The organism is Dehalococcoidia bacterium (assembly GCA_035574915.1).
Taxonomy (GTDB): domain Bacteria; phylum Chloroflexota; class Dehalococcoidia; order DSTF01; family WHTK01; genus DATLYJ01.
In genome coordinates this window covers 1-40,907 of sequence record DATLYJ010000053.1, presented here as the reverse complement: position 1 = coordinate 40,907, position 40,907 = coordinate 1, and the positions used below count along the sequence as shown (strand labels likewise).

Below are 40,907 nucleotides of genomic sequence, written 5' to 3'. Positions count from 1 at the left end.
GCGCTGCCCGGTGCGCTGGATGCCGCCGATACCGCCCCCGCCCGAGCCGCAGGTGGCCCTCGCCGGGCCGCTGAGCGCCGCGGGCGCGGTCGGCGCCGCCTGCGCCACGGCCGCCCCTTGCGGGACAGCAGTCGACGTCGGCCTGAGCTGCGTCGGCAGCGACCGGGCGTCGCCGTCCCCTTCGCCGCAGGCCGCGAGGAACAGGGCCGCGGCGCACAGCAACAGCAGCAGGATGTACTTCCGGGGCAAAGCGCCCAACGGGGGCTGAGCCGGCCCCAAGGCTACTCGAAGATCGACGTCACGACCTCCTCGATCGAGCGCTGCACTTCCTGGTCGTCCGTCAGTGCCCAGACGACGGCCGAGCGGCAGGCCATCCGCGGCGGTATGCCTTTGCCGATCAGCTTGCCGGCGTAGATCAGGAGCCGCGTGCTCGCACCCTCCGAGAGGCCGTGTTCGCGCAGGTTGCGCACTTTTTCGCCCAGCTTCGCCAGGTCGGTGGCCACTCGGCTGTCGACGCCCGCCTCTTTCATGATGATCTGCGCTTCCTGGTCGCGCGGCGGATAGTCGAACTCGATGGCGATGAAGCGCTGGCGCGTGCTCTGCTTGAGGTCCTTGAGGGCGCTCTGGTAGCCGGGGTTGTACGAGATCACCAGCAGGAAGCCCTCGGCCGCCTCCAGCACCTGGCCCCGTTTCTCGATGGGGAGGAGGCGGCGGTAGTCGGTCAGGGGGTGGATGAGCACCGTGGTGTCCTTGCGCGCCTCCACCACCTCGTCCAGGTAGCAGATCGCGCCCGCCTTCACGGCGCGGGTGAGAGGGCCGTCGATCCAGCGCGTGGTCTCACCCTCGAGCAGGTAGCGGCCGACGAGGTCGCTTGCCGTCAGGTCCTCGTGGCAGGCCACCGTCACGATCGGCAGGGCCCGCTCCGACTCGCCCCCGTCAGCGGAGCGGCTCTTGATGATCGTCAGGGGACGGCCCAGCCGCCAGGCCATGTACTCCACGAAGCGCGTCTTGCCGCAGCCCGTGGGGCCCTTGAGGAGCACCGGGACACGCTCCTCGAAGGCCGCCGTGAACAACTCGATCTCGGCGCCGATGGGGAGGTAGTACGGCTCGACGTGGGGCTTGTATTCCTCGATCGCGTACTCGCGGTAGGCGATGCCTTCGTCTTCGAAGCGGATGTCTCTGGTAATGGCCTTACCTCCCCTAGGACTACAGGGTATAGGGCCCCTGTCCCTGGGTCTAAGCGCGTGCCCCGCCGGCTGCCCGCGCCTCGAGGGCGTCCCAGGCCTCGGCCACGCGCCTCTCCAGGTCCGCGATGCTGCCGCTGTTGTCGATCGTGACCACGGCGTGACGCACCCTCTCCTCGTTCGTCAGCTGCGAGCCGATGCGCGCGTCCGCCTGCTCGGCCGTTATGCCATTGCGCGCCATCAAGCGCTCCCGCGCCACCTCCACGGGCACGCTGACGACCCAGACCTCGTCCACGAGGTCCGTCCAGCCGGCCTCGATCAGCACCGCGGCTTCGAAGACCAGGACGCGCGTCCGGCCCTCCTCCTCGGCCTTCATCGCTTCGAGGCGCGCGCGCGTGAGCGGCCAGACGATGTCTGTCAGCTTCTTCATCTCCTCAGGCCGCCCGAAGACGAGCCCGCCCAGGACACGGCGGTCAATCTCGCCGTCCGGGCCCACCACCTGATCGCCAAACGCCGCCCGCAGCCGTTCGAACCCGGGACTGCCGGCACGGTAGGTTTCGTGCGCCACCCGGTCGACGTCGACGACTTTCGCGCCGTGCTTCTCCAGCATCTGCGAGACCAGGGTCTTGCCCGAAGCGATGCCGCCTGTGAGGCCGATAGTGATCAAGAGGGAGACCTGCCTGGAGGGCTGCGCCCACCCCGGGTGGGCTTTCAAATTCTAGGTTTGCTTCCGCCGTCAAAGCAAGGATGCGGCCTGGCTCAAAGAAACTGTTACCGCTCGCGAGTGTGACGCGTCACGCGCATCGAAAGCTGGCCGAGGAGCTTTTTTCGTAACTATTCGCTGGACTCCGGCGGCGTTACCTGCTGAGATGGGCAGGTGGCTGACGGGCGGTACGACCTCATAGTCATCGGCTCGGGGCCGGCGGGCGAGAAGGGCGCGGCGCAGGCGGCCTACTTCGGCAAGCGCGTAGCGGTCATCGAACGCGGCGACGTCGGCGGTTCGGCGACGAACACGGGCACGCTGCCGAGCAAGGTGCTGCGCGAGACGGCCGTGCACTTCGCCGAGCTGCGACAACGCGACCCCTACGGCATCCACCGCCCGCTGGACCAGCAACTGACGCCGGACGAGCTCTTTTTCCGGCAGCGCGCCGTCGTCGAGGCCTACCGCGGCCTGGTCGCCGCCAACATCAAGCGGCACGGCATCGACTACTTCGAGGGCGGCGCCCGCCTTACGGGGCCGAACGAGGTCGAGGTGCGGCTGCGCGAAGGCGGGACACGGCTCCTCGGCGGCGATTTCATCCTCATCGCCACGGGCTCGCGGCCCATGCGCCCGCCGGAAGTGCCTTTCGACGGCGAGGCCGTGTTCGACAGCGACACGGTCCTGGGGTTGAAGCGCCTGCCGGCGAGCATGATCGTGGTCGGGGGCGGCGTCGTGGGCTGCGAGTACGCCTCGCTCCTGCAAGCGCTGGGCATTCGCGTGACCCTGCTCGACCGTGACCCATCGCTCCTGCCCTTCATCGATGACGAGGTGGCGCTGCTCCTCCAGTCCCGCATGCAGGAGGCGGGGCTGGACCTGCGTCTGAACGCCTCGGCGCGCGCTTACCAGCGCACTCCGAACGGCGTCCGCGCCGAACTGGCGGACGGGGAGGCCGTGGAGGCGGAGGCGCTGCTCTTCACCGGTGGCCGGGTGGGCAACACCGAGGGCCTGGGCTTGCAGGCGTTGGGCATCGAGGTCGACGCTAAGGGCCGGGTGAAGGTGGACCAGCGCTTCCGCACCGCGGTGCCGAGCGTGATGGCGGCGGGTGACGTAATCGGCTTCCCGGCGCTGGCAAACACGTCGATGGAGCAGGGCCGGGTAGCCGTCTGCCAGGCGTTCGGCTTCGAGTACAAGACCGAGGTCTCGTCGCTCCTGCCATACGCCGTCTACACGATCCCGGAGGTGTCGAAGCTCGGCCTGAGCGAAGAGGAGGCGGCGGCCGCGGGGCGCGAGGCCGTCGTTGGCCGGGGCTACTACCGCGAGAACGCGCGCGGCCAGATCGCGGGGGACACGGGCGGGATGGTGAAGCTGGTGTTCGAGCGCGAGACTCGCGAGCTGCTGGGCGTGCACATCATCGGCCAGGGCGCCTCGGAGCTCGTCCACGTCGGGCAGGCCTGCATGTACTACAAGGGGACGATCGACTACTTCATCGACTCGGTCTTCAACTTCCCGACGCTGACGGACGTGTACAAGTACGCGGCTTATGACGGCCTGGGACGGCTTGCGTCACGGTAGAGGCCCTTGCCGGCGCGACCAGGCGGCGCCGGCGCCCTGTCAGCCGGAGTCGATGCGCCTCGAGGCCGAGACGCGTAGTCTGCGGCCTCCATGGCCGTCCGGCACCACACCGTCGTTGCCGGTCTCTGTGTATGATCGAAGCGGCGCTCGTGTCCGGCCCGGTGGGCCGTCAGGCTAGGAACCGTTAGTTGATCGGCAGCATACGGCTGGGGCGTTTCCTTGGCTTCGAGATCAGCATCCACTGGAGCTGGATATTCATCTTCTTCCTGGTCACGGCCAGCTTCGCGGAAGGGATCCTGAAGGACTCCTTCCCGCGCTGGGACGGCGGGCAGCGCTGGACGGCCGGGGCACTCATCGCCTTCATCTTCTTTTTCTCGATCCTGCTGCACGAGGTCTCGCATTCGCTGGTGGCGCGGCGCTACGGGCTACCTGTGACCAGCATCACGCTGTTCGTTTTCGGTGGAGTCAGCAATCTCGGCAAGGAGCCGGCCAGCCCGGGGCAGGAGTTCTGGATCGCGATCGTGGGGCCGCTTACGAGCGTGACGATGGCGGTGCTGTTCGGGGCCGGGTTCGTGGCCCTGGGACCAGTCTCGGAGGGCGCGGCTGAGGTGTCGCTGAACCTGGCAGCGATCAACCTGGCAATCGGCATTTTTAACCTGGTGCCGGGCTTCCCCCTCGATGGCGGCCGGGTGCTGCGCAGCCTCCTCTGGGCGCGAAGGCGGGACCTGCTTTCAGCGACGAAGTTGGCTTCGCGCGTCGGGCAAATCGTCGCCAACCTGATCATGGCGCTGGGGGTGGTGGTGTTCATCGCGGACCGCGACTACTGGGTCACCGGCCTGTGGTTCTTCCTGATCGGGAACTTCTTGCGCTCCGCCTCGGCCGCGAGCTATGAGACGCTCCTGCTGGAGACCGTGCTCAAGGGTGTGCCGGCGACGGTGCTGGCGAAACAGGACTATGTACCCATTAGCCCCGAGATGACGATCGCCCAGCTCGTGGAGGAGCACATCCTCGCCGGCCACGGACGGGCCTTCCCGGTCATGGCGGGCGAGGAGCTCCTGGGCCTGATCACGCTGACCGACACTCGCAACGTGCCGCGCGAGGACTGGCCGAAGGTCACGGTCTACCGGGCGATGACGCCGGCGAGCAAGCTGCGCACCGTGACCGCCTCGGACGAGCTGGCGCGGGTGCTGCAGATAATGGCGGGCAACGACATCAACCAGGTGCCGCTCATGGAGGGCAGGCTGCTGCGAGGCCTGATCCACCGTGGCGACGTAGTCCGCTACATCCAGACCCGCCAGGAGATCGGCGCCGGCGCCAGCACTTATTAGGGGCGCTCAGGCCTTCGGCCGCACGAGCAGTACGGGCGCGACGCCCGACCGCACGACCGCCGCCGCAACGCTGCCCTGAACGATCTCGCGCAGGCCAGAGCGGCCGTGCGTGGCCATCGCGACCAGGTCGAAGCCGCCTTCGCGGGCATACCGGACGATCGCCTTCGCCGCGTCGTTATCGACGAGGGTTACCTCCCGCACGGCGATTCCCGCCTGCCGGAGAGGGGAGGCAAAGTCTTCGAGGAAGTCCCGCGCTTCGGCCTCCAGCCGCTCCACCGCCTGGTCCTTCGACTCATCCCAGGCCGGCGGCGGCGGATGAAGGATCGCTTCGGCGCGCATCGTCTGCACGGTGGCCGCACCCATCTGCCCGCCCGGCGTCACCATCTCGACCGCCGGGCCCTTGCGGGGGACGCCCTGGGGCGACTCCGTGATTACGGTGAGCAGGGTCACCTCTGCCCCTACTGCGTTGGCGAGACGCGTGAGCATGGGGATAACGGCTTTCGCCTCGCCGGACCCATCTACTGTCGCCAGGATTTTCATGGTCTCCCTCCGCACCACCATGATCATGCCCGCCGCGGCGCCCCCGACAGTGCCCTTCGACCCCTCCGCAGAAGCCGAAAGGACGCCGTTTCGCGTGCTATACTTCGAGGCCGTGAACGACCTCCGCTGCCCTTCTTGCAGCGCGCCACGCGACCCGGACGACAACTTCTGCCGGCGCTGTGGCCGCCAGATCACGGTAAATCTGCCCGCCGTGCGTGAGTCCTCTTTGCCGATAGAGTCAGCGCGGGGTCTGCCGCCCTCGCTGGTCGGCAGCATCGCCATCCTCGCTATCGGCACGGGCATCGAGTGGCTGGCGAGGCGGATGGCAAGCGGCGCTGCGCGCGGAGCGGCGCGCGCAGCGGGGCGGGCAATCGCGAAGCACCAGCCTGCGCAGACCGCCCCGAAAAAGAGGGCCCCGGACCCGGCCGTGGTGGTGCGCGAATTCGTCTACATGCGCGAAGTGGACCTGCAGGGCTAGAGAGCCCGGAGCGCTACAGCTTTAGCTTTCGCTGAACACGAAGCGGTCCCGCCGGTAGACCGCGGCCCGCCGTACGGCCAGCGTCAGGTTGCGAATCAGGTCGTCCACCGGCGCCTGCGCGCCGCGGTCGACCACGACGCCGGCGGTGAAACCGACGCCGCCGGTTGCGCGGCTCCAGCCGCGCAGGTCTTCCTTCAGCCGGTCCAGGAGCCGTTCGACGTCGTAAACCACGGCGCCGGGAAGGATCACCGCGATGCGCTCGCCCTGGAGGCGGAGCACGGTGGCGCGCTCTCCGAGGTAGCGGCGCAGTAGCTCCACGGCCGATTGAAGCGCCGCGTGATAGTCCTTGTTGGACAGCTCCACCGGGCCGCGGTCCATCTGCAGGAGCACCGCGGCCAGTCCTCCGTCCTTGCGTCGCGCGCGCTCGAGTTCGACCTTCAGGGCCTGGTCGGAGGCGGGCAAGGCCCCGGACCGCTCCCGCTTCGCTGGCGCCCCCTGTGCGGCGCCGGACGCTGTCGACCCGAGGAGTATGCAGAGGCCGGCGCAAAACCCGGCGGCAGCGAAGAGGAGCGGCGCCAGGCTACGCGGGTCGGCAGGGCTGAGGGCCGCGAAGGCGGAATACATCGCGAGGCACCAGTACGTAATCTCGTACAGGTGGACGCGATGGCGCCGTTCTTCGAGGAGCACTGCTCCCGGCATGGCTCCCTCCTACTACGAATATCGGCGCGGAGGCCGCCTGGGTTAACGTTTGCCTCAGGCGGGGCCCTCGGCGGACAGGTCGTAAGGCAACTCGATGATTGCGGTGCCGGGGCGGCTCAGCAGCGCCTTCTTCAGCCGGCGGGCGGTCTGGTTGTGGAGCCAGCCTGTGCCCGGCAGGCCGGTGCGTATCTCGGGAAGGAGGACGGAGACGATCTGTCTGCCGTCTGACCGGTCCATCGCGTCGAGGTAGGAGAGAATCGGCGCGACGAGCGAGCGATAGGGTGAGCTGATGACAACCAAAGGCACGTCGACCACCGTGGACTCCCACTCTGCCTTCAGGCGCTTTCCGGCCTCCATGTCGTCCGTAACGTGGATGGCGATGACGGAGCTGGTGAGAGAAGTCGCGTAGTCGATGAGCTTGAGGACCGCGAGGTCCAGGCCCTCCACCGGCACCAGGACCGTTTGCCGGACCTGGCGGCCGGGCAGGACAAGGGCCGGGCCTCGCAAACGCAGGGCGGCGCTGACCTGGGCGTAGTGGCGGCTGATGCCCCAGAACATCAGGGCCAGCACCGACATCGCCGCCATGGAGATCCAGGCGCCGTGGCTGAACTTGGTGGCACCGACGATGACAGCGACCACGCCGGTGGTGACGGCGCCGAAGCCGTTTACGACCACGCCGGCCCGCCAGCCCGCTTCCCTGCGGCGCAGCCAGCGCGCCACCATCCCCGCCTGAGACAGCGTGAAGGACACGAAGACGCCGAAGGCGTATAGCGGGATTAGCTTCGTGACGTCGGCCTCGAAGAGGACGACCAGGGCGCTGGAGGCGAGGCCAAGGACCAGGATGCCGTTCGAGAACGCCAGCTTGTCGCCTCGGAAGCTGAACTGGTGGGGCAAGAAGCGGTCGCGCGCGAGGATGGACGCCAGTCTCGGGAAGTCGGCGTAGGACGTGTTCGCCGCCAGGATCAGGATGAGCGCGGTGAAGGCCTGGATCACGTAGAAGGGCGGCGATTCGCCGAAGACAGTCCTGCCGATCTGGGCTGCCACCGAGATGTGCTCGGCCGGCTGCACCTCGAAGACTCGCGCCAGCACGGTGATGCCGAGGAAGAGCGTGGCCAGGATTGCGGCCATCCAGACCAGGGTTGTGGCCGCGTTCTTCCATTCCGGCCGCTTGAAGGCCGGGACTCCGTCCGAGATAGCCTCTATGCCCGTGAGCGCCGTGCAGCCGGAGGCGAAGGCGCGGAGGACCAGAAACGCGGTCAGGGCCGATGAGCCGGCGGGATACGCCGACTCCGGCACCTCTGCCGTTAGCCCCGGGTCCGTGACGGCGCGCGCGAGCCCGGAGGCGATGAGCACGCCGAAGGACAGGATGAAGCCGTAGGTGGGGATGGCGAAGATGGTCCCGGACTCCTTGATGCCTCGCAGGTTGGCGATGGTGATGAAGGCGATGAAGGCCAGCGCCAACTCGATCTGCAGGGGTTCGAGGTATGGAAACGCGGAAACTACGGCCAGCACTCCGGCGGCGATGGAGACTGCCACCGTGAGGACGTAGTCGGTCGCCAGGGCCGCGGCAGCCGTGAGGCCGGCGAACTGCCCGAGGTTCTCCCGGGCGACGATGAACGCCCCGCCCCCGCCGGGATAGGCGCGGATTGTCTGGCGGTAGGAGATGGCAACGATGGCCAGCAGCACGACGATGGCGCCGGCGAGCGGCAGCGCGTAGGAGAACGACACGGTCCCTGCCGCTGCCAGGGTGATGAGGATTTCGTCCGTTGCGTAAGCGCTCGAAGAGAGCGCGTCAGAGGAGAAGACGGCCAGGGCCTTCGCCTTCGAGAGCCGCTGCTCCTCGGAATGCGCGGAGGAGATGGGCTTGCCCACGGCCACCCTGCGCACCGCCCGCCAGAGGCGTTCCGCGCCGGTGCGGGGCGCGATGGCCCGCTCGGTCGCTACGAGCGTGCCCTCCTCCGGTTGCTCGAAGCGGCGCTCGCGCGGGCGGACGATGCGCACCGCGCTCTGGCCAGGCTTGGAGCCGGTCAGGCGTTCGGGAGACTCCAGCCGCGGGTGGCCGGCGCGGCGTTGGAGCCGGATCACGCGCGACTCGTCACCTACCGGTCCGTCGCCTCTGGCGCCGTTGCGGGCCGTCCCGGACATCAGCGCCTCTCCGGCCGGGCCAGAGGATGCCGCTGCGTGGGCCTCGCCCACGGTGAGGGAGCGCGGCCGCGCGAGGCCGGCGCCTCCGGGTCCGGCGGCGCCGCGCTTGCGGGCTGCCCGGCGGCGGTAACGGGGTGGACCAAAGCACCATCGCCGCATACCAGGACAAGGGCCTCCGGGTCGCGCGCTTCTTCGGCGGCGCGCGCCCAGGGGTCGGCCGCCTGGACGACTATGACGCGATGCGTGGGGGACAGGCGTATGGCCAGCTCGATCAGCCGGCCCATGTCCGGGCCGAGCACGACCGCCTTGTGCAGCATTTCACACTCCTGCTTCCAGATTAGGGAGGCGAGGTCAGGGCGCGGTCAGGGCCGGAAGCCGGGGTGTACGGAAGTTGTCAGGATTCGGCGAAGCGGTAGCCGACGCCCGGGTCCGTGCGGATATAGCGCGGGTTCGCGGGGTCGTCCTTGAGCTTGGCCCGCAGTTGGTTGATGTAGGTGCGCAGGACGTGCGTGTCGCCTTCGTATTCGCTGCCCCAGACGGCGCGCAGGATCATCGGGTGCGTGAGCACCTTGCCGGCGTGCCCGGCCAAGTAGAGGAGGAGGGAGTACTCGGTCGGGGTCAGGTGGACATCGGCGCCGGCGAGAGTGACGCGCCGGCGCGAAGGGTCGATCGAGAGGTCGCCGATGTGGATCGCGCCATCGGAGGCGCGCGGCGCGCCGGCGCGGCGGAGGGCGACGCGGATACGCGCCAGCAACTCGTCCATGCCGAAGGGCTTCGTCAGGTAGTCGTCGGCGCCCTGATCGAGCGCTTGCACCTTCGCCTTCTCGTCTCCCAGGACGGAAAGGACGATGATCGGTGTCTCACGCATGTGGCGCATTTCGCGGCAGACTTCGATGCCGCTCATGTCGGGCAGCATCAGGTCCAGCAAGACGACGTCCGGGCGGAAGTGCTGATACGCCTCCAGTGCGGAACGGGCGTCTTCGGCCTCGCGGACGTCGTAGCCGTGGCCGTCGAGGGAGCGGCGCACGGCCCGCCGCAACTGCGGCTCGTCATCGACGACGAGGACGCGCGCGCCGCTCATGCGGCGCCCCGGCTGACCGTGCCGGCAGGGAAGCGCAGCGAGAACCGGGACCCCGAAGGCCCGGAGGCCACGTCTACGCTCCCGCCGCTGAGAGTCGTGAAGGCCTTCACCAGGGCAAGGCCCAGGCCCGTGCCCTGCGCATCGCCGCCGGAACGCGGCAGGCGGTAGAAGCGCTCGAAAACGCGTGGCAGGTCCTCTTCCGGGATGCCGGGGCCCTCGTCCTCTACCGCGAGCTCGACGTCGCCGTCGAGCGCGGACGCGGACAAGCGCAGCCTGCCGGACTCGGGCGAGTACTTGGCGGCGTTTTCGAGGAGGTTGACCAGGGCCTGGACGGCGAGGGATGGGTCGACCACCAGGGTGAGTCCCGAAGGCGCGTCGACTTCCACCGTGCGGCCGCGGGTGAGCGGCAGGCACCGCTCGCGCGCGTCCTCCAGGAGGTCGCGCGCCTCGACCTGGCGAAGAAGGGGACGTACGCCGCCCGACTCCAGGCGGTTGAGGTCGAGGATGTCGGAGATCGTCCGGTCGAGGCGGTCGACCTGGGAGTCTATGGTCTCGAGGAACGCCCTGACGTCGGCCTCCGGCCAGTCAACGGAGTTGTCCAGGAGGCTGGAGACCGAGGCCTTGATCGCCGCGAGCGGGGTCTTCAGGTCATGGGAGAGGGACATCATGAGGCTGGTCTTCGCCTCGCTGGCTTCTTCGAGCACCTCGCTGCGCGCCGCCGCGCGCTGGAGGGCGAGGCGCTGGAGCGTCAGCGCGGCTTCGCCGGCGAAGGCCTGCAGCAACTCCTGGGGCCGCTCGCGAAAGGCGGGGGCCTGGACGGGCCCGTCGAGGCGGAGGACCCCGAGGGGCGCGTCCCCGAGGACGAGAGGCGCGATGATCACCGGCCCCGGCCGCGACGGCGGCGCGCCGCCAACCACCCTCGCCAGCCGGGAGGTCCGCAACCCCGTCTGGCCGACGCCCTGAATGGCCCGCAGCTGCAGCGCCCGCTCGGCCATCGACCTTTCTTCAGGCGTCAGGGGCCGTGCGGCCGCGGGCCCGCCAACGGCTGATAGGACCTCCCAGCCGGACGCCCCCAGGGTAAGAACGGCCGCGCCGCTCGCCCCGAAGGCCTCGACAACCTGCCTCACGAGCCCATCGAGCGCTGCCTGAGGTTCCGTCTGGCCGATCATCGACCGGCTCAAGCGCAGCAGCACTTCTGTCTGGGCCTGCACGCGCCGCGCCTCGGCCAGGGATTCCTGGGCCGACGAGAGCATGGAGCTCCCGATTACGGAGACGACCAGGAAGATTGCCAGGCCGAATACGTTGCGGAGCTCGGCGACCTCGAAGCGGTACAGGGGCTCGACGAAGAAGAAGTTGAGGGAGGCGTTCGAGACTATGGCGGCGTAGATGCCGGGCATGCGGCCGAACCGCGAGGCGATGAGCAGGGTGAGCAGGAGGTAGAACAGGCCCTCGTTGAGGGTGCCCACCTGCGAACGGAAGGGCGCCAGGAGAGCCGTGAGCAGTACGATGCCCGCCGTGGCGGCCGCAATCCCGGCGAGGGCGCCCCTGTCGCGAATGATGCTCACAGTGAAATGATATTCCTTGCCGCTAAGCCCGGCCTTGCCAGAGCGCAGGTCTTCGCGGCCGGAGGACACTTGGAGCACGTCGAGGGAGTCCACAGGGTACCGGGGGTCCGAGGCGCCAACGCCTACCTTCTGACCTTCGGCCCCCTGACGTTGGTCGACTGCGGCCTACCGGGTTCGGGGCGGGCCATCATCGACTTCCTCGCCGCGCTGGGACACCCGCCTGACGCGCTCCAGCGCATCCTGCTCACGCACCGCCACCCGGACCATTGCGGCGCAGCGACCTACCTGCGCCAGCGGACCGGCGCGGAGGTGTGCGCGCACGCTGCCGAGACCGAGGTCGTCGGCGAACTGCGGGTGGTGCGCGGCACCCTGAACCTTGGAGGCGCGATCGTCGACCGGCTGCTCGAGGATGGGGAAGAGCTCCCGGGCGGGATCCGCGCGGTGCACTGCGGCGGGCATACGGCCGGCAGCCTCAGCTACTACGTCCCGGCGCGCGGCCTGCTCTTTCTCGGCGACATGGCGATAAACAACGTCGACCGGCTCAGCCGGCCCATCGCTTTCAGCAATGAGGACTCGGACGCCTACGAGCGCGGACTCGAGCGGCTCGCGGCGCTCGGGGCGGAAGCCGGGTTTTTCGGACATGGCCCACCGCTGACTCAAGGCCTGAGCAGCGCCCTGACCGCGCTGTGCCAGCGGCCGCGGTCACCGCTGTGGCGGGCGCTGCTGCGCTACGCGTTTTTGCGCCTGCGCCATCCCTTCGGACGGGACTGAGGGGCGCGTCTTTCCCGCGGGCGGGGTCGAATCGAAAGCATTCCGGCGCCACGCGCGAACGGCATAAATGCAACCGAATGGTTGCAATCCGTGGGCAAGCCGTGCAACCATCCGGTAGCACGATAGGAGGCGCGATGGACAGCGACAGGATCGAGCGCGAAATCATGATCTCGGCGACCCTCGAGCGGGTCTGGCAGGTGCTTACCCACCCCCTCAACTGGGTCGGCGAGGGTGACCAGGCGGCGTTCGATCTCAGAGAGGGCGCCACCATCATCTTCGAGATGGGCGATACGCGGCTGCACCAACAGGTGGTCAGGATCGAACCCATGCGGTACCTCTCCTATCGCTGGGCTCCCTATCCCATCTACAAGGGCGAAGCACCCCGGCAAGGCAACACGACGCTCGTGGAGTTCATGCTGTCCGAGGAGGAAGGCAAGGTGCGTTTGCGTGTCGTGGAGAGCGGCTTCGATGGCCTCGATGCGCCGGAAGGACTCCGGCGCGACGGGGCGGGACAGAACGCCGAGGGTTGGGTGGGCGCCCTCGCGGCCCTCAAGGAACAGGCCGAGTCAGCATGAATGCGCCTCCTCCCGACGTGCCGCGCGTGCTCGCCGCGATCTCGGACGCGACGCGCCTGCGGGTCCTCGTTGCCATCGGCAACCGGGAAGCGGCGAGCGTCTCCACGCTGGCGCGGGAGTTCCCCGTAAGCCGCCAGGCGGTGGCCAAGCACGTGGCGGTGCTGCGGGACGCCGGCCTCGTCGAGGCTGGACGGTCCGGCCGCGAGGTGCTGTACTCCGTGCGTCCGGGCCGCCTGCAGCTCGCGGCGCGCTGGCTTGCCGAGGCGGCCGCCGCCTGGGAGCGCAGGCTGGCCGAGATCAAGCGCATCGCAGAGGCAGGCGAGCCCCTGAGCGGGGAAGGAAGCGGCGCCGCAGAGGGATGATGAAGCCTCCTCTGGACTCAGCCGCGGCCGCCGCGTAGTCTTGCCGCGATGAACGCCGTGATCCTGGTCGGAGGGGGCGGGACGCGGCTGCGTCCCCTGACCTACGCGGTCCCCAAGCCACTGATCCCGGTCCTCAACCGGCCGCTGATCTCCCATCTGCTCGACAACCTGAGACGCCACGGCGTGGACCGCGTGGTGTTCGCGGCCTCGGCGCAGGAGAAGCGCATCGAGGAGGAGCTTGGCGACGGAGACGGGATCGGCCTCGAGATTTCCTACTGCTACGAGACGGAGCCGCTGGGCTCCGGCCTTGCGGTCAAGCAGGCGGCAAAGGGCTTCGATGAGCCCTTCTTCGTCTGCAACGGCGACGTGATCACGGACCTGGACGTCGCGGACATGGCGGCGCGCCACAAGGAGCGCGGCGCCATCGTCAGCATTTCCCTGGCGCAGGTGGAGGACCCCAGCGGCTACGGCGTAGTCGAGATGGACAGGACGGACCGGATCACGCGCTTCGTAGAGAAGCCGCCGCGCAGCGAGGCGCCCAGCAACTTCGCTAACGCCGGCACCTGGATCTTCGATCCCTCGGTGCTGGAACACATACCGGACGAAAAGATGGACCGCTCCCTGGAGCAGCTGGTGTTTCCCCTGCTCATCGCCGACGGCTACCTGGTTCTCGGCTACCCCTCGGACGCCTACTGGATGGACGTGGGTACACCCGAGCGCTACCTCCAGCTCCACTATGACCTCCTGAAGGGCCGGATCCCCCAGTGGCTGCCCGGCGACCTGCGCGATGGCCACCCCTCGGTGGGTGTCGAGAGCCAGGTGTGGCACGACGTCCGGGTGGAGGGGCGCGTGATCCTGGGCCGCGCCTGCCGGGTGGGCGGGATGACGCGGCTCGCCGGGCCGTCCGTCCTCGGCGACCGCTGCGACGTGCGCGACAAGGCGGTCATCGAGCGCTCCGTCATCTGGTCGAACGCCAAGGTCGGGTCAGAGGCCGTCGTGCGCGACAGCATTCTCGGCAAGGGGTGCTGGGTAGGCGATGGCGCCGTCGTGGAGGGCGCCATCCTCGCCGACGGCGCCAAGGTGAAGCGCGGCGTGCGGCTGGGCCCGGGCGCGCGCCTGGAGCCGGACGAGGTGGCGGGTTAGGGGAGACCAGGGCCGCGCTGCCGGCTCGCTTCCGCCAACCCAACTCTGCCGCAGCCGGGCTCAACAAGAAGCCAATCGGCCGGTGACCTTCCAGCCGGAAACGCCGTTCCGGGGGTGGTCTTGCCCCGGCCAGACGGCCCCGTGATCGGCGGGTGGGCATAAACTGGCGCCAATGGACGACCTTGCACGGGCCTTCGTGTCTTTCTTCGCGATCATCGACCCCGTCGGCAACGTGCTCGTCTTCCACCTGTTCACCCGCACCCTCAGCCAACGCGACAGACTCCTGACGGCGGCGGTAGCGGTCGGGGCGGCCTTCGTGATGCTGACGGCGTTCAGCCTCGGCGGTCACGAGGGATTGGACCTCCTCGGGATTTCCCAGGACGGCTTCAAGGTCGCGGCAGGACTGCTCTTGCTGCCGTCCGCCTACCGGCTTGTGATGGAAGGCCAGCCGGCGGAAGGGGACGGGACGCCTTCGCACCCGCTGGACCTGGCGCTGGTGCCGCTGGCCACGCCTCTTATCGCCGGGCCCGGCGCCCTGGCGGCGACGATCTCGTTTTCGGACACGCTCGGGCAGGATGTGACAGTCGGGGCCTTCAGCCTGGTGCTCGCGCTGTCGTTCGCGGCCTTCGCGGCGGCGGGAGCACTGTTCCAGCTCCTTGGCGCGCCGTTCCTGCGCCTTCTGGCGCGCCTGGTGGGCATCGTCCTTTTCGCCATCGCGGTGGACTTCGTCCTGGACGGCGCGCGGGCCTTTTTCGAGGGAGGCGCCCTTACGGGGACCTGACGCAGGCCTGCCCGAAACGCCGCCGACGGCCGCCGGACCTCCCCGAAGGGAGCCTGCAGAGGTCGGGGCAGGCGCCTGGCCGCCTCGTCCCGGTGCGCGGGTGGCGTGCCGCTGGGCCGCGCGGGCCTGCCTAGCGGATTAGCTCCGCCAGGCGTTCAACCCGCGGCTCGACCGCCTCTCGCGGAGCCGGCGGTAGTCCGAAGATCACGCGCTCAACCCCGGCGTCCTCGTAGCGCCGGACGGTGTCGCGGTCGGGCGTGGCGCCGAAGACGCTGATCGAGATAGTGTCCGGGTCGCGGCCGGCGACCTGCGCGCGGCGGCGCAACTCTGCCGCCTTCTCGATCAGGCGGTCGGCGCCTGACCGGCCGCGCTGGATCGGCATCCAGCCGTCGCAGAACTCGATCACGCGGTCAAAGGTGGTCGCCCCGTCGCCGCCCATGAGGACGGGAGGGTGTGGCTTCTGCGCGGGCTTCGGGTAGGACCAGATGGGGTCGAAGTCTACGTAGCGGCCGTGGAACTCGGCTTCGTCCTGCGTCCAGATGGCCTTCATCGCCAGGACGCGCTCGCGCAGAATGCGCCAGCGCAGCCTGAAGTCCGTGCCGTGGTTCTCCATCTCCTCCGCATTCCACCCGCCGCCGATGCCGAAGAGGAAGCGGCCGCCGGAGAGGAAGTCGAGGCTGGCCACTTCCTTGGCGGTGGTAATCGGGTCGCGTTCGATGACCAGGCAGATGCCGGTCCCGACCATGAGGCGCGTCGTGGCCATCGCCGCGGCGGTCAGGGCCACGAAGGGGTCGTAAGTGTGCCAGTACTCCTGGGGAAGGTCGGTACCGCCCGGGTAGGGCGTGCGGCGGCTGGCCGGGATGTGGGTGTGCTCTGGGAAGAAGAGCGACTCGAAGCCATGCGACTCCAGGAGCGCGGCGAGCTCGCCCGGCGGGATTGCGTAGTCGGTCGGAAACATCATGGCGCCGTACTTCATAGCTTCCTCCGGTTTCGTGAGCAGAGATTATCGGCTCCTTTCATGAGTGCCCAGCCCGGGGAGGCTGGCGTTGTCGCGGAGAAGGGTGACTGTGGCGGCGGCTAAGCTATACTCTCCGCAGCCCTGCCGCCCGCACGCCACCGCAGCGAGACCCGAGGACTGCAAGATGAAATTCCACTTCTTCAACCTCATGCCCTGGCCGTATCTGCCCGACGACTTCCGCGAGAAGCATCGCAGCGTCTGGGTGGACGTCGACTCGCGGCTTTACGACCCCGTCCGCGGCCACAAGGTCTACAACGACTACCTTGACCTGCTCGAGCAGGCAGCGGAGATGGGCTACGACGGTGTCGGGGTGAACGAGCACCACCAGAACGCCTACGGCATGATGCCCTCTCCGGCGCTGATGGCGGCGACCCTGGCGCGGCGCACTCAAGACGTCACGATACTGCTCCTCGGCCAGTCCATCGCGCTCTACAACCCGCCGACGCGCGTAGCCGAGGAGATGGCCATGCTCGACGTCATCTCCGGCGGCCGCCTCGTATCGGGTTTCCCAGTCGGGACGTCGATGGACGACAACTATGCGTTCGGCGCGAATCCGGCGACGTTGCGGGAGAAGTATCAGGAAGCGCACGACCTGATCCTGCGGGCTTGGGCCGACCCGGACGTCTTCGCCTGGAACGGCAAGCACTACAAGCTGCGCTACGTCAACACGTGGCCGAAGCCGATCCAGAAGCCGCACCCACCGATCTGGATCCCCGGCGGCGGTTCGATTGAGACCTGGGATTTCTGCGCGGAGAGGGGTTACAACTACAGCTACCTCAGCTTCAGCGGCTATCTGCGCGGGCAACAGCTCATGGAGGGCTTCTGGCAGCGCGTGGAGGCCCTGGGCAAGGACTTCAACCCCTATCAGGGGGCCTTCGCCCAGCAGATCGTCGTCGCCGATTCGGACGCCGAGGCCCAGGAACTGTACGAGTCGCACGTGCGCTATTTCTTCGAGCGCTGCCTGCACGTCTACCCGGGTTTCGCGGACGCGCCGGGCTATCGCACGGAGGCCACGATCCGCGCCGGCTTCCAGGCCCAGGTCGGCGGCGGACCGGGCGCCAGCGGCTCGGCGGTGGCGCTGAAGCTCTCGTGGCGGGAGCTCATCGACCAGGGCTTCATCATCGCCGGCAGCCCGGACTCCGTTTCGGAGCAAATGGAGAACCTGGCGAAGCGCCTGAAGGTCGGGCACATCGTCGCCTTGATGCACATCGGCGACATGCCCGTGGACAAGTGCGCCTACAGCTCGGAGCTTTTCGCGCGCAAGGTCATCCCGAACCTCCGCAGCATCTGGAAGGGCTACGAAGACCACTGGTCTCCGAAGCCACTGCCGAAAGAGAAGATGGTCGCGCCGCGCGAATTCCGCGCACGCGAGACGGCGGAGGCATGACGGGAATTTCGCCGGATTGCCACTGATTTCGCCGCTTACTGTCTGGCCTATTTCATGAAACTAGCGGCTTCATTTACGGAGCCTGGAGCTGAAGCCCGCAGGGGCGGTGTGCCGGGGGTTATCGATGGCTGAAATGCAGACGATCACGCTGGCGCCTTCCGGCCTGGAAGCGCGCTACTACAGGGCAGGCAGGGGTGAGCCCCTGCTCTTCCTGCACCATCTCGCCGGGCTCGCGGGCTGGCAGCCATCGCTGGAGGCCCTGAGCCGCGAGTTCGATGTCATCGCGCCCTACCAGCCCGGTTGGGGCCCGGCAAAGGACGACCTCTCGAGCGTCGACAACGGGCTGGACCTGGTGCTGTTCAACCTGGACCTGCTGGACGCGTTGGGCATCGAGTCTGCCCACGTGGCCGGCATCGGCGTTGGCGCCTGGATCGCTGCGGAGCTCGCGGCCCTGGCGCCGCAGCGCGTGCGGCGGCTGGCTCTGGTGAACCCGCTCGGCCTGTGGCGGGAGGAGGCGCCGGGGGAGGACCCCTTCGCCCAGCCGCCCGGCCGGGGTTCCGCGGTGCTGTTCGCGGACCCGGCGCGGCGCGAGGAGCTCCTGGTGGCCGGGCGCAACCGGATCGATGTCTTCGTGGAGGAGCAACTGAACCTCCGCGCCGGCGCCAAGTTCCTTTGGCCCATCCCGGACACGGGCATCGAGCGCCGCCTGCGGCGCATCAAGGCGCCGACGCTCATCGTCGTCGGCGGGCTGGACCGCGTCGTGCCGCGCTACTACGGCGATCTCTGGCGCTCGGCCATTGCCGGCTCGAGGCTCCTGGAGGTGCCCGATGCCGGGCACGTCTTCGACCTGGAGCAGCCGGAGGAGTTCGCCCGGACGGTAACGGCGTTCCTGTCAGCCTGACGCCCGCCAGGGTACGCTAGCCTCCGCGTCATCCTCCTGCCGTCCGACCAGACAATTCCTACCTGCCGTTCGGCAGTCAAGGGCCGCGCCTGATGGCCCTTCGAAAGCGCCGGCGCCGGCCTTAGGCTCTGGTGAAGAGAGCGGAGGAGGAGGCGCTTATGACCCTGCCTACCCAGAAACTTCGCGACGAGCACGCCCATCTCCTGCCCGAGATCGAGAAGCTGAGGACCGTTGCTGACGAAATCGACACGGCACCGCCAGACGAGCTACGGGATGCCCTGGAGGACGCCTACCTCTTCCTGGAGAACCATCTCATCCCCCATGCCCGCGCCGAAGACCGCGTGCTTTATCCGGCCGTCGCGCGCGCCCTCGGGTCCGAGCACGCCACAGACACCATGACGCGTGACCACGTCGAGGTGGGCACGCTGGCGAACGAGCTCGGCGTCCTCAGGGCCGGACTCGCGGACGGCGAAGAGCCGCCCAGGAACGTACGGACCGAGGCCCGGAGGGTGCTGTACGGCCTCTACGCCCTGGTGAAGGCGCACTTCGCCAAGGAGGAGGAACTCTACCTGCCGCTGCTCGACCGCACGATGACGGCCGCCGAGTTCGACCGGCTGTACGAGGCTATGGAGGCGGTCGGGCGAAACTCGAGGTTCCAGGTCGCCTGACGGCTCAGGCCGGCCCGAAGGCCCAGCGGCTGCGCAGCAGGGCCGCGCAGAAGAGCACGGCGAGCGAGAGCACCAGAGTCAGCGCGGAGAGCAGGGCCGAGGCGCGGCGGGCCCGCGGCAGGCCGGGGGCCGAGTCCGGCGAGTGCGCCGCCAGCTCCTGGAGACGGAGCAAGCGTGGCCCGACGACCAGCGAGTGCAGCGCCGTCAGCACCGTGACTATGCCAAAGAGGGCGAGCTTGACGGCGAGGATATAGCCGTAGCGGAACTCGAACATGCGGCCGGGCGCATAGCGGTCGATGTTGTCGATCCCGGTCAGCAAGAGGAGCGCCAGAGAAGCGGCGCCAAGCCAGCCGAAACGCACGCTGATGCGCGCCAGGAAGCGGGCGCGCGTGCCGGTGTCGAGAGCGCCGAGGCCGGGCACGACCACCAGGAACATCATCAGCTGGGGCCCGACCCAGGCGGCGGCCGCGATCAGATGGAGCCAGTAAGGCAGGGCTTCGAGCATCGCGCTGGACTTTATGCTACCTGTAGCGCGGCACTCGACTTAGGGCCGAGCGGCCCTACTGGGGCTCGGTTTGCGCTGCCTAAGCTAGAGTGGGATGTCTCGCGCCGGGGGCCCCAGACCTGACCTCCCCCAGGAAGAGGAGGCCGTCTACCGCCGTATCCGATTGGTTACGGTGGCACTGCCGGCCGTCTCGATCTTCCTCCTCCTCGCCTTCACCGACCTCGTCCTGGTCAAGAAGTTGTCCAGCGTGCCAGCGCTGCTCATCGCGACCGGGATCGCCATTGCCGGCGTAAGTCTCTTCTCGAGCCTGGTCTTCTCGGCCCTCGAGCCGCTGCGGCGCCGGCTCCTGGCCCAGAACGAGGAGCTGCGCGTGTCCGGAGAGCGCCTCCAGGCCGTCTACGAGGCCGGCGTGAAGATCACTTCGGACCTCTCGCTTGCGGCCGTGCTTCACGACGTGGTGGAGGCTAGCCGCCGGGTCGCGGGCGCGCGGTACGGCGCCCTAGCCGTCCTGGACGAGAGCGGCACCATCGTGGACTTCGTGACCTCTGGCGTAAGCGAGGAGGAGAGGGCACGGATGGGCCACATCCCGCGCGGACGCGGGCTTATCGGCCATGTGCTCTCTACAGGAATGCCCTACCGGACGGCGGACATCGCCTCGGACCCGCACGCAGTGGGCTTCCCGCCAGGGCACCCTCGTATGCACTCCTTCCTTGGCGTGCCGCTGCTCTACAAGGGCCGCGTGGTCGGCAACCTTTACCTGACAGACAAAGAGGACGGCGCCTTCACCGAGCAAGACGAGCGCGCCATCCAGGCGTTCGCGACGCAGGCGGCGGTCGCCATCCAGAACGCGCGCCTCTATGAGCAGGTACAGGACATGGCCGTCCTCCGCGAGCGCGAGCGGATCGGGATGGACCTGCACGACGGCACCATCCAGCAGCTGTACGGCCTGGGCCTGAAGCTGGAGGACTGCATCGGCAGGGTACAGTCGGAGCCGGAGGAGGTCCGGGAAGAGCTGGACGAGGCCATCGAGCGCATCAACGCCATCATCCGCGACATCCGGAGCTACATATTCGACCTCCGTCCCCTGCGGCTCCAGGGTTCCGACCTGGTGACCGCGCTCGGCGAGTTGGTGATGGAGACGCGCGTCAACACGCTCATGACGGTAGACCTCAGGGTCAACGATGAGCACATCGCCGACAGCCTGACCGAAGAACAGGCGTCGCAATTGTTCGCCATCGCGCACGAGGCGCTGGCAAACGTCCGCAAACACGCGCAGGCGCGCACGGTCACGGTGTCCCTCTCTCGCGAAGGAGGCCGGCTCTCCCTGCAGGTCGCGGACGACGGCCGTGGCATGCAGGACCGGGAGCACGCGACGGGACGCGGCCTTGGTAACATGGCTGACCGCGCGGAGGCCCTCGGCGGCTCTTTCACGCTCGAATCGGCGCCCGGAAAGGGCACGGCGGTCACGGTCGAAGTGCCGCTGCGGCGCCAGGCCTGACCCCGGGCCGGACTGGCCGGGACCGTAACGCGCTCGCAATCGCGGCGGCGCCATACTCATTGACAGCCTCTGGCGCCGGTGATAACCTCCGCGCATCCGCACAATCGTGCGAATTTCGGGGGTGGCTTACTTCTTCGGGAGGCGGACCGATGCCCGTTAGCGAGAAAGTGCTCGAGGAGCTGCGCAAGGAGCCGGATGTCCAGTTAGACCTGTCCTGGCTGAACCCGCCGACGGAGCAGGGCATGTATGCCCGGCCCGGCCGGCGCGGCCTGACGCTGGAAGACGTCGAAAAGGGCTCCTACGGCGAGATCCCCGCGGAGACCAACAACTGGAACATGCGTCTGCGGGGCGCGGCGCCCCTGCCCAACGCGCGCAGGATCGGAGTGCGCTGGAACGAGATGTCCCAGTCCTGGGCGGAGTCCGTGATGCTCCTCTACGAAGAGGCCCAGGCCAGGCAGTGGTCCTCCGCCACCGACATCCCCTGGGAAGAGTTGACCGAACTGGACGATGACGTCGAGCTGGCGATGTGCCAGCTCTGCACTTTCCTCAACCAGGTCGAGTTCATCGCCGGCGATGTGCCCGGGCGATGGCTCAAGAACATCAGCAACGACCATTACGAGACGAAGCTCTTCCTTGCCTCCCAGATCATGGACGAGGCCCGGCACCTGGACGTCTTCCGCAAGCGGGCGCTGGCCAACGGCGCCGGCCTGCTCCAGGGCTCCGGCGGCGCGATCGGCATCCTCTACGACGCCGACATGGTCGAGATGACCACGACGTTGCACATAGGCGGCGAGGGGGCGGTGCAGAGCGTGTTCCGCATGGGCGAGCTCATCGCCAACAACGAGGCCGAGAAACGCATCTTTCGCCTCGCCGCCCAGGACGAGAGCCGGCATGTGGCCTTCGGCGTCATGCATGTCAAGCATCTCCTGGAGACGCAACCCTGGCGCCACGACGAGATCCGCGGTTACCTCGAAGGCCGCAACGCCAACCAGGGCAACGGCGGGATCGCCATCGGAGGCACGAACTCCGAGGCGCTGGCGATCCTGTTCGCCAAAGGCCGCAAGAACATCGACGAGGGCTACATGATGCTGCTGGCGGCGCGGCAGAAGCAGTTCCGGGAGCTGACGCAGCGCCTGCGCGTCTGTGGCCTTGCCGACCTGGCTGATGACATGGAGAAGCGCCGTGCCGCCTTCCTCGCCGGCGACCCTCTAGACGCCTAGGCAAGCGTCGAGGGCATGCGGGACCGGCACGGTGCCGCCGCCCTCCGTCGACCGGCGTTGCGGTGTAGGTGTAGGGGCGCAGCAATGCTGCGCCCGGGCGCCCCGGACGATCACCACATGACATTGACCAGACGACGTAACTCTCTCCGCCTGCGCGGATACGACTACCGGACACCAGGCGCATACTTCGTGACCATCTGCACGGAAGGTCGCCGCCCGGTCCTTCTTGGTGCTCAGGTCCACGGAACCGTGGAGGCATGCTGGGCTGCAATCCCGAGCCACTTTCCTCATGTGCAACTCGACGCCTTCGTCGTCATGCCAAACCACATCCATGGCATCCTTCACCTCCTTGACCACGGGCCGGATGGGACCCCGATTCCGGGCCGGGTGCTTCCGGGTTCGCTCTCGGCGGTCGTCCGTTCGTTCAAGGCCGCATCTGCAAGGCAGCTTCGCGCGCAAGCCAGCCTTTCCATGTCGATCTGGCAGCGACACTACTACGACCGCATTGTCACGGATCATCGCGATCTCGACCTCGTTCGCGAGTACATTGCGAATAACCCGGCCAACTGGCGCTACGATCCGGAGAATCCCGAAAGGGACGAGAGTGCGGAATACCTGAAGGCGTGGTCCTGGGTTGAGAGGCCCCAGGGCGCAGCAGTGCTGCGCCCCTACGTCGGGCAGCGGGAGCGCAAAAGGAGACGGCGAGCCCTGATCGAGCGATGGGTGCCTGGACGTGAAGAAAAGTGAGTATATTGGGAGGTCATCTGGCAGCCAGCACTGCGGCGTCGGCGCGGGCCTGGCGTCGCTGTGTAGGGGCGCGGCAATGCTGCGCCCGGGGAAGTCTGCCGCGATTCGATAGCGCACGCATGAAGGTTCGGCGTCTGTCCATCGCCGTGCGACTCAGGTCAGCAGAGTTTACAGGCAGTGAGGGAGGAGCGCGATGACCCAGGCTGAGACGAAAACAGAGGTGGAAGTCCCGGAGTCGTTGGCGCGGGCGGCGGCGGAGCATGGCTGGCCGCTCGACATCGTGAAGGAAGGCCTGGCGCTCGGCGTCAATGCCGGCTTCATCGAGCGCTCCATCCGTTCGGGCATCGGGCCGGAGGCGGCGCACGAGCGCTTCACGAACTACCGCCTGCTCGGCGGCATCCCGGCCCTCGATATGTCCTGGGCGAAGGTGCCGACGGACCGCTTGCCGCGCCTCAAGCCCGGAACGAAGGGCCTGCGGCTCGCCGATGTCGAGGTGGGCGCCTACGGCTTCGTCCCCGACCGCTGGCCCATCGAGACCGACCTGCCCCGCGGCGCCTATCCGCCGCCACAGACCGGTATCCTCGCCAGCTACACCATCTATGACAAGGCCGAGGTCTGGGCGGAGTCCTGCCGCGAATTGTACGAGGACGCGATCGCCGAGCGCTGGACGTCCGCGAACGACATCTCCTGGTCGACCATGGAGCCGCTGCCCGACCACATCGAGCAGTCGATCTGCCAGCTCATGACTCACTGGGCGGAGGACGCGCTCATCGGCTGCGAGGTCATCGCCGGCTGGCTGGAGCGCATCAGCTACGGTTTCCATGAGGTCAAGCTCTACCTCGGGACGCAGGTCTTCGATTACGCCCGTCACGCCGAGACGTTCCGCAAGCGGGCGCTTGCGAACGGCGGGGGCCTGGGCTACCAGGCGCCCGGGGCCATGCACCGGGCGATCTTCTCCGCGATGAAGTTCACGGAGATGATCACCTACATCACGGTCCGCTCCAGCTTCTTCCTCAGCCTGCTCGAGCGCGCTGGCCTGTCCCTTGCCCGCAACGAAGCCGAGCGCAAGATGTATGCCTACGTTGCTCAAGACGTCAGGCGGCACATCCGCTACGGGCTCGACCACCTGAAGTGGTACCTGCAGACGCAGCACCAGAAGCGCTCCACGGTGATGACGTGGTTGCTCCGCGGCGAGCTCCAGCTTGCGTCGGACATCCGCAATGGTACGCCTCAAAACGAGGCCCTCATCCTCCTGCTGGACGACTCGCCGGCCGCGGGCAAGCGTAAGCTGGACGAGCTGCGCCGGAAGCAGGTGGAGGACTACTGCGAGCGTCTCCGCGAGGCCACGATCACCCGCACGCCGGAGGAAATCGCGCCGGGACTGCGCCGGGTCCTGGGCCTGGACATGCCGGCAAGGGCTTAGCGGGACGGGCCGCGGCCGGTCATCGGGCTGCCGGTTGCCGCCACGAGGACGTCGTCGACATCGTGCCCGTCGTCGGCATCTTCTACCGGTCCGGGCTGGCTAGAAGGGGCACTGGGCGAAGAACGAACCCGTCTGACTTGGCCCCCAGCCAAATACCGAGAAGGTGTTCACCCTGAAGTAGTGGACGGTGTTGGCCAGGATGCCCGGCCAGACCAGCCCCTGGGCGTTCGGCACCATCGGACCCGCGCCCAGGAAGGTGCCAGGCGCGAAGCCGTTGTTGAACAGGCTGAGGTCCAGGAACTGGAAGAAGCCCGGCGACGAGGCCGGCGCCCAGCGGAAGGTGACGCTGGCGCGGCCGGCGCCCGTGCACGTGTACTGGATGTTCAGGAGTCTCTGCGTGCCGCAGGGAGTGAAGCGGCCGAACGCTGACTGGACCCAGTCGCCGTTCAGCCCCAGGCCCGTCACGCGCCAGTGATGCGCGACGCCCGGCTGAATGCCGCTCCAGGTGTACTGGGTCGTGCCAGGCGGCAGGACGACGGTGATGTAGGTCCCGTCCGCGAAGGTGTTGTCAAACAGGCTCAGGTCCAGGTAGACCGTGGAAACGTTGGTCGGACCGGTCCAGGTGAACGTAACGTTCGCCGATGCCGGGTTGAGCACGGTCCCGCCAACACACTGGCTGGTGGGGAATCCCAGCTCCGGGCCCCCGGGGGGCGCGACAGGCGTCGAAGTGGGCGTCGCGCTGGGCGTCGCGGTGGGTACCGTCGCTGTGACCGTGGGCGTGTTCGTGCTGACCGGCGTATCGGTGCTAAGCGGCGTGTTGGTAGGTGTGCTCGTCTGAAGCACAGCGACCGCCGCCCTCTCGGCGCCGGGCCGGAGGGCGACGACCGCAGCGATGGCTGTGAAAGCGGCGACCAGTCCGAAGAGGCGACGCATTGCCCGACCTCCTGTGCAAGACATTTCGCACACGCAGGATACGCCAGGATTGCTATCAATCCAATGTTGCCGGACTAACGAACATCTAACGTAGGCGTCACAGCCGCCGAAATTGAGGTCGCGGCCCGCCTGCCCGAACTCTGCCAGCGCCGGTACAATGAATGGTTGATGGCTACTCAGAAAGCTGATTACTACGAGACCCTCGGCGTGCCGCGTAACGCAAGCGCGGACGAGATCAAGCGCGCGTTCCGCCGGCTGGCCATGCAGTACCACCCGGACCGCAACGCGGAAGAGGGCGCGGCAGAGCGCTTCAAGGAAATCAACGAGGCTTACGAAGTCCTGTCGGACAGCGAGAAGCGGGCCGCATACGACCGGTTCGGCCATGCTGGCGTAAACGGCGGTTTCGGGGCCCGCGGCTTCGAGGGCTTCGGGCCCTTTGGCGGCTTCGGCGACATATTCGATGCCTTCTTCGGCGCGACCCAGACGCGGCGGCGCACGCCGCGCCGCGGCGCCGACATCCAGGTGCGGCTGGACCTTACGTTCGAGGAGGCGGCGTTCGGCACCACCAAGCAGGTGACGATAAACCGGACGGAGCTGTGCTCCCGCTGCAACGGCTTGCGCGCTGAACCGGGGACGGAACCACAGCGCTGCCCGACGTGCGATGGCTCCGGCGAAGTGCGCCGCGTCCAGCGCAGCGTCTTCGGCCAGTTCATCAACGTCACCTCCTGCGACCGCTGCCGCGGAGACGGCCTCATTATCCCGACGCCCTGCACGAACTGCCGCGGCTCCGGCAGGGAGCGCGTCTCGCGGACCATCGAGGTCAAGGTACCCGCTGGGGTGGACACAGGGTCGCAGATCAGGCTGACGAACGAGGGCGAACTCGGCTCCTACGGCGGCCCCAGGGGCAACGCCTACGTGGTGCTCAACGTCGAGCCGCACCCGGTGTTCGAGCGAGTCGAGGACGATGTCGTAGTAGCCCTCAATGTCAACTTCGCGCAGGCGGCGCTGGGTGACGAAATCGAAATCCCGACCCTGGACGGCACGCACAAGATCAAGCTGGAGCCCGGTACCCAGAGCGGTGAGGTCATTCGCCTGCGGGGCAAGGGCATTCCTCACCTCCGCGGCGGCGGCCGCGGCGACCTGCTGGTGCACGTACAGGTCAACACGCCGAAGAAGCTGACACCCCAGCAGAAAGACCTACTGCGCAAGCTCGCCGCGACGCTGGACGGCGGGGCGCCGAGCGAGCCGAAGGGCATCCTGAGCAAGGTAAAGGACGCCCTGGGCTAGGTCCCGCGCGTCAGGTGACGCAAGCCGCCCACCTCTTCACGACTTCTAGAGATCTGCACCTGGCAGTTGCGTCTGGTTTCGGTCTCGCCGCCGGGGGCCAGCAGCCTTATTGACAGGGGAGCGGCGCCCGCCAATAGTGAGCGGACGACTCGTATGGCCGGAGAGCGCGCCGGAGAGAAGCCGCCGCAGAAGGCGGTCGAGATCATCCTCACCAGGCAACTGGCGAGCTATCTCGCCATGCCTGTGTTCCTCGTCGACCCGGGCGGGAACCTCCTCTACTACAACGAGCCGGCCGAGGCCGTGCTCGGCCACCGCTATGAGGAGCACGGCGAACTCACGGCCGAGGAGTGGTCGACGATCTGGGAACAGACCGACGACGAGGGCAAACCCCTGCCCCCGGAAGAACTCCCGCTGATGATCGCGCTGACCAAGCGCCAGCCAGCCCACCGCCACATGAACATCACAGGCCTCGACGGCGTCAAGCGGCGCATCGAGGTCACTGCCTTCCCGATCGAAGGCCAGGGCGGCCGCCACCTGGGCGCGGTGGCGCTTCTGTGGGAGAGCAAACCATGAAGGCCACGCTCTGGGGCACCCGGGGCTCGCTCGCGGCGCCGGGGCCGGAGACCGTTGGCTACGGAGGCAACACGGCATGCGTCGAGGTGCGTTCGCGGGGAGGCGCGACCCTGGTCCTCGATGCGGGGACGGGCATACGGCGCCTCGGTCTGGCGCTGGCCTCGGAAGAGGGACGCATCGACATCCTGCTGTCGCATCTTCACGTCGATCACATCCAGGGCCTCGGGTTCTTCGCGCCCCTGTTTCAGCCCGGCCGGGTGATCCACATTTGGGGTCCGCCATCGACGACGATGAACCTGCGGATGCGCCTGGGGCGATACTTGTCCCCGCCCCTCTTCCCCGTCCCGCTGCGCGAGCTGCCTTCGGACATCACCCTGCACGACGTACCGCTCCAGCCTTTCGAGATCGAAGGCCTGCGGGTGTGCGCCGACCTGGTCTGCCACCCCGGGTCGAGTGTCGGCTACCGCATCGAGGAGGCTGGCAAGGCGCTCACGTACATCCCGGACCATGAGCCGGCGCTCGGCGCCCGCGTCTTTCCGGGCCGGCCGGACTGGATCTCAGGCTACGCCCTGGCGCTCGGCGCCGACCTCCTCATCCACGATGCCCAGTACACGGACGAAGAGTACCTGGCGCGCATCGGCTGGGGGCATAGCTCCATGACCCAGGCCATCCAGTTCGCGATCGCGGCCGAGGTCAGGCGCCTGGTCGGCTTTCACCATGACCCCGACCACTCGGATGACATGCTGGACCGCCTGTGCGCGGACCTGGTGCGCCAGGAGCTCCCATTCGACTTCAAGCCGGGCTGGGAAGGGGCGACCTATGAGGTCTGAGCCGAGTCGAAAGCCCGGGCCGCCCTGATGCTGCTTTCCCGCCGTCAGGCTTCGAAACGCCAGCTGCGCCAAGGGAACTCGAAGGTCGAGGGCAACTCTAGCCCTTTTTCTTGCTCGCCATCTCCTCGAGCTTCTTCTCGCTCATCCCGGTCTTTGTCTTCTTGCCGGCTCGCTTGCGCGCGAGCTCCGCGCCCATGAACTTGCGCTGCTTCTCTGTCTTCGCGGGCATATCTTCCTCCTTGTCCCCGAGTTCGACATTAGGACGAAGGGGCATGACCGGCGCATAAGGGCGAGCGCGCGGCGCGTAGCAGGAACCCTAATCCCGGCTTGCGCGTAGGGCATCGGGACGGCAAGACTCTGCTCGTGACCTCAGGCAGCCTCGGCTTTCGTCCGCTGCCGCTCCCTGGCGGCGTCCCTGGACGCCTCTACCTCTCGTCCATGCCGGGCCGCTACCGCCCATTCGAGCAGGACATTGCGGAGGCGGAGTACCTGGGCGTGACAACCGTGCTCTGCCTGAACCCTCGCGACGAGATCGAGCACAAGTCGCCGCACTACCACCAGGCCCTGAACGACGGCTCCCACGCCTGGCGGGTGATCGAGCATCCGATCGAAGACTTCCGGGCCCCGGCGCGAGGAGATGGGTTTGCGAGCCTGATCGACGAGGTTGTGGCCGAGCTGCAGGCCGGCGCCTCGCTGATGCTGCACTGCGCCGGCGGCATCGGCCGCACCGGCACCGTGAGCTCGTGCATCCTCATTGCCCTCGGAATGGGGGCCGAGGAGGCCCTGGCGGAAGTACGCCGCGCCCGGGCCTGGCCTGAGAACCGGGCGCAACTCGAGTTCGTGCACTGGTTCGCCGAGGAGATCGCGCGCCGTAAGGAAGCTCCCGCGCTGCGCATCGCGCACGCTGACCTGCTCTCCGAGGTCGCGCAGGCCCTCATACGGGAGCTGGACGCGGAGCTCCTGAGCCGCTATCCCGAGCCTGGAGCGACCCACTTCCGGCTGGACCCGGACGAGGTAGGCCCGGGGAGGGGAGCATTCCTGCTCGCTTACGCCGGCGAGCGGCCCGTCGGGTGCGGCGCCGTGCGCCTGATTTCCGAGACGGAGGCGGAGCTCAAGCGCATGTACACGGTCCGGGAAGCGCGCGGGCGCGGCGTCGCGAAGGCGGTTGTGGCCGCGCTCGAGACGGAGGCCCGCCGGCTTGGCGCGAGGCGCCTGGTGCTGGAGACGGGCGTGCGGCAGCCGGAGGCGATACGGGTGTACGAGAGCGCTGGCTTCCGCCGCATCGAGCCCTTCGGCGAGTACGTTGACTCGCCGCTCAGCGTCTGCATGGCAAAGGACTTGGCCTGAAGCGGACGGCTCACCGCTTCGGCGGCGAGGAGGCGAGCCAGCGGTAGCCTGCCCCGAGCACGAGCGCGAACCCGGCGAGCGCCACCACGAAGATCAGAGCCGGGCTGATTTCGTCCAGGTCGCTCCCGGCCTGCAGGACACCGTAGAGCAGGGTGGCAAAGCCGCCGGCGATGAAGCCCAGGCTCAGGGCGTCAAAGCTTGCCCATAGCGCCGCGCCGCCCGCGATTGCGGCGATGGCTACGGCGGCGCTCGCCAGGAAGACGTTGCGGCGGTACTCGCGCCGGCGGTCCTCGTAGCGCTCGACGGCGCGTTGGAAGTCACGCTGCTCCTGCTCGTAACGCACAAGCTCGTCCGGGACCGGCGTGACGATGGCAGGGGGCGCCTGGGGGCCGGTGGTGGCCGGAGGCGGGACGACAGGCGGTCTGCCAATCGGCGGCGTAGGGTACTGGGGTGGCTGAGGGGCGGCGGCGATGGCGCGCGTCCCGAAGGCGACAAGGAGTACCAGCAAGGCCGCCACTGCGGCCGCATAGGCCAGCTTGATGGGAATGGTCACGAGAGCAGTGTGGGCCGCGGTCTGGCCGGCTGGCAATCCCGCCCCGCTCCTTGCGCGAGGGTGAATTCTGGAAGCCGTCACTGTGGTTATTCGCAGCCCTCGGCTATAATTCCGGAACCGAAGTCAGTCCCCGCGTTCGGCTGACGGTCGCAAAGCTGGTCCGTAGGTCAGGAGGAGCGCATGGCAGAGGGCGAGAAGGCATTCAACGGCAAGATCCTCAACGTTTACCTCTCGCAGGGGCGGACCGAGGTCGAGCACATTCCGGAGAACCTCTATCGCGAGTACCTGGGCGGCTACGGTCTGGGCGCACGGTTGCTCTTCGACCGCATTCCGGCCGGCGCCGACCCGCTGGGTCCGGAGAACGTCCTCGGCCTCATGCCGGGTCTGCTCACGGGCACGCCCCTGTTCGGCATCCGCTATCAGGCTGTGGCGAAGTCGCCCAAGAACAACGGCTGGGGCGACGCCAACGCCGGCGGCGACTTTGGTCCCTTCCTCAAGCTGGCAGGCTGGGACGGCGTCCTCTTCTACGGACGGTCGGAGACACCCGTTTACTTGCTGATCCAGGACGACCAGGTCGAGATCCGCGACGCCTCAGACCTCTGGGGCATGCTCGCGATCGACTGTGAGGACAAGCTGAAGGAGCGCCACGGCAAGAAAGCCAGCGTTGCCTGCATCGGGCCGGCCGGCGAGCACCTCTCGCTCATGGCCGGGATCTGCAACGAGCGCGGGCGCCTCGCGGCGCGCAGCGGTCTCGGCGCGGTGATGGGGTCGAAGAAGGTCAAGGCCGTCGTAGTGCTGGCGTCCAGGTCGATCATCGCGGGCGACAAGGACAAGTTCCAGATGGTGCGGACCTCCCTGGACGAGTTCCGGGCGCCGCTGGCGAACTTCTTCCGCAGCTACGGTACGACGGGCATCACCAACACTTCTGCCTTCTCCGGCGACTCGCCAGTGAAGAACTGGGGCGGGGCCGGCATCACAGACTTCCCGGCCGCCCAGGCGCTCACGGGCGACAACTTCAACGCCAGGATGAAGAAGAAGTACGCTTGCTGGCACTGCCCGCTGGCGTGTGGTGCCGAGAGCTTCGCCTCGGAGAACCCAAAGTACCCGTATCCGGAGAACACCCACCGGCCGGAGTACGAGACGGCGGCTGCCTTCGGCACCATGACCCTGAACGGCGACCTGGAGTCGCTGATCTACGTCAACCACCTCTGCAACCAGTACGGCGTCGACACGATCGCCGCCGGGGCGACGGTGGCGTTCGCCATGGAGTGCTACGAGAACGGGCTCATCACGAAGGAGGACACGGACGGCATCGACCTGCGCTGGGGCAACACCGATGCAGTCATCGAGCTCCTGCACAAGATGGGCCGGCGTGAGGGCGTGGGCGAGCTGTTCGCCGACGGCGTCGCGAAAGCGTCCGAAAAGATCGGCCCTGCCTCGAAGCGCTTCGCCATCGCCATCGCCGGCGAAGAGCTGCCGATGCACGACCCCAAGCTGAACCCCGAGTACTACACGACATACAAGCTCGACCCGACACCGGCGCGCCACACGCAGTACGAGGGCAGCGCCAGGCCGGAGTGGGGCATTGCGCCCCGCAATCGGGACAAGGCGGTCGCCGAGGGCCGCGGCCAGCACCACAAGGGCGCATCCGAGTTCATGCACGTCGTGAACGCGGCCGGCATGTGCCAGTTCATCATGTCCGCGGCGCCGAACAACCGCATCCCCCAGTGGATCAACATGACCACCGGCTGGGACACGACCAACGAAGAGATACTCAAGGCGGGCGAGCGCATCGCCAACCTCCGCATGGCCTTTGCCGTGCGCGAAGGCGACATCGTGACCAAGCGTCACGTCCCGGGCCGGGTCTGGGGCGGCGACGGTGAGGCGCTCAGGGCCGGCCCCCACGCCGACTTCACGCTGGACGTGAAGACGCTTGAGCAGGAGTACCTGCAGGCGGCAGGCTGGGACCTTGAGACCGCGAAACCCTCCCGCGCCAAACTCGAAGAACTCGGCCTGCGGGACGTCGCGGATGCGATAGCCGCGGTGTAGCGGCCTCCAGCGGCCTGCGCGGGCCGCGCTCATGCCAGGGGTACCTCGTCGACCAGGGCGACGAGGTGTTGCTGGACGCCACGCCGCGGCATGGCGCGCGGTAGATCGCGTACGGGTGCGTGTTTGCGCCTGGTGCGGGGACAGTCTTAGCTGGCCCGCGCTCCAGCCCTGATGGGCGGCCGGCCCTCTCGCATCTGACCGCCCTTGCCGCCCCGGCGCACCATGATGATCTCCGCCAGGATGGACACCGCGATCTCCTCGGGGGTCTCTGCGCCGATGTCGAGGCCGATGGGCGTGTAGACCCGCTCGAGGTCGGCGACCGGGTAGCCCTCCTCGGCCAGATGGCGCAGGACCGTCGAGACTCTTCGCTTGCTCCCGATCATGCCGACATAGGCGGCGCCCCGGCCGACAACCTCGCGTAGGGCTAGCTCATCGACCTTGTGGCCGCGGCTCACGAGCACGACGTAGGTGTTCGAGGAGATGGGAAAGGCCCGGAGGTGCGCGGCAACGTCTCCGGCCATCACGCGGTCCGCCATCGGGAAGCGCTCGGCGTTGGCGTACATCTCGCGGTCGTCCACTACTGCGACGGAGAAGCCGAGGTGGGCGCCCATCGTCGCCAGGGAGAGCCCGATGTGCCCGCCGCCGACGATGAGGAGCGTGGCCGGAGCCTCGGTGACCTCGATCATCACCTCATACGCGTCCGCGCCGCCTCTGGCTTCGAGGCGGTGAATGCGCCCGCCTTCGGGCCTGTAGTAGAAGGACTGGGTCGCGATGCGCGGGAAGGCGGTCAGTGCGGCACGCGCGTCCTCGATGACGGCCTCCTGCAGCCCGCGGGGGAAGTGGCCCAGCGTAGAGCCGTCCTGGCGGACCAGCAGCTTGTCCCCGGCCCCTGGCCGCGCGTCCTCCGGCGCCGCGATGATGGTCGCGACAGCAACGGGGTTCCCTTCGCGCGCGGCGCGCAAGACCTCGACGGCGATAAGGGCATTCGCGCCGCCGCGCTCAGACATCGAGCGGGAACTCCTGGAGGATGCGCTCGTACTCGGGCTCGAGGTCGACGTCCAGCGAGTGGATCATCCGCACGACGAGGTTGTAGTAGGCGATGGTCAGGAAGAGGTCGACGATATGCTCGTCCGACAGATGCTGCTTCAACCCCTCGAAAGCCTCATCTGAGACCCGCAACTCGTCTGTCATCTCCCTTGCCGCGCGCAGCACCAGGCGCTCGAGCTGCGGCAGGGCCGAGCCGCCGCCCTGGGTCTCCATCACCAGGCCGCGGATGTCTTCGTCAGAGACGCCGAAGTCATCGCGGCCCAGCTTGATGTGGTGCGTCCACTCGTATGCGGCGTCGGTCAGGTAGCCGACCTGCAGGATCGCCAGCTCGCGCAGGCGCGGGTCGAGCGTGGAGCCGTTCCGGATCCAACCGCCGAGTCGGGAGAAGTTCCGGAAACCCTCCGGACTGTGCACGAGGAGGCGGAAGAGGTTCGCCGGGCGCTGCAGGAGGCGCTTGTTCTCGTCGGAGAGGTCTTCCTGGTTGAGGTAGGGCAGTCTTGCCATGCCGTCATTCTGTCAGGAGAGGCGCCGTGCGACTAGTCGGGCGCCACCGGACGGGGAGGGGATGAGGCGGGCGCGGCGCCGGAGCCTTGCTGAAGACTACACGTTGAACAGCACGTTGATCACGTCACCGTCCTGGACCTCGTAGGTCTTGCCTTCGAGGCGGAGGCGGCCGCGCTTCCTGGCCTCTGCGTGAGAGCCCGCCTCCAGGAGCTCCTGCCAGCCGATGACCTCGGCGCGGATGAAGCCGCGCTCGATGTCGCTGTGGATGCGGCCAGCGGCCTTGACGGCGGTCGTGCCGGCGGGGACTGACCAGGCGTGAGCGTCCTTCTCACCTGCGGTGAAGAAGGTGACAAGGCCCAGGAGGGATACCGCCGCGCGCAGCACGCGGGCCGCGGCGGGCTCCCCCGGTAGTCCAAGCTCCTTGCGGAACTCCGCGGCCTCCTCCGGCCCAAGCTCCGCGACGTCGGCCTCCGCCTTCGCCGCCAGCGCTATCACGGCAGCGTTCTGGCCCGCGGCGTCCGCGTACTCGCCCTCGATCTCGCCCGCCCGGCCGGCATCGGCCTCGTCGATGTTGAGGACGATGAGCATGGGCTTGAGCGTGAGCAGGTTGAAGCCGCCGAGCAGGCTCCGCTCCTCCGCCGTGACACCGGCAGACCGGAGCGGCTTCTCGGCCTCCAGTGCCGCCTTCAGGCGCTGGAGCAGGGCCATCTCGCGCTCCTGGGCGCCGCGCGCTCCCGCGGGGAGCGAGCGCATCTCAGTCGTGAGGCGGTCGATCCGGCGCTCCACGATGCCCAGATCGGCCAGGACGAGCTCGAGGTCCATGGCGGCGATGTCGCGCGCCGGGTCGACGGACCCGAGGGGATGAGGGACCGCGGCGTCGCCGTGGGCGCGGACGACATGCACGAGGAGGTCGTTGGTCGATAGGGCGCCGAGGAGCTGAGGCGGCGGGCCCTTCTTGCCCACGGAGAAAGAGGGGAAGTCGAAGATACGCATCTCCAGATAAGTGGTCTTCTTCGCCTGGACGAGGGCCGCGAGCTTGTCGAGGCGCTCGTCCGGCACCTTCACGACGGCGACGGCGGGCTCGTTCGGCGAGCCGCCGTGGGGCAGGTGCCCGGCCGCGAGCGCCTTCAGGAGCGTCGTCTTGCCGGACGAGGCGAGACCAATGAGGGCGAGGTCCATCTCCGGTACAGATTAGCGACGGCAGCCGCCGTGGGAACAGGGCCGCACGCCGGGGGAGGAGGCGTGTCGCGGCCTCAACGGAGGGGCTACGCCTGGAGCACCTGGACACGCCCGTAGGCGCAGAGGTCGAGCAGCGGACACTCCCCACACTTCGGGCGCGACCGGCAGGTCTCCTTGCAGTGCACGACGATGGCGGCGTGGTAGCGCTGGTAGAGGCGCACCTCCGCCGGCAGCCGTTCCGCTAGCCAGCGTGCCCAGACGTCGTAGCCGTCGCGCTCCGGGCCGACGCCGAGCCGGCGCATGAGGCGCTGGGTGTAGGCGTCATGTACCTTCGCCAGCTGCTTCGACGCGTAGAGGACGATCACGTCCGCGGTCTCCGGCCCGATGCCATGCGTCCCCAGCAGCGCTGCGCGGAGGCGGTCAGCCGGCAGCGCCAGGAGCCGCTCCAGCGACCCGTAGCCGGCCGCGAGGGCCAAGAACGCCTTGAGGCGCCGCGCCTTGGTCGCCGGCATGCCGGCGGGCCGGACGAGAGGGGCGAGATCGTCCTCCGGGAGGGCGAGCAGGCTCTCCGGCCTAAAGACGCCGGCGGCGCGCATCCCTTCGATGGCCTTCTCGACGTTCGACCAGGCCGTGTGCTGGACCAGGATCGCCCCAACGCAGATATCGAAGGCCGGCGTGTCTTCACGCCAGTGCCAACGGTCAAGGTCATATCGGGCCTCCAGGCGCTCGAAGACCTCCGCGAGGAGGCTGGCCTCATCTTTCCGGGCCTCCGGGCGCCCACGGGAGAAAGCCCGGGGCCTAACCGGCCGGGCGGGGCTCACCGCTGCATCGCCTGCTGCGCCCATGCCGGTAGCGTTGCGCCGGGGATGGAATCATACGGCGGCAGGTAAGGCTTGATGTCGAGGACGGGCGTCCCGTTGAGGGCGTCCAGCCCGCGCACGCGGAGGACGTTTTTTCGCCTCCAGACCACGGGCACGGCGCTGACGCCGACAGCGTTCGGCCGGACCGCGATGCGGGTCGCGAAAAGGCCAATTTCGCCGGCATTTTCGCCGGCGAGCGGCAGGGTCAGCAGGCGACGATCATCGTCGGATACCGTGTGCATATGGAACACCACGATGACGTGTGAGAAGCCCTCGATACCTTCTAGGGCCGGCGCTAAATCTTCGCGCAGGAAGATGTCGGAGCGGATATCCTCCCAGCCCGCGGTCCTGTACTCGGAGACACGGTTACGGACAACGCCAATCGCCCGGTAGGAGATCGGGTCCCTCGGAATAAGGGGACGGCCAAGAGGGAGGAAATTGCGGAGCTTTTGCAGAAGGCCCACGTTGAGAATATAGCAGCGAGAAGCCGGATGTTTCCGCAGAGAGATCGGCCGGCAACGCTGCAGGCGTTTTCGTCTGCGAAGGCATGCGTATACGCTGAACATCAATTTGTGCTAGAATGCAGTGTGCCCCTGGCATCTCCCCTTGACCTTCCCTGGCTAACAGGGAGCGAACACCGACCAGGACGAGGTTAAGAAGATAGCCTCCCCGCCGGGAAGGCCATCCCAAACTATGGCAGCAGAACGGAAACCCGCCACCGAGCTCGAATATACCGCGCGCGATATTCAGGTCCTCGAAGGACTGGAAGCGGTGCGGCGCCGCCCCGGCATGTATATCGGCGGCACCGACCAGCGCGGCCTGCATCACCTGGTCACGGAGATCGTCGACAACAGCATCGACGAGGCTATGGCCGGACGCTGCGACCGCATCTGGGTACATATCTCGAAAGATGGCTGGGTCACCGTCCGCGACAACGGCCTGGGCATCCCCGTCGACACGCATGCCCGCACGGGGAAGTCCGCGCTCGAGACCGTGATGACGGTGCTGCACGCCGGCGGCAAGTTCGGCGGCGAGGCCTACAAGGTCTCCACCGGCCTGCACGGAGTCGGCGCCTCCGTGGTCAACGCTCTCTCGCGCGAGCTGTGGGTGGAAGTGCGCCGGGGCGGGAAGATTTATCGCCAGACCTATGCCCGCGGCATCCCCACCAGTGAGGTGAGGGAGGTCAAGGAGTCGCTATACCGGGGCCAGGACACGGGCGGGCTGGCCGAGTCCGGGACGACGACTTCCTTCATACCGGACGACCAGATCTTTCAGGACGTCACCTTCGACTCCGCGCTCCTGCTGCAGCGCTTCCGCGAGGCAGCCTACCTGAACAAGGGCATCTGGCTTTCCTTCTACGACGAGCGCGATGACACCGAGGTCACCTTCCACTTCGAGGGCGGGATCCAGAGCCTGGTCCGCCATCTGAACAAGGACCGCGAAGTCCTGTTCCCGCGGCCGATCTACATCGAGAAGGAAATCAACGGCACCGTCATCGAGTGCGCGATGCAGTACAACTCCTCGTTCAACGAGGCGACATTCAGCTTCGCGAACGGGGTCAGCACCATCGACGGCGGCAGCCACCTGACTGGCTTCCGCAGCGCTCTCACCCGTGTGCTGAACGACTATGCCCGCAAGAACAAGCTCCTCAAGGACGACGACCCGAACCTGACGGGTGAGGACGTGCGCGAGGGGCTGGTCGCCGTGATCAGCGTGAAGCTCCTGGAGCCGCAGTTCGAGGGTCAGACGAAGACACGTCTCGGCAACCCTGAGGTCAAGGGCCAGACGGAGACGGCCGTCGCCGACGGCCTGTCGCAGTACCTGGAGGAGCACCCGTCGGACGCGCGGCGGATCATCGAGAAGTGCATCACCGCCGCGCGGGCGCGCGAGGCGGCCCGCAAGGCCCGCGACCTGGTCATCCGCAAGGGCCTGCTGGATGGCACCCTGCTACCAGGCAAGCTGTCAGACTGCTCCGACCGCGACCCCGAGAACTGCGAAATGTTCATCGTAGAGGGGCCGTCCGCCGGAGGCTCGGCCAAGAGCGGGCGCGACCGCCGCTTCCAGGCCATCCTGCCCATCCAGGGCAAGATCCTCAATGTCGAGCGGGCACGGCTCGACCGCGTGTTCGGCCACGCCGAGATCGCGGCGATCATCAAGGCTCTGGGTACCGGCATCGACGAGGACTTCGACATCTCGAAGCTGCGCTACCACCGCATCATCCTCATGACGGACGCGGACGTGGACGGCGCCCACATCCGGACGCTGCTGCTGACGCTCTTCTATCGTCACATGCAGCCGCTGATCCACGAAGGCCACCTCTATATCGCCCAGCCGCCGCTGTACAAGATGCAGGTCGGGCGGGCCACGCGCTACGTATACAGCGACCGTGAGCGCGACGAACTGATCCAAAAGGAGAAGGCCAAGGTCGCGACGCGCTTCAAGGGCCTGGGCGAGATGAACTCGGAGCAACTCTGGGAAACGACGATGGACCCGCAGCGCCGCATCCTCCTGCGCGTCGGCATCGAGGACGCCATGGAAGCAGACCGGCTCTTCAGCCACCTCATGGGCGACGACGTGGCGCCGCGCAAGGCGTTCATCCAGGCCCACGCTGCCCAAGTGCGCAACCTGGACATCTAGCGGCTAGCCGGCCTCTCGCCTAGTCAGCCTGTCAGCCAGAACGCTCGCGGCAGCCGTTTCGGCCGGCCGCGAAGTCCGCTCCTCCCACCCAGCGGCTCCGGCCGCGTATGCGCGGGCGGCGAGGTTCTTCAGACACGCGAGGCGTGCTCTGCGCTCCGCGCGCTCGAATCAGACACCCTGTGACACGGCGCGTAGCATCCAGGCGGTGGGCCGTCCGCCGTGCCCGCGAACGCGCGGGCTCATGTCGAGTCGTCGCCTGCTACTCACCAGGGTTGGCCGGCGGAGCCCGTGACCTCGCGTCTGTCCGTCAGGTTGACGGCTCGTGGGCAGGCACGAAATCGCCGGCGCGCCTCGGAGCGTGTTTGCTGCCCCAGGCGTACATGGCCCTGACGACCGCGCCGAAGTCGCGTCCCTTTTCGGTGAGGCGATACTCGGCCCGGGGTGGGTGGTCGCTGTAGAAGACGCGCTCGACCATGCCGGCAGCTTCGAGGCGCTTGAGGCGGTCGGACAGCAGGTTTGGCGAAATGCCACGCAGCGAGGCCTGGAGGTCCGTGTAGCGCGTGGCGCCGCGCAGGAGGTCCCGGATCACGAGGATCATCCAGCGGTCACCGAGGACGTCCAGGGTCCGGGCGACGGGGCAGTAGTCCTGAGAGGCATAGCGCCTGGGCATTCTTGCTACAAGATTAGGTAGCTACTTGACATTCCGTCAATGACTGAGGGTATAGTGAACGCTACTCCCTATACGATTCTGTAGGCACTCCGGAGGTGCGGCATGGCGGCACGATCGCCCGAACGGGAGGACCTCATCGACAAGCTGCGGTCTCATCATGCCGAGCTGGTTGCGGTCGTAAGGCGGCGGGCGGAGAGTGAGCTCGCGTCGCCTCCGGCCGCGGGCGAGTGGACAGCCCTCCAGCAACTGGAGCACCACCTGCTCGTCGAAGACGTCTGGGCGAAGGCGGCGACGCGCGCCGCCTTCGAAGACGAGCCGGACCTGGCCGAATTGTGGGCCACGTACCGCCGGGTGGAGGAGCAAAACCCGTTCCCGCCGCCCTTGGAGACGAGGACGCTGGAAGCACTGTTGCAGGCTATCGAGGCGAGACACAGCGAGACGCTGGCCCTCGTCGAGAGCATTCCGGAGCCCGCATTGGAGCGGCGTGGGCGCAATACGGGCTTCGGCAACCTCACGGTGCTGCAGATGCTCAGGGCGGTCTACCGCCACACCCGCATGCACATCGACCAGATCGAAGGGCGCGAGCCGTCCTTCCAGCCCCGCCGCGTGTCTTAGGACCTTGGCCTCGTTGCCTGCCGTTCGGCCCTCCCCCTCCCGCTGGCTCACGCTGGCTGCTTCGTGCCTTGGGCTGGGCATGCTCATGGTCAACACCTTCGTGGTCAACGTGGCGTTGCCGGCGATGGCGAGGGACCTGAACGTCGACCTTGGGACCGCGCAGTGGATCGTTTCCGGGTTCGTGCTCACGCTCGGCGTCGTGCCTGTCGCCGGCGGGCGGCTCGCCGACATTCTCGGGCGGCGCGAGGTGTACATGGCCGGGCTGGCGCTCTTCGTTGCCAGCTCCATTGCCTGTGCCCTGGCCACGGACGTCTACGTCCTCATCGCGTTCCGAGTGGTCCAGGGCGTGGGCGCAGCCATCATGCAGCCTGCGACCCTGTCGATCGTGACGAACGCCTTTCCCGCCGAGGAGCGCGGGCTCGCGGTGGGTATCTGGGGCGGCGTCTCGGGCCTGGGCCTCGTCCTCGGGCCCGTCCTGGGCGGCCTGCTGGTGCACGGCGACAACTGGCGCCTGGTGTTCCTGGTCAACGTCCCCGTGGGGCTAGCGGCGCTGGTCATGGCTTTCCGCTACGTGCCGCGATCGCGCGATGGAGGCGCGTCGCGGGCCATCGACTGGCCTGGTGTTGGATTGCTTTCGGGCGGCCTGCTGCTCGCAATGCTCGGCATTACCCGTGGCAACGCGGACGGGTGGACGTCGGCTACAGTGCTGGGCTGCCTGGTTGGCGCGGCAGCGGTTCTCTGGGCCTTCGCCATCGTGGAAAGCCGGACGAGGGCGCCGCTCGTGGACCTCTCGCTGTTCCGGAGCCGGACATTCGTCATGGCCTGCGTGAGCGCATTCCTGTTCTCGGCCTGCGTCTTCGGGTCCCAGCCGTACACCAGCCTCTTCATGCAGAACTTCTGGGGCATGACGCCGCTGGAAGCAGGGTTTGGCTTCCTGCCCTCCACGGCGCTGGTTGCGCTCCTGATGCCCGCCGGGGGCGTCGTGGGACAGAAGCTTGGCCACCACCTGAGGTTGCTGGTAATGGCTGGCTCCATATCGGTGGCTTCTTCGTTTCTTTACCTGCTCACGCTTGGCGTCGAGAGCCGTTACCTCGATGGCTTCCTGTTGCCGTTCCTGTTCCGGGGCGCAGGCATCGGGCTTGTGATGACGACGACATCTCTGGCCGTGGTCAGCGCCGTACCGCTGGCGAAGTCAGGCCTGGCGTCCGGGACGCTTACGATGGCGCGCAACGTCGGCACGGCGGCCGGCGTCGCCCTCCTTGGCGCCATTTACCTTGCGCGGGTCGAGACGGGGTCAGAAGGCCGCTTCGCCGAAATGGGAGGGCCCCCTGCAGGCGTGGTGGCAGCGGCCGGCAGGTTCGTGGCCGCGGGAACGGGGGACGTCCAGGCTCGCGCCGCCGGCCTGATCGTGGACGGCTATGTTGTCCTGGCGATGGCCTGCGCCGTCCTGGCCGGCATAGCGACCCTGACCGCCGGCTTCATCCGGCATGCACGTCTGCCCCAGAAGGCAGCCGGTCGTGCGACGGCCACGG

The 40,907-nt window shown here is 67.9% G+C and carries 43 protein-coding genes; 23 read left to right on the top strand and 20 right to left on the bottom strand.

Annotated elements, in window-relative coordinates:
• The 3 genes from VNN10_04920 to coaE all read right to left on the bottom strand — a co-directional run.
• Positions 1–249, bottom strand: a 249-nt coding sequence (locus tag VNN10_04920) for a hypothetical protein (protein ID HXH21351.1), incomplete at its 3' end; no start/stop codon positions are given.
• 32 nt (positions 250–281) lie between these two features.
• Positions 282–1,154: a CbbQ/NirQ/NorQ/GpvN family protein gene (locus VNN10_04915; protein ID HXH21350.1), complete on the bottom strand. Its 873-nt coding sequence runs from the start codon at positions 1,152–1,154 to the stop codon at positions 282–284.
• Positions 1,155–1,236: 82 nt separating this feature from the next.
• Positions 1,237–1,851, bottom strand: coding sequence for a dephospho-CoA kinase (gene coaE, locus VNN10_04910; GenBank protein ID HXH21349.1), 615 nt, complete (start codon positions 1,849–1,851; stop codon positions 1,237–1,239).
• A gap of 210 nt (positions 1,852–2,061) precedes the next feature.
• Here coaE and sthA point away from each other — a divergent pair, with 210 nt between their 5' ends.
• A complete protein-coding gene (gene sthA / locus VNN10_04905; protein HXH21348.1) occupies positions 2,062–3,456 on the top strand; it encodes a Si-specific NAD(P)(+) transhydrogenase in 1,395 nt (464 codons plus the stop codon).
• Between the two features lie 188 nt (positions 3,457–3,644).
• A complete protein-coding gene (locus VNN10_04900) occupies positions 3,645–4,784 on the top strand; it encodes a site-2 protease family protein (GenBank protein HXH21347.1) in 1,140 nt (379 codons plus the stop codon).
• A gap of 6 nt (positions 4,785–4,790) precedes the next feature.
• Here the strand turns inward: VNN10_04900 and VNN10_04895 are convergent, their stop codons facing one another.
• Positions 4,791–5,324, bottom strand: a complete 534-nt coding sequence (locus tag VNN10_04895) for a universal stress protein (protein ID HXH21346.1) — start codon at positions 5,322–5,324, stop codon at positions 4,791–4,793.
• Here VNN10_04895 and VNN10_04890 point away from each other — a divergent pair.
• The gene (locus VNN10_04890) at positions 5,323–5,802 is read left to right on the top strand and encodes a zinc ribbon domain-containing protein (protein HXH21345.1); all 480 of its coding nucleotides are present in this window, start codon (positions 5,323–5,325) and stop codon (positions 5,800–5,802) included. The genes VNN10_04895 and VNN10_04890 overlap by 2 nt on opposite strands.
• 21 nt (positions 5,803–5,823) lie before the next feature.
• Here VNN10_04890 and VNN10_04885 read toward each other — a convergent pair whose 3' ends face one another.
• The 5 genes from VNN10_04885 to VNN10_04865 all read right to left on the bottom strand — a co-directional run bounded on the left by VNN10_04885 (position 5,824) and on the right by VNN10_04865 (position 11,292).
• Complete coding sequence (locus tag VNN10_04885) at positions 5,824–6,501, bottom strand: hypothetical protein (GenBank protein HXH21344.1); 678 nt, start codon at positions 6,499–6,501, stop codon at positions 5,824–5,826.
• Between the two features lie 54 nt (positions 6,502–6,555).
• Positions 6,556–8,646, bottom strand: a complete 2,091-nt coding sequence (locus tag VNN10_04880) for an APC family permease (GenBank protein ID HXH21343.1) — start codon at positions 8,644–8,646, stop codon at positions 6,556–6,558.
• The gene (locus VNN10_04875) at positions 8,646–8,963 is read right to left on the bottom strand and encodes a hypothetical protein (protein ID HXH21342.1); all 318 of its coding nucleotides are present in this window, start codon (positions 8,961–8,963) and stop codon (positions 8,646–8,648) included. The genes VNN10_04880 and VNN10_04875 overlap by 1 nt, the downstream gene beginning before the upstream one ends.
• 77 nt (positions 8,964–9,040) lie before the next feature.
• Positions 9,041–9,727 carry a response regulator transcription factor gene (locus VNN10_04870; protein ID HXH21341.1) on the bottom strand — a complete coding sequence of 229 codons (687 nt, stop codon included), beginning with the start codon at positions 9,725–9,727 and terminating at the stop codon, positions 9,041–9,043.
• Positions 9,724–11,292 (bottom strand): ATP-binding protein, encoded by a 1,569-nt coding sequence (locus VNN10_04865; GenBank protein ID HXH21340.1) that lies wholly within the window; start codon positions 11,290–11,292, stop codon positions 9,724–9,726. Before VNN10_04865 ends, VNN10_04870 begins: the two co-directional genes overlap by 4 nt.
• A 69-nt stretch (positions 11,293–11,361) precedes the next feature.
• On the opposite strand from VNN10_04865, the gene VNN10_04860 reads away from it, so the two are divergent.
• The 5 genes from VNN10_04860 (at position 11,362) to VNN10_04840 (ending at position 14,924) form a co-directional block, all read left to right on the top strand.
• Positions 11,362–12,063, top strand: coding sequence for an MBL fold metallo-hydrolase (locus tag VNN10_04860; GenBank protein ID HXH21339.1), 702 nt, complete (start codon positions 11,362–11,364; stop codon positions 12,061–12,063).
• Positions 12,064–12,197: 134 nt separating this feature from the next.
• Positions 12,198–12,638, top strand: coding sequence for an SRPBCC domain-containing protein (locus VNN10_04855; protein ID HXH21338.1), 441 nt, complete (start codon positions 12,198–12,200; stop codon positions 12,636–12,638).
• Positions 12,635–13,000, top strand: a complete 366-nt coding sequence (locus tag VNN10_04850; GenBank protein ID HXH21337.1) for a metalloregulator ArsR/SmtB family transcription factor — start codon at positions 12,635–12,637, stop codon at positions 12,998–13,000. Before VNN10_04855 ends, VNN10_04850 begins: the two co-directional genes overlap by 4 nt.
• 48 nt (positions 13,001–13,048) lie before the next feature.
• Positions 13,049–14,143 (top strand): NDP-sugar synthase, encoded by a 1,095-nt coding sequence (locus tag VNN10_04845; protein ID HXH21336.1) that lies wholly within the window; start codon positions 13,049–13,051, stop codon positions 14,141–14,143.
• Positions 14,144–14,315: 172 nt separating this feature from the next.
• On the top strand, positions 14,316–14,924 hold the full coding sequence (locus VNN10_04840) for a MarC family protein (protein ID HXH21335.1): 609 nt from the start codon (positions 14,316–14,318) through the stop codon (positions 14,922–14,924).
• A 130-nt stretch (positions 14,925–15,054) separates the two neighbouring features.
• On the opposite strand, the gene VNN10_04835 is transcribed toward VNN10_04840, so the two are convergent.
• A complete protein-coding gene (locus VNN10_04835; protein ID HXH21334.1) occupies positions 15,055–15,900 on the bottom strand; it encodes an LLM class F420-dependent oxidoreductase in 846 nt (281 codons plus the stop codon).
• 166 nt (positions 15,901–16,066) lie between these two features.
• On the opposite strand from VNN10_04835, the gene VNN10_04830 reads away from it, so the two are divergent.
• The 3 genes from VNN10_04830 (at position 16,067) to VNN10_04820 (ending at position 18,898) form a co-directional block, all read left to right on the top strand.
• Positions 16,067–17,329 carry an LLM class flavin-dependent oxidoreductase gene (locus VNN10_04830; GenBank protein HXH21333.1) on the top strand — a complete coding sequence of 421 codons (1,263 nt, stop codon included), beginning with the start codon at positions 16,067–16,069 and terminating at the stop codon, positions 17,327–17,329.
• 124 nt (positions 17,330–17,453) lie between these two features.
• Positions 17,454–18,230: an alpha/beta hydrolase gene (locus tag VNN10_04825; protein ID HXH21332.1), complete on the top strand. Its 777-nt coding sequence runs from the start codon at positions 17,454–17,456 to the stop codon at positions 18,228–18,230.
• Positions 18,231–18,388: 158 nt separating this feature from the next.
• On the top strand, positions 18,389–18,898 hold the full coding sequence (locus VNN10_04820; GenBank protein ID HXH21331.1) for a hemerythrin domain-containing protein: 510 nt from the start codon (positions 18,389–18,391) through the stop codon (positions 18,896–18,898).
• 4 nt (positions 18,899–18,902) lie between these two features.
• On the opposite strand, the gene VNN10_04815 is transcribed toward VNN10_04820, so the two are convergent.
• Positions 18,903–19,403, bottom strand: a complete 501-nt coding sequence (locus tag VNN10_04815) for a DUF4149 domain-containing protein (GenBank protein HXH21330.1) — start codon at positions 19,401–19,403, stop codon at positions 18,903–18,905.
• 172 nt (positions 19,404–19,575) lie between these two features.
• Between VNN10_04815 and VNN10_04810 the strand changes: the two genes are divergently transcribed.
• The 4 genes from VNN10_04810 to VNN10_04795 all read left to right on the top strand — a co-directional run bounded on the left by VNN10_04810 (position 19,576) and on the right by VNN10_04795 (position 24,291).
• Positions 19,576–20,901 (top strand): GAF domain-containing sensor histidine kinase, encoded by a 1,326-nt coding sequence (locus VNN10_04810; GenBank protein ID HXH21329.1) that lies wholly within the window; start codon positions 19,576–19,578, stop codon positions 20,899–20,901.
• Positions 20,902–21,050: 149 nt separating this feature from the next.
• Positions 21,051–22,121 (top strand): ferritin-like domain-containing protein, encoded by a 1,071-nt coding sequence (locus VNN10_04805; GenBank protein HXH21328.1) that lies wholly within the window; start codon positions 21,051–21,053, stop codon positions 22,119–22,121.
• 15 nt (positions 22,122–22,136) lie between these two features.
• Positions 22,137–22,868, top strand: coding sequence for a transposase (locus VNN10_04800; GenBank protein ID HXH21327.1), 732 nt, complete (start codon positions 22,137–22,139; stop codon positions 22,866–22,868).
• Between the two features lie 193 nt (positions 22,869–23,061).
• Positions 23,062–24,291, top strand: coding sequence for a hypothetical protein (locus VNN10_04795; GenBank protein ID HXH21326.1), 1,230 nt, complete (start codon positions 23,062–23,064; stop codon positions 24,289–24,291).
• 99 nt (positions 24,292–24,390) lie between these two features.
• Here the strand turns inward: VNN10_04795 and VNN10_04790 are convergent, their stop codons facing one another.
• The gene (locus tag VNN10_04790) at positions 24,391–25,224 is read right to left on the bottom strand and encodes a hypothetical protein (protein ID HXH21325.1); all 834 of its coding nucleotides are present in this window, start codon (positions 25,222–25,224) and stop codon (positions 24,391–24,393) included.
• Between the two features lie 168 nt (positions 25,225–25,392).
• Between VNN10_04790 and dnaJ the strand changes: the two genes are divergently transcribed.
• The 3 genes from dnaJ (at position 25,393) to VNN10_04775 (ending at position 27,914) form a co-directional block, all read left to right on the top strand.
• Entirely contained in the window at positions 25,393–26,511 is a 1,119-nt protein-coding gene (gene dnaJ, locus VNN10_04785; protein HXH21324.1) for a molecular chaperone DnaJ, read from the top strand.
• 153 nt (positions 26,512–26,664) lie between these two features.
• Positions 26,665–27,084, top strand: a complete 420-nt coding sequence (locus VNN10_04780) for a hypothetical protein (protein ID HXH21323.1) — start codon at positions 26,665–26,667, stop codon at positions 27,082–27,084.
• Positions 27,081–27,914 (top strand): MBL fold metallo-hydrolase, encoded by an 834-nt coding sequence (locus VNN10_04775; protein HXH21322.1) that lies wholly within the window; start codon positions 27,081–27,083, stop codon positions 27,912–27,914. Before VNN10_04780 ends, VNN10_04775 begins: the two co-directional genes overlap by 4 nt.
• 97 nt (positions 27,915–28,011) lie before the next feature.
• On the opposite strand, the gene VNN10_04770 is transcribed toward VNN10_04775, so the two are convergent.
• Positions 28,012–28,143, bottom strand: a complete 132-nt coding sequence (locus tag VNN10_04770) for a DUF3008 domain-containing protein (GenBank protein ID HXH21321.1) — start codon at positions 28,141–28,143, stop codon at positions 28,012–28,014.
• 98 nt (positions 28,144–28,241) lie between these two features.
• Here VNN10_04770 and VNN10_04765 point away from each other — a divergent pair, with 98 nt between their 5' ends.
• The gene (locus VNN10_04765; GenBank protein HXH21320.1) at positions 28,242–29,261 is read left to right on the top strand and encodes a GNAT family N-acetyltransferase; all 1,020 of its coding nucleotides are present in this window, start codon (positions 28,242–28,244) and stop codon (positions 29,259–29,261) included.
• Positions 29,262–29,271: 10 nt separating this feature from the next.
• Here the strand turns inward: VNN10_04765 and VNN10_04760 are convergent, their stop codons facing one another.
• Entirely contained in the window at positions 29,272–29,814 is a 543-nt protein-coding gene (locus VNN10_04760; GenBank protein ID HXH21319.1) for a hypothetical protein, read from the bottom strand.
• Between the two features lie 180 nt (positions 29,815–29,994).
• Between VNN10_04760 and VNN10_04755 the strand changes: the two genes are divergently transcribed.
• Complete coding sequence (locus VNN10_04755; protein HXH21318.1) at positions 29,995–31,863, top strand: aldehyde ferredoxin oxidoreductase family protein; 1,869 nt, start codon at positions 29,995–29,997, stop codon at positions 31,861–31,863.
• Positions 31,864–32,009: 146 nt separating this feature from the next.
• On the opposite strand, the gene VNN10_04750 is transcribed toward VNN10_04755, so the two are convergent.
• The 5 genes from VNN10_04750 to tsaA all read right to left on the bottom strand — a co-directional run bounded on the left by VNN10_04750 (position 32,010) and on the right by tsaA (position 35,917).
• Positions 32,010–32,870, bottom strand: a complete 861-nt coding sequence (locus VNN10_04750; GenBank protein ID HXH21317.1) for an XdhC/CoxI family protein — start codon at positions 32,868–32,870, stop codon at positions 32,010–32,012.
• Positions 32,863–33,414, bottom strand: a complete 552-nt coding sequence (locus VNN10_04745; GenBank protein ID HXH21316.1) for a carboxymuconolactone decarboxylase family protein — start codon at positions 33,412–33,414, stop codon at positions 32,863–32,865. Before VNN10_04745 ends, VNN10_04750 begins: the two co-directional genes overlap by 8 nt.
• Positions 33,415–33,510: 96 nt before the next feature.
• Entirely contained in the window at positions 33,511–34,593 is a 1,083-nt protein-coding gene (locus VNN10_04740; GenBank protein ID HXH21315.1) for a DUF933 domain-containing protein, read from the bottom strand.
• A gap of 86 nt (positions 34,594–34,679) precedes the next feature.
• Complete coding sequence (locus VNN10_04735; GenBank protein ID HXH21314.1) at positions 34,680–35,438, bottom strand: hypothetical protein; 759 nt, start codon at positions 35,436–35,438, stop codon at positions 34,680–34,682.
• Positions 35,411–35,917, bottom strand: a complete 507-nt coding sequence (gene tsaA / locus VNN10_04730) for a tRNA (N6-threonylcarbamoyladenosine(37)-N6)-methyltransferase TrmO (protein HXH21313.1) — start codon at positions 35,915–35,917, stop codon at positions 35,411–35,413. Before tsaA ends, VNN10_04735 begins: the two co-directional genes overlap by 28 nt.
• Before the next feature lie 229 nt (positions 35,918–36,146).
• Here tsaA and gyrB point away from each other — a divergent pair, with 229 nt between their 5' ends.
• On the top strand, positions 36,147–38,090 hold the full coding sequence (gene gyrB / locus VNN10_04725) for a DNA topoisomerase (ATP-hydrolyzing) subunit B (protein ID HXH21312.1): 1,944 nt from the start codon (positions 36,147–36,149) through the stop codon (positions 38,088–38,090).
• Positions 38,091–38,397: 307 nt separating this feature from the next.
• Here the strand turns inward: gyrB and VNN10_04720 are convergent, their stop codons facing one another.
• Complete coding sequence (locus VNN10_04720; protein ID HXH21311.1) at positions 38,398–38,760, bottom strand: helix-turn-helix domain-containing protein; 363 nt, start codon at positions 38,758–38,760, stop codon at positions 38,398–38,400.
• Positions 38,761–38,862: 102 nt separating this feature from the next.
• Here VNN10_04720 and VNN10_04715 point away from each other — a divergent pair, with 102 nt between their 5' ends.
• Together VNN10_04715 and VNN10_04710 are read left to right on the top strand one after the other, a co-directional pair.
• Entirely contained in the window at positions 38,863–39,375 is a 513-nt protein-coding gene (locus tag VNN10_04715; protein ID HXH21310.1) for a DinB family protein, read from the top strand.
• A gap of 79 nt (positions 39,376–39,454) precedes the next feature.
• Positions 39,455–40,907: DHA2 family efflux MFS transporter permease subunit (locus tag VNN10_04710; protein ID HXH21309.1), on the top strand; the 1,453-nt coding region annotated here is incomplete at its 3' end.

What these genes read in the sequence shown, in the direction of transcription:
- VNN10_04880 (HXH21343.1), bottom strand. Translation starts at nt 8,646, where the DNA reads ATGTCCGGGACGGCCCGCAACGGCGCCAGAGGCGACGGACCGGTAGGT.
- VNN10_04740 (HXH21315.1), bottom strand. Translation starts at nt 34,593, where the DNA reads ATGGACCTCGCCCTCATTGGTCTCGCCTCGTCCGGCAAGACGACGCTC.
- VNN10_04830 (HXH21333.1), top strand. Translation starts at nt 16,067, where the DNA reads ATGAAATTCCACTTCTTCAACCTCATGCCCTGGCCGTATCTGCCCGAC.
- VNN10_04870 (HXH21341.1), bottom strand. Translation starts at nt 9,727, where the DNA reads ATGAGCGGCGCGCGCGTCCTCGTCGTCGATGACGAGCCGCAGTTGCGG.
- VNN10_04770 (HXH21321.1), bottom strand. Translation starts at nt 28,143, where the DNA reads ATGCCCGCGAAGACAGAGAAGCAGCGCAAGTTCATGGGCGCGGAGCTC.
- VNN10_04825 (HXH21332.1), top strand. Translation starts at nt 17,454, where the DNA reads ATGGCTGAAATGCAGACGATCACGCTGGCGCCTTCCGGCCTGGAAGCG.
- VNN10_04820 (HXH21331.1), top strand. Translation starts at nt 18,389, where the DNA reads ATGACCCTGCCTACCCAGAAACTTCGCGACGAGCACGCCCATCTCCTG.
- VNN10_04750 (HXH21317.1), bottom strand. Translation starts at nt 32,870, where the DNA reads ATGTCTGAGCGCGGCGGCGCGAATGCCCTTATCGCCGTCGAGGTCTTG.
- VNN10_04805 (HXH21328.1), top strand. Translation starts at nt 21,051, where the DNA reads ATGCCCGTTAGCGAGAAAGTGCTCGAGGAGCTGCGCAAGGAGCCGGAT.
- VNN10_04885 (HXH21344.1), bottom strand. Translation starts at nt 6,501, where the DNA reads ATGCCGGGAGCAGTGCTCCTCGAAGAACGGCGCCATCGCGTCCACCTG.
- VNN10_04800 (HXH21327.1), top strand. Translation starts at nt 22,137, where the DNA reads ATGCGGGACCGGCACGGTGCCGCCGCCCTCCGTCGACCGGCGTTGCGG.
- VNN10_04775 (HXH21322.1), top strand. Translation starts at nt 27,081, where the DNA reads ATGAAGGCCACGCTCTGGGGCACCCGGGGCTCGCTCGCGGCGCCGGGG.
- VNN10_04790 (HXH21325.1), bottom strand. Translation starts at nt 25,224, where the DNA reads ATGCGTCGCCTCTTCGGACTGGTCGCCGCTTTCACAGCCATCGCTGCG.
- dnaJ (HXH21324.1), top strand. Translation starts at nt 25,393, where the DNA reads ATGGCTACTCAGAAAGCTGATTACTACGAGACCCTCGGCGTGCCGCGT.
- VNN10_04855 (HXH21338.1), top strand. Translation starts at nt 12,198, where the DNA reads ATGGACAGCGACAGGATCGAGCGCGAAATCATGATCTCGGCGACCCTC.
- VNN10_04735 (HXH21314.1), bottom strand. Translation starts at nt 35,438, where the DNA reads ATGGGCGCAGCAGGCGATGCAGCGGTGAGCCCCGCCCGGCCGGTTAGG.
- VNN10_04890 (HXH21345.1), top strand. Translation starts at nt 5,323, where the DNA reads ATGGTCTCCCTCCGCACCACCATGATCATGCCCGCCGCGGCGCCCCCG.
- VNN10_04755 (HXH21318.1), top strand. Translation starts at nt 29,995, where the DNA reads ATGGCAGAGGGCGAGAAGGCATTCAACGGCAAGATCCTCAACGTTTAC.
- VNN10_04720 (HXH21311.1), bottom strand. Translation starts at nt 38,760, where the DNA reads ATGCCCAGGCGCTATGCCTCTCAGGACTACTGCCCCGTCGCCCGGACC.
- VNN10_04840 (HXH21335.1), top strand. Translation starts at nt 14,316, where the DNA reads ATGGACGACCTTGCACGGGCCTTCGTGTCTTTCTTCGCGATCATCGAC.
- VNN10_04795 (HXH21326.1), top strand. Translation starts at nt 23,062, where the DNA reads ATGACCCAGGCTGAGACGAAAACAGAGGTGGAAGTCCCGGAGTCGTTG.
- VNN10_04850 (HXH21337.1), top strand. Translation starts at nt 12,635, where the DNA reads ATGAATGCGCCTCCTCCCGACGTGCCGCGCGTGCTCGCCGCGATCTCG.
- VNN10_04895 (HXH21346.1), bottom strand. Translation starts at nt 5,324, where the DNA reads ATGAAAATCCTGGCGACAGTAGATGGGTCCGGCGAGGCGAAAGCCGTT.
- VNN10_04780 (HXH21323.1), top strand. Translation starts at nt 26,665, where the DNA reads ATGGCCGGAGAGCGCGCCGGAGAGAAGCCGCCGCAGAAGGCGGTCGAG.
- VNN10_04845 (HXH21336.1), top strand. Translation starts at nt 13,049, where the DNA reads ATGAACGCCGTGATCCTGGTCGGAGGGGGCGGGACGCGGCTGCGTCCC.
- gyrB (HXH21312.1), top strand. Translation starts at nt 36,147, where the DNA reads ATGGCAGCAGAACGGAAACCCGCCACCGAGCTCGAATATACCGCGCGC.
- VNN10_04875 (HXH21342.1), bottom strand. Translation starts at nt 8,963, where the DNA reads ATGCTGCACAAGGCGGTCGTGCTCGGCCCGGACATGGGCCGGCTGATC.
- VNN10_04715 (HXH21310.1), top strand. Translation starts at nt 38,863, where the DNA reads ATGGCGGCACGATCGCCCGAACGGGAGGACCTCATCGACAAGCTGCGG.
- VNN10_04815 (HXH21330.1), bottom strand. Translation starts at nt 19,403, where the DNA reads ATGCTCGAAGCCCTGCCTTACTGGCTCCATCTGATCGCGGCCGCCGCC.
- VNN10_04745 (HXH21316.1), bottom strand. Translation starts at nt 33,414, where the DNA reads ATGGCAAGACTGCCCTACCTCAACCAGGAAGACCTCTCCGACGAGAAC.
- VNN10_04835 (HXH21334.1), bottom strand. Translation starts at nt 15,900, where the DNA reads ATGAAGTACGGCGCCATGATGTTTCCGACCGACTACGCAATCCCGCCG.